This window comes from Cupriavidus pauculus (assembly GCF_002858765.1).
GTDB classification, from domain to species: Bacteria; Pseudomonadota; Gammaproteobacteria; order Burkholderiales; family Burkholderiaceae; genus Cupriavidus; species Cupriavidus pauculus_B.
This window is the reverse complement of the sequence record NZ_PJRP01000001.1, coordinates 974,923-1,030,922: the sequence shown is the minus strand read 5'-3', so window position 1 is coordinate 1,030,922 and position 56,000 is coordinate 974,923. Positions and strand designations below refer to the sequence as shown.

The 56,000-nt window shown below is 64.4% G+C and carries 53 protein-coding genes, 1 tRNA gene and 1 other RNA gene (1 of these 55 running past the window's edge); 20 read left to right on the top strand and 35 right to left on the bottom strand.

Features of this window, described 5'->3' with window-relative positions; translation table 11 throughout:
• Nucleotides 1-48: 48 nt before the first annotated feature.
• The 12 genes from CYJ10_RS04665 to cmk all read right to left on the bottom strand — a co-directional run bounded on the left by CYJ10_RS04665 (nucleotide 49) and on the right by cmk (nucleotide 12,727).
• A protein-coding gene (locus CYJ10_RS04665) for an IS3 family transposase (protein ID WP_219621416.1) occupies nucleotides 49-1,292 on the bottom strand; the annotation gives its coding sequence in 2 pieces (ribosomal slippage) (nucleotides 49-936 and nucleotides 939-1,292; 1,242 coding nt in all).
• Between the two features lie 131 nt (nucleotides 1,293-1,423).
• Entirely contained in the window at nucleotides 1,424-2,326 is a 903-nt protein-coding gene (cysM, locus tag CYJ10_RS04660; RefSeq protein WP_101680339.1) for a cysteine synthase CysM, read from the bottom strand.
• A 97-nt stretch (nucleotides 2,327-2,423) separates the two neighbouring features.
• A complete protein-coding gene (locus tag CYJ10_RS04655; protein ID WP_101680338.1) occupies nucleotides 2,424-3,749 on the bottom strand; it encodes a solute carrier family 23 protein in 1,326 nt (441 codons plus the stop codon).
• Between the two features lie 85 nt (nucleotides 3,750-3,834).
• Nucleotides 3,835-4,317: a ComEA family DNA-binding protein gene (locus CYJ10_RS04650; RefSeq protein ID WP_101680337.1), complete on the bottom strand. Its 483-nt coding sequence runs from the start codon at nucleotides 4,315-4,317 to the stop codon at nucleotides 3,835-3,837.
• A 226-nt stretch (nucleotides 4,318-4,543) separates the two neighbouring features.
• Complete coding sequence (gene rfaD, locus CYJ10_RS04645) at nucleotides 4,544-5,536, bottom strand: ADP-glyceromanno-heptose 6-epimerase (RefSeq protein WP_101680336.1); 993 nt, start codon at nucleotides 5,534-5,536, stop codon at nucleotides 4,544-4,546.
• A 26-nt stretch (nucleotides 5,537-5,562) separates the two neighbouring features.
• Nucleotides 5,563-6,504, bottom strand: a complete 942-nt coding sequence (gene rfaE1 / locus CYJ10_RS04640; protein ID WP_101680335.1) for a D-glycero-beta-D-manno-heptose-7-phosphate kinase — start codon at nucleotides 6,502-6,504, stop codon at nucleotides 5,563-5,565.
• 76 nt (nucleotides 6,505-6,580) lie between these two features.
• Nucleotides 6,581-7,954: a UDP-glucose dehydrogenase family protein gene (locus tag CYJ10_RS04635; protein ID WP_101680334.1), complete on the bottom strand. Its 1,374-nt coding sequence runs from the start codon at nucleotides 7,952-7,954 to the stop codon at nucleotides 6,581-6,583.
• 39 nt (nucleotides 7,955-7,993) lie between these two features.
• On the bottom strand, nucleotides 7,994-9,226 hold the full coding sequence (gene lapB, locus CYJ10_RS04630; protein WP_101680333.1) for a lipopolysaccharide assembly protein LapB: 1,233 nt from the start codon (nucleotides 9,224-9,226) through the stop codon (nucleotides 7,994-7,996).
• Nucleotides 9,227-9,229: 3 nt separating this feature from the next.
• On the bottom strand, nucleotides 9,230-9,559 hold the full coding sequence (locus CYJ10_RS04625; protein WP_101680332.1) for a lipopolysaccharide assembly protein LapA domain-containing protein: 330 nt from the start codon (nucleotides 9,557-9,559) through the stop codon (nucleotides 9,230-9,232).
• Nucleotides 9,560-9,785: 226 nt separating this feature from the next.
• The gene (locus tag CYJ10_RS04620; protein ID WP_101680331.1) at nucleotides 9,786-10,199 is read right to left on the bottom strand and encodes an integration host factor subunit beta; all 414 of its coding nucleotides are present in this window, start codon (nucleotides 10,197-10,199) and stop codon (nucleotides 9,786-9,788) included.
• 30 nt (nucleotides 10,200-10,229) lie between these two features.
• On the bottom strand, nucleotides 10,230-11,924 hold the full coding sequence (gene rpsA / locus CYJ10_RS04615) for a 30S ribosomal protein S1 (RefSeq protein WP_101680330.1): 1,695 nt from the start codon (nucleotides 11,922-11,924) through the stop codon (nucleotides 10,230-10,232).
• Between the two features lie 143 nt (nucleotides 11,925-12,067).
• Nucleotides 12,068-12,727, bottom strand: a complete 660-nt coding sequence (gene cmk / locus CYJ10_RS04610) for a (d)CMP kinase (RefSeq protein ID WP_101680329.1) — start codon at nucleotides 12,725-12,727, stop codon at nucleotides 12,068-12,070.
• A 150-nt stretch (nucleotides 12,728-12,877) separates the two neighbouring features.
• Here cmk and CYJ10_RS04605 point away from each other — a divergent pair, with 150 nt between their 5' ends.
• A complete protein-coding gene (locus tag CYJ10_RS04605) occupies nucleotides 12,878-13,114 on the top strand; it encodes a DUF2061 domain-containing protein (protein WP_101680328.1) in 237 nt (78 codons plus the stop codon).
• Nucleotides 13,115-13,141: 27 nt separating this feature from the next.
• Here the strand turns inward: CYJ10_RS04605 and aroA are convergent, their stop codons facing one another.
• The 7 genes from aroA to gyrA all read right to left on the bottom strand — a co-directional run bounded on the left by aroA (nucleotide 13,142) and on the right by gyrA (nucleotide 22,503).
• Complete coding sequence (aroA, locus tag CYJ10_RS04600) at nucleotides 13,142-14,452, bottom strand: 3-phosphoshikimate 1-carboxyvinyltransferase (protein ID WP_101680327.1); 1,311 nt, start codon at nucleotides 14,450-14,452, stop codon at nucleotides 13,142-13,144.
• A 44-nt stretch (nucleotides 14,453-14,496) separates the two neighbouring features.
• Complete coding sequence (locus CYJ10_RS04595; protein WP_101680424.1) at nucleotides 14,497-15,396, bottom strand: prephenate dehydrogenase; 900 nt, start codon at nucleotides 15,394-15,396, stop codon at nucleotides 14,497-14,499.
• A gap of 20 nt (nucleotides 15,397-15,416) precedes the next feature.
• The gene (gene hisC, locus CYJ10_RS04590; protein ID WP_257993064.1) at nucleotides 15,417-16,577 is read right to left on the bottom strand and encodes a histidinol-phosphate transaminase; all 1,161 of its coding nucleotides are present in this window, start codon (nucleotides 16,575-16,577) and stop codon (nucleotides 15,417-15,419) included.
• An 18-nt stretch (nucleotides 16,578-16,595) separates the two neighbouring features.
• Nucleotides 16,596-17,741 carry a prephenate dehydratase gene (gene pheA, locus CYJ10_RS04585; protein ID WP_101680326.1) on the bottom strand — a complete coding sequence of 382 codons (1,146 nt, stop codon included), beginning with the start codon at nucleotides 17,739-17,741 and terminating at the stop codon, nucleotides 16,596-16,598.
• Between the two features lie 91 nt (nucleotides 17,742-17,832).
• A complete protein-coding gene (serC, locus tag CYJ10_RS04580; RefSeq protein ID WP_101680325.1) occupies nucleotides 17,833-18,996 on the bottom strand; it encodes a 3-phosphoserine/phosphohydroxythreonine transaminase in 1,164 nt (387 codons plus the stop codon).
• Between the two features lie 146 nt (nucleotides 18,997-19,142).
• Entirely contained in the window at nucleotides 19,143-19,709 is a 567-nt protein-coding gene (locus CYJ10_RS04575; protein ID WP_101680324.1) for a DUF2059 domain-containing protein, read from the bottom strand.
• A gap of 82 nt (nucleotides 19,710-19,791) precedes the next feature.
• Nucleotides 19,792-22,503, bottom strand: a complete 2,712-nt coding sequence (gyrA, locus tag CYJ10_RS04570; RefSeq protein WP_101680323.1) for a DNA gyrase subunit A — start codon at nucleotides 22,501-22,503, stop codon at nucleotides 19,792-19,794.
• Nucleotides 22,504-22,949: 446 nt separating this feature from the next.
• Here gyrA and ompA point away from each other — a divergent pair, with 446 nt between their 5' ends.
• From ompA to ssrA, 4 genes are all read left to right on the top strand, one after another.
• Entirely contained in the window at nucleotides 22,950-23,606 is a 657-nt protein-coding gene (gene ompA, locus CYJ10_RS04565; protein WP_066739225.1) for an outer membrane protein OmpA, read from the top strand.
• Nucleotides 23,607-23,773: 167 nt separating this feature from the next.
• A complete protein-coding gene (ubiG, locus tag CYJ10_RS04560) occupies nucleotides 23,774-24,511 on the top strand; it encodes a bifunctional 2-polyprenyl-6-hydroxyphenol methylase/3-demethylubiquinol 3-O-methyltransferase UbiG (protein ID WP_101680322.1) in 738 nt (245 codons plus the stop codon).
• 2 nt (nucleotides 24,512-24,513) lie between these two features.
• Nucleotides 24,514-25,170, top strand: coding sequence for a phosphoglycolate phosphatase (gene gph / locus CYJ10_RS04555; protein WP_101680422.1), 657 nt, complete (start codon nucleotides 24,514-24,516; stop codon nucleotides 25,168-25,170).
• Nucleotides 25,171-25,260: 90 nt separating this feature from the next.
• Nucleotides 25,261-25,619, top strand: a transfer-messenger RNA (tmRNA) gene (gene ssrA, locus CYJ10_RS04550).
• Between the two features lie 88 nt (nucleotides 25,620-25,707).
• Here the strand turns inward: ssrA and CYJ10_RS04545 are convergent.
• The 3 genes from CYJ10_RS04545 to CYJ10_RS04535 all read right to left on the bottom strand — a co-directional run bounded on the left by CYJ10_RS04545 (nucleotide 25,708) and on the right by CYJ10_RS04535 (nucleotide 27,373).
• Complete coding sequence (locus CYJ10_RS04545; protein ID WP_101680321.1) at nucleotides 25,708-26,079, bottom strand: hypothetical protein; 372 nt, start codon at nucleotides 26,077-26,079, stop codon at nucleotides 25,708-25,710.
• A gap of 101 nt (nucleotides 26,080-26,180) precedes the next feature.
• A complete protein-coding gene (locus tag CYJ10_RS04540; RefSeq protein WP_146001988.1) occupies nucleotides 26,181-26,672 on the bottom strand; it encodes a carbohydrate-binding protein in 492 nt (163 codons plus the stop codon).
• Nucleotides 26,657-27,373: a lytic polysaccharide monooxygenase auxiliary activity family 9 protein gene (locus CYJ10_RS04535; protein WP_101680319.1), complete on the bottom strand. Its 717-nt coding sequence runs from the start codon at nucleotides 27,371-27,373 to the stop codon at nucleotides 26,657-26,659. The genes CYJ10_RS04540 and CYJ10_RS04535 overlap by 16 nt, the downstream gene beginning before the upstream one ends.
• A 210-nt stretch (nucleotides 27,374-27,583) precedes the next feature.
• Here CYJ10_RS04535 and CYJ10_RS04530 point away from each other — a divergent pair, with 210 nt between their 5' ends.
• On the top strand, nucleotides 27,584-27,991 hold the full coding sequence (locus CYJ10_RS04530; protein WP_101680318.1) for a hypothetical protein: 408 nt from the start codon (nucleotides 27,584-27,586) through the stop codon (nucleotides 27,989-27,991).
• Between the two features lie 76 nt (nucleotides 27,992-28,067).
• Here the strand turns inward: CYJ10_RS04530 and CYJ10_RS04525 are convergent, their stop codons facing one another.
• On the bottom strand, nucleotides 28,068-28,538 hold the full coding sequence (locus CYJ10_RS04525) for a cyanophycin metabolism-associated DUF1854 family protein (protein ID WP_101680317.1): 471 nt from the start codon (nucleotides 28,536-28,538) through the stop codon (nucleotides 28,068-28,070).
• A gap of 22 nt (nucleotides 28,539-28,560) precedes the next feature.
• On the bottom strand, nucleotides 28,561-30,861 hold the full coding sequence (locus CYJ10_RS04520) for a cyanophycin metabolism-associated ABC transporter (protein ID WP_101680316.1): 2,301 nt from the start codon (nucleotides 30,859-30,861) through the stop codon (nucleotides 28,561-28,563).
• A gap of 275 nt (nucleotides 30,862-31,136) precedes the next feature.
• Here CYJ10_RS04520 and cphA (CYJ10_RS04515) point away from each other — a divergent pair, with 275 nt between their 5' ends.
• From cphA (CYJ10_RS04515) to CYJ10_RS04505, 3 genes are all read left to right on the top strand, one after another.
• Complete coding sequence (gene cphA / locus CYJ10_RS04515; protein ID WP_101680315.1) at nucleotides 31,137-33,788, top strand: cyanophycin synthetase; 2,652 nt, start codon at nucleotides 31,137-31,139, stop codon at nucleotides 33,786-33,788.
• A 33-nt stretch (nucleotides 33,789-33,821) separates the two neighbouring features.
• Nucleotides 33,822-36,392 carry a cyanophycin synthetase gene (cphA, locus tag CYJ10_RS04510; RefSeq protein WP_101680314.1) on the top strand — a complete coding sequence of 857 codons (2,571 nt, stop codon included), beginning with the start codon at nucleotides 33,822-33,824 and terminating at the stop codon, nucleotides 36,390-36,392.
• Nucleotides 36,393-36,553: 161 nt separating this feature from the next.
• Nucleotides 36,554-37,063 carry an SRPBCC family protein gene (locus CYJ10_RS04505; protein ID WP_101680313.1) on the top strand — a complete coding sequence of 170 codons (510 nt, stop codon included), beginning with the start codon at nucleotides 36,554-36,556 and terminating at the stop codon, nucleotides 37,061-37,063.
• Here the strand turns inward: CYJ10_RS04505 and CYJ10_RS04500 are convergent.
• A complete protein-coding gene (locus tag CYJ10_RS04500) occupies nucleotides 37,057-37,716 on the bottom strand; it encodes an amino acid ABC transporter permease (RefSeq protein ID WP_101680312.1) in 660 nt (219 codons plus the stop codon). The two genes, CYJ10_RS04505 and CYJ10_RS04500, sit on opposite strands and share 7 nt — an antisense overlap.
• Nucleotides 37,717-37,834: 118 nt before the next feature.
• Between CYJ10_RS04500 and CYJ10_RS04495 the strand changes: the two genes are divergently transcribed.
• Nucleotides 37,835-38,302: a hypothetical protein gene (locus CYJ10_RS04495; protein WP_101680311.1), complete on the top strand. Its 468-nt coding sequence runs from the start codon at nucleotides 37,835-37,837 to the stop codon at nucleotides 38,300-38,302.
• Between the two features lie 106 nt (nucleotides 38,303-38,408).
• A complete protein-coding gene (locus CYJ10_RS04490) occupies nucleotides 38,409-38,786 on the top strand; it encodes an RES family NAD+ phosphorylase (RefSeq protein ID WP_257993063.1) in 378 nt (125 codons plus the stop codon).
• On the opposite strand, the gene CYJ10_RS04485 is transcribed toward CYJ10_RS04490, so the two are convergent.
• From CYJ10_RS04485 to CYJ10_RS04475, 3 genes are all read right to left on the bottom strand, one after another.
• Nucleotides 38,779-39,591 carry a transporter substrate-binding domain-containing protein gene (locus CYJ10_RS04485; protein WP_101680310.1) on the bottom strand — a complete coding sequence of 271 codons (813 nt, stop codon included), beginning with the start codon at nucleotides 39,589-39,591 and terminating at the stop codon, nucleotides 38,779-38,781. The genes CYJ10_RS04490 and CYJ10_RS04485 overlap by 8 nt on opposite strands.
• 206 nt (nucleotides 39,592-39,797) lie before the next feature.
• Nucleotides 39,798-40,706 carry a glutamate/aspartate ABC transporter substrate-binding protein gene (locus tag CYJ10_RS04480; protein WP_101680309.1) on the bottom strand — a complete coding sequence of 303 codons (909 nt, stop codon included), beginning with the start codon at nucleotides 40,704-40,706 and terminating at the stop codon, nucleotides 39,798-39,800.
• Between the two features lie 117 nt (nucleotides 40,707-40,823).
• Entirely contained in the window at nucleotides 40,824-42,101 is a 1,278-nt protein-coding gene (locus CYJ10_RS04475) for a D-amino acid dehydrogenase (RefSeq protein WP_101680308.1), read from the bottom strand.
• Between the two features lie 183 nt (nucleotides 42,102-42,284).
• Between CYJ10_RS04475 and CYJ10_RS04470 the strand changes: the two genes are divergently transcribed.
• Complete coding sequence (locus CYJ10_RS04470; protein WP_101680307.1) at nucleotides 42,285-43,247, top strand: LysR family transcriptional regulator; 963 nt, start codon at nucleotides 42,285-42,287, stop codon at nucleotides 43,245-43,247.
• Nucleotides 43,248-43,322: 75 nt separating this feature from the next.
• Nucleotides 43,323-44,645: a hemolysin family protein gene (locus CYJ10_RS04465; RefSeq protein ID WP_101680306.1), complete on the top strand. Its 1,323-nt coding sequence runs from the start codon at nucleotides 43,323-43,325 to the stop codon at nucleotides 44,643-44,645.
• Here CYJ10_RS04465 and CYJ10_RS04460 read toward each other — a convergent pair.
• Complete coding sequence (locus CYJ10_RS04460) at nucleotides 44,612-45,541, bottom strand: LysR family transcriptional regulator (RefSeq protein ID WP_101680305.1); 930 nt, start codon at nucleotides 45,539-45,541, stop codon at nucleotides 44,612-44,614. The two genes, CYJ10_RS04465 and CYJ10_RS04460, sit on opposite strands and share 34 nt — an antisense overlap.
• Nucleotides 45,542-45,571: 30 nt before the next feature.
• Here CYJ10_RS04460 and CYJ10_RS04455 point away from each other — a divergent pair, with 30 nt between their 5' ends.
• Genes CYJ10_RS04455 through CYJ10_RS04435 form a run of 5 tightly spaced genes read left to right on the top strand, consistent with a single transcriptional unit; the run spans nucleotide 45,572 to nucleotide 49,811 of the window.
• Nucleotides 45,572-45,877, top strand: coding sequence for a Bug family tripartite tricarboxylate transporter substrate binding protein (locus tag CYJ10_RS04455; RefSeq protein WP_374703217.1), 306 nt, complete (start codon nucleotides 45,572-45,574; stop codon nucleotides 45,875-45,877).
• Nucleotides 45,878-45,911: 34 nt separating this feature from the next.
• Complete coding sequence (locus CYJ10_RS04450) at nucleotides 45,912-47,210, top strand: 3-isopropylmalate dehydratase large subunit (RefSeq protein WP_257993061.1); 1,299 nt, start codon at nucleotides 45,912-45,914, stop codon at nucleotides 47,208-47,210.
• 50 nt (nucleotides 47,211-47,260) lie between these two features.
• Nucleotides 47,261-47,845 (top strand): LeuD/DmdB family oxidoreductase small subunit, encoded by a 585-nt coding sequence (locus CYJ10_RS04445; RefSeq protein ID WP_101680419.1) that lies wholly within the window; start codon nucleotides 47,261-47,263, stop codon nucleotides 47,843-47,845.
• Nucleotides 47,846-47,862: 17 nt separating this feature from the next.
• The gene (locus CYJ10_RS04440; protein WP_101680304.1) at nucleotides 47,863-49,065 is read left to right on the top strand and encodes an aspartate transaminase; all 1,203 of its coding nucleotides are present in this window, start codon (nucleotides 47,863-47,865) and stop codon (nucleotides 49,063-49,065) included.
• Between the two features lie 35 nt (nucleotides 49,066-49,100).
• Complete coding sequence (locus CYJ10_RS04435) at nucleotides 49,101-49,811, top strand: RraA family protein (protein WP_101680303.1); 711 nt, start codon at nucleotides 49,101-49,103, stop codon at nucleotides 49,809-49,811.
• A gap of 118 nt (nucleotides 49,812-49,929) precedes the next feature.
• Here the strand turns inward: CYJ10_RS04435 and CYJ10_RS04430 are convergent, their stop codons facing one another.
• The 4 genes from CYJ10_RS04430 to CYJ10_RS04415 form a co-directional block, all read right to left on the bottom strand.
• The gene (locus CYJ10_RS04430; protein WP_146001987.1) at nucleotides 49,930-50,382 is read right to left on the bottom strand and encodes a hypothetical protein; all 453 of its coding nucleotides are present in this window, start codon (nucleotides 50,380-50,382) and stop codon (nucleotides 49,930-49,932) included.
• A 153-nt stretch (nucleotides 50,383-50,535) separates the two neighbouring features.
• Nucleotides 50,536-50,625: transfer RNA gene (locus CYJ10_RS04425), tRNA-Ser, on the bottom strand.
• 84 nt (nucleotides 50,626-50,709) lie between these two features.
• Complete coding sequence (serS, locus tag CYJ10_RS04420) at nucleotides 50,710-52,017, bottom strand: serine--tRNA ligase (protein ID WP_101680418.1); 1,308 nt, start codon at nucleotides 52,015-52,017, stop codon at nucleotides 50,710-50,712.
• A gap of 143 nt (nucleotides 52,018-52,160) precedes the next feature.
• The gene (locus CYJ10_RS04415; protein WP_101680417.1) at nucleotides 52,161-53,507 is read right to left on the bottom strand and encodes a replication-associated recombination protein A; all 1,347 of its coding nucleotides are present in this window, start codon (nucleotides 53,505-53,507) and stop codon (nucleotides 52,161-52,163) included.
• Nucleotides 53,508-53,736: 229 nt separating this feature from the next.
• On the opposite strand from CYJ10_RS04415, the gene CYJ10_RS04410 reads away from it, so the two are divergent.
• On the top strand, nucleotides 53,737-54,420 hold the full coding sequence (locus tag CYJ10_RS04410) for a hypothetical protein (RefSeq protein WP_101680301.1): 684 nt from the start codon (nucleotides 53,737-53,739) through the stop codon (nucleotides 54,418-54,420).
• A 283-nt stretch (nucleotides 54,421-54,703) separates the two neighbouring features.
• Nucleotides 54,704-54,874, top strand: a complete 171-nt coding sequence (locus tag CYJ10_RS34035; protein ID WP_180862834.1) for a hypothetical protein — start codon at nucleotides 54,704-54,706, stop codon at nucleotides 54,872-54,874.
• 47 nt (nucleotides 54,875-54,921) lie between these two features.
• On the opposite strand, the gene CYJ10_RS04405 is transcribed toward CYJ10_RS34035, so the two are convergent.
• Together CYJ10_RS04405 and lolA are read right to left on the bottom strand one after the other, a co-directional pair.
• Entirely contained in the window at nucleotides 54,922-55,356 is a 435-nt protein-coding gene (locus CYJ10_RS04405; RefSeq protein WP_101680300.1) for a hypothetical protein, read from the bottom strand.
• Nucleotides 55,357-55,395: 39 nt separating this feature from the next.
• Nucleotides 55,396-56,000, bottom strand: the 3' portion of a protein-coding gene (gene lolA, locus CYJ10_RS04400; RefSeq protein WP_101680299.1) for an outer membrane lipoprotein chaperone LolA. Its footprint extends 31 nt past the window's final position; 605 of the gene's 636 nt are visible here — the last part of the coding sequence; its start codon lies beyond the right edge, outside the window — the gene reads right to left on this strand; the stop codon is at nucleotides 55,396-55,398.

The window sequence follows — 56,000 nt, the reverse complement described above, 5'->3', positions numbered from 1 at the left end:
TGTCAAGTCCTGACATAGGTTGACAGCTTTTTTGGCTGCGGCCGGCCCCTATTGGGCCAAGGCAACCGACGCCCGATGGATCTCATCGGGCGTTTTGTATTTCAGGGCCTGATGCGGCCGTTCCCGGTTATAGATCCGGACAGACTCCCTCACCATGCGGGTCGCTTGCTGCAGGTCATTTGGTCGGTTCAGCAGGAATTCGCCCTTGAGAATGCCGTTGATGCGTTCGGCCAAAGCGTTCTGGTAGCAGTCGTAGCCGTCGGTCATCGAGCAGGTCAGGCCATGCCGCTCGTGGATGGCCTGGTAGTAAGTGGAGCAGTATTGAATTCCACGGTCCGAATGGTGTATCAGTGGTTGCCGCGTCTGGCGCGAGCGCAGTGCCATCTTCAGCGCTTGGCTCACCTGCTCGGTCTGCAGGCTGTCATGGACGTGGTAGCCCACGATCTTTCGCGAGTAGGCGTCCGTGACCAGGCTCAGATAGACCGTCTGCCGGGCGGTGGGAAGGTACGTAATGTCGGCAACCCAGACTTGTTCGGCCGCATTGGGCACTACCTTCTGCGGCCCATCCTTGAGCAGGTTCGGGTGGCGCCGGAAGCGGTGATGGCTGTGTGTGGTCTTGTGATAGGCCCGAAGCGGCTTCACCAGCAGCCTGGCCGCACGCAGAACGTCGAACAGCCCGTCACGGCCCACCCGGATATCCGCCTTCTCCAGCGGAGTTCGCAAGACCTGCTGCAGCTTGCGAGTGCCCATGCGTGGCTGGCGCAGCCGCACCTCGGTGACCAAGGCGCAAATACTGGCATCCCGAGCGGTCTGCTTGAGTTCGCTGTGGCGACGCTTGTAGTACGCCTGCCGGCTGATGCCAATGTAACGGCAAGCCCTGCTAACGCTTAGCCCTTGGACGAGCTCTTGCGCGAGGACTTGCCCGAAGGCTTTTTTACCATGCGAACCCCGTGCTCCTTCTGGATCACGTCGATCACCGCTTCGAACAACCGCGCTTTCTCCTGCGCCTCGCGCAACTGGACCTCCAGTTCCTTGATACGCTGCTCCGGCGTGCCCGGCTTGGTCTTGTCTTGATTTTTCATCGTGGCGTACCGGGCGCCCTGTGGCAACGAGCCGCTCCAGTCCTGCAATCCGTACTTGCGCAACCATACCAGCACTGTGGACCGCCCCTGGATTCCGTACTTGTGTTGCGCCTGCTTGTACGTCAGTTCGCCTTTTTCTACTGCCTCCACCACCGCCAGCTTAAAAGCCAGCGTGTAGTCACGTTGGGTTCGCTTCCGATCCGCCTCCAAGGCACTCTCCTCATCACTGCAAGAAAAGTGTCAACCTTATTCAGGACGAGTCACGCCCATGAAAAAAGCCCCGCGGCGATGCCGGCGGGGCTTTTTCTTTGGCAGCGAGCGCCTGCGAGTCGGGTCCCGAGTCAGGCCGGGAAGACGCCCGTCGACAGATAGCGGTCACCACGGTCGCACACCACGAAGACGATCGTCGCATTTTCCACTTCCTCGGCGATGCGCAGCGCCACGCACAGCGCGCCAGCGGCCGAGATACCGCAGAAGATGCCTTCCTCGCGCGCCATGCGACGTGCCATGTGCTCGGCATCGGCCTGGGTGACAGGCTCCTGGCGGTCAATGAACTTCGGATCGTAGATCTTCGGCAGGTAGGCTTCTGGCCACTTGCGGATGCCCGGAATACGCGAGCCTTCGGCCGGCTGGGCGCCGATGATCTGGATGGCGGCGCTCTTTTCCTTCAGGAAGCGCGAAACCCCCGTGATGGTGCCGGTAGTACCCATCGCCGAGACAAAGTGGGTAATACGGCCTTCGGTGTCGCGCCAGAGCTCCGGACCCGTGGTCTCGTAGTGCGCCAGCGGATTGTCCGGGTTGGCGAACTGATCCAGGATCACGCCCTTGCCTTCACGCTCCATGGCTTCGGCCAGGTCGCGCGCATACTCCATGCCGCCCTTGACCGGCGTCAGGACGATTTCCGCGCCATAGGCCGCCATGCTCTGGCGACGCTCCAGGCTCAGGTCCTCGGGCATGATCAGCACCATGCGATAGCCGCGAATGGCGGCCGCCATGGCCAGCGCGATGCCAGTGTTGCCCGACGTGGCTTCGATCAACGTGTCGCCGGGCTTGATGCGGCCGCGCTCTTCTGCACGGCGGATCATCGACAGCGCGGGGCGGTCCTTGACCGAGCCCGCCGGGTTGTTACCCTCGAGCTTGCCAAGGATCACGTTGCCGCGCGCTTCGATGGCAGCGCCGGGAATGCGCTGCAGTCGTACCAGCGGCGTGTTGCCGATGGTGTCTTCAATCGTTTTGTAGGCCATGGTGCGGGGTGGGTCCGTATTCGTGGGCCATTGTAATGCACCAAACTTACCCGCACCGGCGGCCGGGCCATTCCACCCGCCGCCGGTGCGTGTCCGTTCAGTGCGTCAGGCCCTGGTCTTCCGGATGACGGCTGCCCAGCAGGTGGTACAGCAGGATAGCGCCAAACGTGGCAGTCCCGATGCCCCCCAACGCCATGCCGCCGAACTTCAGCGTCAGATCGCCGGCGGCCACGGTCAGCGTGGCCCCCACCGTGATCAGGTTGCGCGAGCTGGAGAAATCCACATTGTTCTGCACCCAGATGCGACCCGCCGTGGCCGAAATCAGGCCGAACACGACGATGGTCAGCCCCCCAATGACCGGACCAGGAATCGTCAGGATCAGCGCGCCGAACTTGGGCGAGAAACCGAGCAGGATCGCCACCGCCGCGGCCACTACAAAAATCAGCGTCGAATAGATGCGGGTGACCGCCATCACGCCCATGTTCTCGGCGTACGTGGTCACGCCCGTGCCGCCGCCAGACGCCGACAGCATCGTGGCCACGCCATCGCCGATGAATGCCCGACCGATGTACGGGTCAAGATTACGGCCCGTCATCACGCCGATGGCCTTGATATGGCCCAGGTTCTCGGCCACCAGCACGATGGCCACCGGGGCGATCAGCAGCATGGCATTGGCCTCGAAGACCGGCGTGGTGAACGCCGGCATGCCGAACCAGCTGGCTGCCACGACGCCGGAGAAATCGATGGCCTTGCCCATGCCCATCAGGTTGGTGGCCACAAAATACGCCAGGTAGCCCAGCAGACCACCGAGCAGCACCGGCAGGCGCCCGAGCATGCCCGGTGCGCGCACCGCGATCAGGCCCACGGCCAGCACCGTCAGCAGGCCCACCCAGGTATCGAGCGCCGCGCCACTGACCGCCTTGACGGCCACCGGCGCCAGGTTCAGGCCGATGGCCGCGACGATGGCACCCGTTACAACTGGCGGCATCAGCTTTTCCACCCAGGCGTAGCCAACCGCCTGCACGATCAGTCCGATGACCGTGTACACGGCGCCGGCGGCGATGATGCCCCCCAGCGCCACCGGAATATTCGTATTCGGACCGCTGCCGCTGTAGCCCGTGGCCGCGATCACGACCGCGATGAAGGCGAAGCTCGAACCCAGGTAGCTGGGCACGCGGCCGCGCACGCACAGAAAGAACAACAGGGTGCCGATGCCCGAGAACAGGATCGCGATATTGGGAGGAAAGCCCATCAGGATCGGCGCGATGGCCGTCGAGCCGAACATCGCCACCACGTGCTGGATGCCCGCCAGCACGGTCTGCCCCGCCGGCAGCCGTTCGTCGGGCGCGATCACGCCCTCGGTCTTGAGCCGCCACCTGGGCAGGAAATTCCCGTCGTCAATGCTGTCCTGGCCATTCGCCATGTTGTTCTCTCCCTGTCAGCGGTACGGCTACGTTGCCGGTTGAATTATTCGTGTGGAAATCCGGGTGCGTGCAGACGCCGAGGCGTCAGCCGCAGCGGCGATGCGCATGATACCCCGCACCCCCGGTGGTGCAAATCGGGGCGGCCTTGGGTGCAGGTTTGGGTGCCGGCTTGCCATCCTTGCGCGCGCCGGCAGCGGTCGCGGCAGGCGGCTTGCCGAACGTCAGGCCGGCTTCCTGGAGGTTGGCCGCCGATTTCGGGCCCACCCCCGGCACACGGTCCGCAAGGTCGGCGGCATCCTTGAATGCCCCGTTCTGTTCGCGTTCCGTCAGGATGCGTTTGGCGGTTGCCGGGCCAATGCCCTTGACCGTGGCCAGCCCCACCTCGTCGGCGCTATTTACGTCGACCTCGGCGTGGGCCGGACTCATGCCAGCCATCGCCAGCGTGAACGCCACGGCCAGGCCGGCCCGCCGCCATGCGCGCAACGCGCTTCGGGATGCGCTGGTCAGAAAGTTGCCGGTGAGGGGCGCCGGCGCGCTCGCCGGACCAGCGTCGTACGTCTTGTGCATCGATGAATCTCCTTTCCTTACGGTTGCTGTCCGCCGCCGGATGGCAACGGAAGCGGTCAGGATAGGAGTCTGAGCAGACGTCAGAAATGGCTGGACACATGAGTTCACAATACCCGCGCGTTTGTGTGTCCAAGCGCGATATTGGTGATGCAATGGCCGGACTTCTACGAATCCGGCCATTGCAAACCGTGGCGCGGGCGCGACACGGCCGTCCTCGGTCAATCGGTTAGTTACGCTCGAGCAGCCACTGGCAGTAGCGGCTCACGCCTTCCTGCACCGTCAGGAACGGCGCCTCGTAGCCGGCCGAACGCAGGCGCGACATGTCGGACTGCGTGAAGCACTGGTATTTGCCACGCAACGCGTCGGGAAACTTGACGTACTCGACCAGCCCTTCCTGCACCATTTCATCCAGCGACAGCGGCGGCTTGTCCTCGGATTCGCGCAAGGCGTTCACCACGGACACCGCAATATCGTTGAACGGCTGCGAGCGGCCCGTGCCCAGGTTGAAGATGCCGGACTTTTCCGGATGGTCCAGGAAGTACAGATTGACCTTGACCACATCTTCCACCGACACGAAGTCGCGGCTTTGCGTGCCCGGCGCGTAGCCGTTGTACTCGCCAAACAGCTTGACGGTGCCTTCGGCACGAAACTGGTTGAAATGGTGGAACGCCACCGAAGCCATGCGTCCCTTGTGGAATTCGCGCGGACCGTAGATGTTGAAGTACCGGAAGCCAACGATCTGCGAATGCGCGGACGGCAGCCGGCGGCGCACCACCTGGTCGAACAGGAATTTGGAATAGCCGTAGACGTTCAACGGCTTTTCGCATTCGCGATCTTCGCGGAACGTCGTCGAAGCGCCATATGTGGCAGCCGACGACGCGTAGAGGAACTGGGTGCCCTGCTCCAGGCAGGCTTCCATCAGCGCCAGCGTGTAGCGGTAGTTGTTCTCCATCATGTAGCGGCCGTCCGTCTCCATGGTGTCGGAGCAGGCGCCTTCATGGAACACCGCGCGCACATTGCCGAAGTCGCCACGCTTGAAGCGTTCGACGAACTCGGCCTTGTCCAGGTAGTCGGCAATCTCGCAGTCCACGAGATTGTTGAATTTCTCGGCACGCGTCAGGTTGTCGACCGCGACGATATGGGTCTCGCCGCGCTCGTTCAGGCCCTTGACAAGGTTGCTGCCGATAAAGCCGGCAGCGCCGGTCACAATGATGGTCATGGCGAATTCACGCTAGCCGGCGCCCCTCAGGCGCCGAACAATTCGGGATAAGTGACAACGGCGGTACCCAGCTTGCCGACGACGATGCTGCCGGCGCGGTTGGCATGCTGCACGGCTTCCTTGAGCGGCACACCGGCGCCGAGCATGGTGGCCAACGTGGCGATCACCGTGTCGCCGGCCCCCGATACATCATAGACTTCGCGCGCCTGGGCCGAGACATGCAGCACTTCGGCTTCGGTGTAGAGCGTCATGCCCTCTTCCGAACGCGTCAGCAGCAAGGCTTCCAACTGCAGCTCGCGGCGCAGGTTCTGCGCACGGATCGTCAGGTCGGCCTCGGTCTTCCAGGCGCCCACCACGGCCCGCATCTCGGCGCGGTTCGGCGTGATCAGCGTGGCGCCGCGGTAGCGGGAATAGTCGTCGCCCTTGGGGTCGACCAGCACGGTGCGGCCGGCCGCGCGGCCCGCCTCGACCATGCGACCGACATGGGTCAGGCCGCCCTTGCCGTAATCCGACAGCACCAGCACCTGGTAGTCGCTGATCAGGGTCTGGAAGCGATCGTGTACCGAAGCCAGCACTTCGTTGGCCGGCGCGTTCTCGAAATCCACCCGCAACAGCTGCTGCTGGTGCGCCACCACGCGCAACTTGATCGTGGTGTTCAGGTTGGCGTCGCGATGCAGATACGGCTGAACCTGGCTCTCGTTGAGCAGCGCCTCGAGCGTGCGGCCGGGCTCGTCATCACCCACCACGCCCAGCATGCCCACCCGGGCCCCCAGCGCGGCCGCATTGCGCGCCACGTTGGCGGCGCCGCCCAGGCGCTCGTCGCTTCGCTTGATCTGCACCACGGGCACGGGCGCTTCCGGCGAGATGCGCTCCACGTCGCCGAACCAGTAGCGGTCCAGCATCATGTCGCCCACCACCAGTACCTGCGACTGGCGGATCTGGTCCTGCGGAATCGTGTTCTTGCTCATGAACTTCCCTTTGCGACCCTGCCGCGCCGTGCCGTGACGGCGGGGCGGGTCGGTCTGGATACGCTATTGAAACGAATCAGTGCGCCACCGTGGAGCGCCCGATCGCGTGATATTCGATGCCGGCCTGGGCCATGGCATCGGGTTCATAGAGATTGCGGCCGTCGATGATGACCGGTGTCTTGAGCAACGCTCGGATTTGCGAAAAATCGGGGCTGCGGAATACCTTCCACTCCGTCACGATCACCAGCGCATCGGCGTCCTTCAGCACGTCCATCTGGGCATCGCAGAACTGCACGCGGTCCAAGCCGCCGACAATATCGGCCAGGTCGGTTTCCAGCACGCGGCGTGCCTCGTGCATCGCCACGGGGTCATGTACGCGCAGCGATGCGCCACGCGACACCAGCTCGCGGGCCAGCACCCGGGCCGGCGCTTCGCGCATGTCGTCGGTATTCGGCTTGAACGCCAGGCCCCAGATGCCGAAGGTCTTGCCGGTCAGGTCTTCGCCAAAGCGCTTGACCACCTTGCCGCCCAGCACCTGTTTCTGTGCATCGTTGACGGACTCCACGGCCTCCAGCACGCGCATCGGCTTGCCATAGGCGCTGGCCGTGCGCATCAGCGCCTGCACGTCCTTGGGAAAGCAGGAGCCGCCGTAGCCCGCGCCCGCATACAGGAAGCTGTAGCCGATACGGGGATCGGAGCCGATGCCCATCCGCACCAGCTCGATGTCGGCGCCCACTTCGTCGGCCAGGTTGGCCAGTTCGTTCATGAACGAGATACGCGTGGCCAGCATCGAGTTGGCCGCGTACTTCGTGAACTCGGCCGACCGCACGTCCATGTAGAACGTGCGCTCGTGGTTGCGGTTGAACGGCGAATACAGCTGACGCATGATGGCCTGCGCGTGACGGCCGGCCACGTCGGGCGCGCAGCCCAGCACGATGCGGTCCGGACGCATGAAGTCTTCCACGGCCGCGCCTTCCTTCAGGAACTCGGGATTGGACACCACCGAGAACTGCAGGTCTTCGAGCCCGCGCGCCGCCAGTTCCTCGCGGATCGCGGCGGCCACGCGGTCGCCGGTGCCTACCGGCACGGTGGACTTGTCCACGACGACCTTGAAGCCGGTCATGTGGCGGCCGATATTGCGCGCGGCGGCCAGCACGTACTGCAGGTCGGCCGAGCCGTCCTCGTCGGGCGGCGTGCCCACGGCGATGAACTGCACGTCGGCATGTTCGACGCTAGCCGCCACATCGGTAGAAAACGTCAGCCGGCCGGCCGCGCGATTGCGGTCGATCAGTTCCTTCAGGCCCGGTTCGTAGATGGGCACGCCACCAGCATTCAGCAGCGCGATCTTCTTCTCGTCGACATCGAGGCAGAACACGGAATTGCCGAGTTCTGCCAGACAGGCACCGGTCACGAGGCCAACATAGCCGCTGCCAATAATCGTAACTTTCATTGCGGAAGCTCCAGGGAATTCAGGTTCGCTTGAGAGGTATTAGCCAAGCGCTTCGGAGCGGCGCGGCGCATAGGTTTCCCAGCGGTTGCAGCCGGGGCACTGCCAGTAGAACAGCCGGGCGCGGAAGCCGCATTCGCGGCAGGTATAGCGCGCCAGGTTACGGGTGCGAAGCTGCAGCAGATCGCGGATCGCCGCGGTTTCCTTCGTCTGGTCGTCCGGCTCGGCAGTCGCGACATCGGCATCGGCCGGGGCTTCGCCATTGGCGCCGGCCGTCTGCAGCGCCTGGCTTTCAGCCGCCTGCGCCTCGAAGTATCGGGTCAGCGCAAGTAGCGTCGGCTGGCGGCGCAACTGTTCGCGCATCAGCGCAGTCGCGGCCACAGGGCCGTTGGCTTCGAGTTCGGTGCGATAGGCGGTATCGAGCAGCTCCGGAGCCAGCTTGGTCGTGAGCAGTTCGCGCAGCCACTGCAGGGCCTTGCCCTGCTCGCCCAGTGTCGCGTAGGCCTTGACCACGCGGTCGGCCACCAGCGGCAGATAGGCTGCGTCCTGGCTCTCGATGCCAAGCCAGTGCTGCAGCGCGCCAGTCTGGTCGCCGGCCGCAGCGGCCACGTCGCCCAGCAGGATCGGTGCACGCACGCTGGCCGGGTTTTCCTCGCGGGCACGACGCAGCCACTCGACAGCTTCGTCCGGCTTCTTCTTTTGCAACGCATCCTGCGCCAGTTCACAGCAGAACTGGGCAATCTGCACGCGGTAGTCCTTCTGGTCGAGCGTCTGCAGCTCCCGCGCGGCGTCGATGGCTTTCGACCACTCCTTCTCGACTTCGTACAGTTCCAGCAGCACGCGCTTCGCGGAAGCCGCATAGGGGCCGGACATCAGCCGACGCAGCGATTCCTCCGCGCGGTCCAGCAGGCCGGCGCGCAGGAAATCCTGCCCCAGTTCGTAGAGTGCGTGCTCACGTTCGGACTCGGGAAGGTCTGGACGGGTAGCCAGGTTCTGGTGCACGCGGATGGCGCGTTCGGTTTCGCCACGGCGGCGGAACAGCGCGCCCAGCGCAAAGTGCAGCTCGGTGGTCTCGGGATCGAGACGCGCCACTTCGACAAAGGCATCGATGGCCTTGTCAGGCTGCTCGTTAAGCAGGAAATTGAGGCCCTTGAAATACGAACGCGGCAACGCGCCCTGTTCGCTCATCAGCTGGCGCAGATCGAAGCGCGCAGCCATCCAGCCAAGGCCAAATACAAGCGGCAGCGCCAGCAGCCACCAGGTTTCAAACATCATGGGTCAGACTTTCGGACCGACTACGTTATAAGGTACGCCCGGCTTGGCCTCGGGCGGCACGGCATCCACCACCACCGTCGTGGCAGCACGTGCCGCACCCAAGGCACGACGCAGGCGCGCGGCTTCCATGCGCTGACGCATCAGCCCCGGCGCCACGGCAGCCAGGGCGGCCACGATGCCCAGCCCGAACGCGGCCAGCAGGATCAGGATCAGCGGGGCATGCCATACCGCGCCGAAGAACAGCTGCAGGTCGGCATCGCCGGTATTGCGCAGTGCCAGCACGAACAGCAGCACGAACAGGACGATACGGAAGATCCAGGTGATGAGTTTCATGCGGTGAATGCCATCGGAACATGAGTGCACAACCGGTCACGCAACAGCGTTAGGGCGCACCCGGCCAAGGATTCCCGGCATTGTAGCGGAATCACTTCTCGCAGACGGTAACGATTGGTCGCCTGGCGGTCTGCCCGCAGTTGCCGGCGGCCATTGTCCGCGCTCAAACAAAAAGCGCTCCCGGAGGAGCGCTTTTCAACAGACTTGCCAATATGGCGAGCATGCATCAGGAACGGACCAGATTAAGCTGGTTGTCCTCGTGCAGACCTGCCGAAGCCGGCTGCGACGGGGCCAGCGACTGCCCTGCCTTGCCGTGCGACGCCTGACCGTTCACGGTCGCGACGCCAGCCTGCGGCGTAACAGGGCGGTCTACCCGCTCCCGCAACTCCTTGCCCGCCTTGAAGTGCGGCACCCGCTTTTCGGGCACCAGCACGCGTTCGCCGGACTTGGGGTTGCGGCCCACGCGAGGCGGCCGCCGGTTCAGACCAAAGCTGCCGAAGCCACGGATCTCGATGCGATGGCCATCGGCCAGGGCTTCGGACATCGCGTCGAGAATCGTTTTTACCGAGATGTCCGCATCCCGCAGCAACAACTGCGGAAAACGGGCAGCCAGTTTTTCGACGAGCTCGGACTTGGTCATGGGCGGTCTCGCTTCGCGCGGCGCTCTAAATTACTGGTTGTCCTGGCCCAGCTTGGCCTTCAGCAGCGCACCCAGGTTGGTCGTGCCAGCCGTGCCGGTGTCAGCCTGGAACTTCTGCATCGCTTCTTGCTGCTCTGCGCTGTCCTTGGCCTTGATCGACAGGTTGATGTTGCGCGACTTGCGGTCGACGTTCACCACCAGGGCGGTGATTTGCTCGCCTTCCTTCAGCACGTTGCGGGCGTCTTCCACGCGGTCAGCGGAGATTTCCGATGCACGCAGGTAGCCTTCCACGTCGTCAGCCAGTTGCACCACGGCGCCCTTGGCATCAACAGCCTTGATCGTGCCGTTGACGAGCGAACCCTTGTCGTTGGCCGAGATGAAGTTGTTGAACGGATCGCCCGACAGCTGCTTGATACCCAGCGAGATGCGTTCCTTGTCGACGTCGATGCCCAGAACGACAGCTTCCACTTCGTCGCCCTTCTTGTACTTGCGCACGGCTTCTTCGCCCGTCTCTTGCCACGACAGGTCCGACAGGTGAACCAGGCCGTCGATGCCGCCAGGCAGACCGATGAACACGCCGAAGTCGGTGATCGACTTGATCTGGCCCGTCAGCTTGTCGCCCTTCTTCTGGTTGCGGCTGAAATCGTCCCACGGATTGGCCTTGCACTGCTTCATACCCAGGCTGATACGACGCTTGTCTTCGTCGATATCCAGAACCATGACTTCCACTTCGTCGCCCAGCTGGACAACCTTCGACGGCGCCACGTTCTTGTTGGTCCAGTCCATTTCGGACACGTGGACCAGGCCTTCGATACCGGCTTCGATTTCCACGAATGCGCCGTAGTCGGTCAGGTTGGTCACCTTGCCGAACAGACGGGTGCCTTGCGGGTAGCGACGCGAGATGCCCACCCACGGATCTTCGCCCAGTTGCTTCACGCCCAGCGAGACGCGGTTCTTTTCCTGGTCGAACTTGAGGATCTTGGCGGTGATTTCCTGGCCAACCGACAGCACTTCGCTCGGGTGACGCACACGACGCCATGCCAGGTCGGTGATGTGCAGCAGGCCGTCGATACCACCCAGGTCCACGAACGCGCCGTAGTCGGTGATGTTCTTGACGATACCGTTGACGATCGCGCCTTCCTTCAGCGTTTCCATCAGCTTCTGACGCTCTTCGCCCAGCGTGGCTTCCACCACGGCGCGACGCGACAGCACGACGTTGTTACGCTTGCGGTCGAGCTTGATGACCTTGAATTCCAGGGTCTTGCCTTCGTACGGCGTGGTGTCCTTGATCGGACGCACGTCGACGAGCGAACCGGGCAGGAAGGCACGGATGCCGTTGACCATGACGGTCAGGCCGCCCTTGACCTTGCCGGTCACGGTACCCGAGATGATTTCGCCGTCTTCCAGCGCCTTCTCGAGGTTCAGCCACGATGCCAAGCGCTTGGCCTTGTCGCGGGAGAGGATGGTGTCGCCATAGCCGTTCTCGAGCGCGTCGATGGCCACGGACACGTAGTCGCCGGCCTGCACTTCGAGTTCGCCCTGGTCGTTCAGGAACTCCTCCACCGGCACAAACGCCTCGGACTTCAGGCCGGCGTTGACGACCACGAAGTTGTGGTCGATGCGCACGACTTCAGCGGAAATCACTTCGCCAGCCTTCATATTGGAGCGGGCGATCGATTCCTCGAACAGTGCGGCAAAGGATTCGTTGGTTTGCAGGTCGGACATAAACGTAAAGTAGCTATCCGCAGTACGCTGGCCGGCACGAGTATCGTGCACAGTCTGCCTCACGCAGCGGGGTCAGGTTGAACAACCTGTACCGGACGGGTTGGATTCCGATACAGGTCCGGTTCGGCGCCTCATGGTTTTACTCACCGCACCGCGGCGAACCACTCCAGCACCTGCGCCACCGCCTCGTCCACCGTCATTTCAGAGGTGTCCAGGCGTTGCGCGTCTTCCGCGGGACGCAACGGTGCGGCGGCACGGGAACGGTCCCGCGCGTCGCGCGCCTCGAGGTCACGCAAAAGGTCTTCGATATTAGCAGAAATTCCCTTATCAATCAATTGTTTATAGCGCCTGCGGGCGCGCGCCTCGACACTCGCGGTCAGGAACACCTTGAGGCGGGCGTCTGGAAAGATCACCGTGCCCATGTCGCGGCCGTCCGCCACCAGGCCAGGCAGCTTGCGAAAGCCGCGCTGAAGTGCCGTCAGCGCATCACGCACAGGCTGATGAACAGCCAGCGCCGACGCCCGATTACCAATCGCCTCCTGGCGAATCAGCTGGCTGACTTCCTCGCCCTCCAGCCAGACGCGGTCCGGGCCGAACTTGACATCGAGGCGCAGGGCGATCTTTGCAAGGGTATCGACGTCGCCGACGTCCACGTCGACACGGTCGCTGGCCAGCGCCACCAGCCGATACAGCGCACCGCTGTCCAGCAGATGGAAGCTCAGGGCATCTGCCACCTTGTGAGCCACCGTTCCCTTGCCGGAAGCGGTTGGCCCATCTATGGTGATGACATCAATGATAGTCATTCTTAATTGATTAGCTTGAAACTATTGATTTCCGACTTTAATTGAGGGTCGTTATCATTTGATCCATGGTTGCGCGGCTGCAGCGTTCGCGCTCCCCACAAAAGGCGCTGCGCGACCATCCCGACATTTTTCGACGTGAGGCAATTCACCATGGCCAAAACCCTGACCTTCGGCATCATGCACCTGGGCATCGCATTCAGCGTGACCTACGCGCTGACCGGCAGCCTGGCCATCAGCGGTGCCATCACATTCATCGAACCGGCCGTCAACACGGTGGCTCACTATTTCTTCGACAAGTACTGGGAGCGCCGTGATCGTCGTGAACATCTCGCAAGGGCCGAAGCCCGGCCCGAGGCGTCGGCGACATCGAGCCTGGCCGCCGCCTGAAAACTGCTATTGAACCGGAGCGACCGCTTACCGCGCCACCCCGGCAAACACCGAGAAATACTCCGGGAACGTCTTCGCCACGCAGCCCGGATCGTTGATCCGCACCGGCAGCGGCCCGAAAGCGGCCAACGAGAAACACATGGCCATCCGGTGATCATCATAGGTGCCAATGCCGTCTGCCGGGGTCTGCCAGGCATCAGATGCCGGCGGCATCACCTTCAAATAGTCCGCCCCCTCTTCCACCGTGGCGCCAAGCTTGCGCAGCTCCGTCGCCATCGCAGCAATACGATCCGTCTCCTTGACGCGCCAGCTGGCGATATTGGTCAGCGTAGTCGTGCCTTCCGCGAACAGCGCCGCCACGGCCAACGTCATCGCGGCATCGGGAATGTGGTTGCAGTCAAGTTCGATACCGTTGAGCCGGCCATCGTCGCGCTCGGTGCCGCGCACTTCGATCCAGTTGTCGCCGGCCATCACGTTGGCGCCCATCCGGTTCAGCGCATCGGCAAACCGCACATCGCCCTGGATGCTGGACAGCCCCACGCCCTCCACCCGCACCGGGCCGCCACCAATGGCGCCGGCGGCCAGGAAATACGTGGCGTTAGAGGCATCGCCTTCCACATAGATCTCGCCCGGCGAGCGGTACTGCGCGCCGGCCGGCAGGATAAAGCGTTCCCACCCCTGGCGCTCGACCACGATGCCGAAGCGTTCCAGCAGGTTCAGCGTGATCTCGATATAGGGCTTCGAGATCAGCTCGCCCACCACTTCGATCTCGATCCTGCCCGACCGCGCCGACGCCATCGGCAGCGTCATCAGCAGCGCCGTGAGGAACTGGCTCGACACATCGCCGCGCACACGGATCGGCGCGTCGATACGAATCTGCGCCGGCTTGATCTGCAGCGGCGGATAGCCGGGCGTGCCCAGATATTCGACGGCGGCGCCAACCTGCAGCAGGCCATCCACCAGATCGCCGATCGGCCGCTCATGCATGCGCGGCACGCCGCTGATCTTATAAGTACCACCCTGCAGCGCCAGCGCCGCCGTCAGCGGGCGAATCGCCGTACCGGCGTTGCCCATGAACAGGTCGGCCGACTTGTTCGGAAAATTGCCACCCACGCCGGTGACGATGCAGTCGCCGCCTTCACGGCGCCACGACACGCCCAGCGCCTTCAGCGCTTCGAGCATGACTTGGGTATCGTCGGAATCGAGCAAATCGCGCACGCGCGTCTCGCCCGTTGCCAGCGCGGCGAGCAACAGCACGCGGTTGGAGATGCTCTTCGAGCCAGGCAGGCGCACGGTGCCCGATGCGCGGGTCAGAGGGCCGAGGGTCAGATGTTCCATGGTCTTTGCAACGTGGCGCGGCGCCCGGGGAAGGCGCCACCGCTTCAGGGTTCTACGTTATGGGTGGCGGCACGTGCCGCGCCCCACTTCAGGCGAGTCTCACTGGCGCGCGCGAAGATCCGCTCCAGCGCGGCACCGTCTCCGGCCTTGATCTGCGCCTTCAGATGACCGAGCACGGCTTCGTACGTGCTGATCTCGCGCAACAACGCCTCTTTGTTGGCGACGCAGATGTCGCGCCACATCTCGGGCGACGACGCGGCGATGCGCGTGAAGTCGCGGAAACCGCCACCCGCGAAATCGAGCTTCAGCGCCGCATCCTCGGCGTTGGCCACCTGCGCCACCAGCGCGTACGACAGCACGTGCGGCAGATGGCTGACCGATGCGAACACGGCGTCATGCTGCACGGCCGACATCACGTGGACTTCGGCACCCGTCGACTCCCACATGGCGCGCACCGCCGCCACATCGGCGCGGCTGTTTTCCTGCAACGGGCACATCACCACCTTCTTGCCCAGGTACAGGTCGTTCAGCGCGGCTTCCACACCATGGAGCTCACGGCCGGCGATCGGATGGGCCGGCACAAACTGCGCCGCCTTGTCACCGAGCGCCGTCTTGGCGGCCATGATCACGTCGGACTTGGTGCTGCCCGCATCCGTCACGATGGTGCCGGGCTGCAGATGCGGCTCCAGGGCATGGAGCAGCGCAAAGTTCTGCGCCACCGGCGCGCACAGTACGATCAGGCTGGCACCGCGTGCGGCTTCGGCCAACGATTCGGCGGCCTCGTCGATGACGCCCAACGTCTTCGCCTTTTCCAGCGACGCCGCCGACCGGCCAACCCCCACCACGGTGCCGACCACGCCGGCACGCTTGAGCGACAACGCCAGCGATCCGCCAATCAGGCCGACGCCGACAATCACAACACGGGAAAAATGCAGAGCGCTCACGGCTTCAGATCGATTCGGGTTCACTTCAATGCCTGCTCAAGCGCCGCGATGCAGGCGGCATTCTCGTCAGGAAGACCAATCGTGATACGCAGCCACTGCGGCAGACCGTAGTTCGCCACCGGGCGCACGATCACACCCTGCTTCAGCATGGCCAGGTTCACACGGGCGCCGGCACCGTCGTCCGTGCCCACGCGGACCATGACGAAGTTGCCCGACGACCTCACGTACTCCAGGCCCATGCGGTCGAAGGCGGCCACCAGTTGCGCCTTGCCGGCACGATTGAGTTCGGCGCTGCGCTGCAGGAAAGCCGCGTCGCCCAGCGCCGCCACGGCCGCAGCCTGCGCCAGGCTGTTGACGTTGAACGGCTGCCGCACGCGATTCAGCAGGTCGGTCAGCGGCGGCTGCGCCACGCCATAGCCGACACGCAGCCCCGCCAGGCCGTAGGCCTTCGAGAACGTACGCGAAACCATCAGGTTCGGATACTTGCGCACCCAGGCGATGGATTCGTACTGCTGGTCGGCATCGAGGTATTCGTTGTACGCCTCGTCCAGCACCACCACCACGTGTGGAGGCACCTTGGCCAGGAACGCTTCGATCTCGGCGGCCGAAATATACGTGCCAGTCGGGTTGTTCGGATTGGCGATGAAAACGAGCTTCGTGTCCGCTGCAATCGCAGCGGCCATCGCATCGAGATCATGGCCGTACTGGCGCGACTTCACCTCGATGGCGCGCGCACCCACTTCCTGCGTGGCCAGCGCGTAGACCGCGAACGAGTACTCGGCATAGACGATCGACTCGCCGGCGCGCACCAGAGCATGCGCGGCCAACTCCAGGATGTCGTTGCTGCCGTTGCCCAGTGTCAGCCACTCGGCCGGGACATCGAACTTTTCCGAAAGCTTCGCCTTCAACTCGAAGCCGTTGCTGTCCGGGTAGCGCCCCAGGTCTTCGGTGGCCGCCGCAATGGCTGCCTTGGCCGATGCCGGCATGCCGAGCGGGTTTTCGTTCGAGGCCAGCTTGACGATACGTGCCTCGTCAAGCCCGAACTCGCGCGCCACTTCCGAAATTGGCTTTCCTGCGATGTACGGCGAGATCTTGCGGACGTAAGTCGGACCAAAGTAATCCGCGACATTCGCGGCCACACTCGCCACCCCGCTCGCTGCCCCGCTTTCCTGCTGTGCCATGCGTGTCTCCTGCCTGCGTTATTTGCTCGACGGGTAGGACCCGAGCACCTTCAGGTACGCGGCGTTGGCGCGCAGCGACTGGATCGCGCGTGCCACGGCCGGATCGTGCTGATGGCCTTCCACATCGACATAGAAGTAGTACTCCCACGCGCCGCTGCGGGCGGGCCGCGACTCGAAGCGGCACATCGACACGCCGTTGTCCGCCAGCGGCGCCAGCAACTGGTACACCGCGCCGGCCTTGTTCGGCACCGACAGGATCATCGACGTCTGGTCGCTGCCCGACGGCTCGGTCTCGTAGCGCCCGATCACGGCAAAGCGCGTGCGGTTGTGCGGATCGTCCTGGATATGGGACCGCACGATATGCAGGTGATAGCGGTTGGCAGCCGTTTCGCCGGCAATCGCCGCCACCGTCGGATCCTCGCTGGCCATGCGTGCCGCTTCGGCATTGCTCGAAACGGCCTGGCGTTCCAGGTGAGGATAGTTGGCGGTCAGCCAGTGCTGGCACTGCGCCAGCGCCTGCGCGTGCGCGCGCACCACGGTCACGCCCTTCATGTCGGGCGACGACGCCATCAGGTTGTGATGTACCTTCAACGCAATCTCGCCGCTGATCTTCAGAGACGTCTGCAGGAACAGGTCCAGCGTGCGCGACACCGCGCCCTCGGTCGAATTCTCGACCGGCACCACGCCGTACTCCACCGTCCCGGATTCCACCGACCGGAACACCTCGTCGATGCTCGGGCACGGCACACCCGTGACTTCGTGGCCGAAGTGCGCGTACAGCGCCTGCTCGGAGAACGTACCGGCCGGCCCGAGGAAGGCGATCTCGAGCGGCTTTTCCAGCCCGCGACAGGCGGACATCACCTCGCGCCAGATGGACGCCACGCTTTCGCCAAGCAGTGGCCCCGGATTGGCGCCCTGCACCTTGCGGATCACCTGCAGTTCGCGCTCGGGGCGGAACACCGGCGCGCCGTACTTCTTCTTGACCTCGCCCACGTCGAGCGCCAGTTGCGCGCGACGATTCAGCAGGGACAGCAGTTCGCGGTCGACGGCATCGATCTGGTCGCGCAGCGGCGCCAGGTCGGCGGACAGCGCCTGCTCCTGGGGGCCTGGTGCGGCATTGTCGTTGCCGGAGGCTGCCACCCCCGGCTTGTCTTGCTGTGTCATAGGCCTGTGGGCCACGCATCGCGCGGCCGCGGAAAGTCTGGGCTGATGCCGGACCCTCGCGCTGCAAGGGCCGCGACAGAAAGCACCACCGTCAGGCGGCGGTGCGCTCGAACTCGCGCATGAATTCCACCAGCGCGGTCACACCTTCGAGTGGCATCGCGTTATAGATGCTGGCGCGCATGCCGCCCACGGACTTGTGGCCCTTGAGCTGTACCAGGCCATTCGCGCGCGCCTGGGTCAGGAACGCTTCGTTGCGCGATTCATCGCGCAGGAAGAACGGTACGTTCATGCGCGAGCGGCTGCCGGGATCGATTTCGTTACGGTAATAGTCGCTCTGGTCCAGGAAGTCGTACAGCGCGCGCGCCTTGGCGATATTGCGCTGTTCGATCCCGGCCACGCCGCCCTGGGCCTTGAGCCACTGGAACACGAGGCCGGCGATGTAGATCGCATAGGTGGGCGGCGTGTTGTACATCGAGTCATGCTCGGCCACCAGGCGCCAGTTGAACGCCGAGGGGCAAAGCGGATGCGCGAAACCGATCAGGTCTTCGCGCACGATCACGATCGTGACACCGGCCGGGCCAATATTCTTCTGCGCGCCACCATACACCACCTGCGCACGCGACCAGTCGATGGGGCGTGACAGGATGTGGCTCGACGCGTCGGCCACGACGATGCGGCCCTTGTCATGCGTGCCGGTCTGGCCGATGTCCGGAATTTCCTGGAACTCCACGCCGACGATGGTCTCGTTCGTGCACAGGTGCACGTAGGCCGCATCGTCCGACAGATTCCAGGTCTTCACGTCAGGAATCTTGTGCCACTTCTGGTCCTTGCTGGACGCGGCGATATTCACCTCGCCGTAGCGGCGCGCTTCCTGCTCGGTCTTGACCGACCACGTGCCGGTCAACACGAAGTCCGTCTTCGGCTTGGCGGCATTGACACGGTTGGCCAGGTTCAGCGGCACGATGCCGTTCTGACCGATGGCGCCGCCCTGCAGGAACAGGATCTTGAAGTTCTTCGGCACATGCAGCAGTTCGCGCAGATCAGTCAGCGCCTGCTGATGGATGCTCTCGAAATCCTTGCTGCGGTGGCTCATCTCCATCACCGATACGCCAGTACCGCGCCATGACAGCATTTCCTCGGCGGCCTGCTGCAGGACTTCGGTCGGCAATGCGGCCGGACCAGGCGAGAAATTGTAGACGCGCTCGGCCAGGGAACGTTGCAGGCCGGCGAGGGCGGGGTTCTGGGGATCGTTCATGGAGGGAGAAAAGAAAAATGGCTGCCGGATGGAACCAGGCAGCCATTATCGCCCAAAACCCGCGCCCCTTGGACACCGCGGGTGTCCGGAGCAGGCCAGGGCATGCGACCTCCCCGGCCCGAGGGCCCGGAGAGGTCAGCCGTCGATCACTTCGAGGCGGCGGCGATTTCCTTCTCGGCGGAGTCGCGCATCGACTTGCCAACCTGCGGGCCGTACTTCTGCATCATCGAACCCCAGATTTCCTGGGTGGCCTTACCTTGGTTGGCCATGAACTTCTGGCCCGTCGGCGACTTCAGGAACGTGGTCAGATCCTTGATTTCCTGGGTCGAGTAGTACTTGCCGAAGGCATCGTAGTGCGCCTTGATGGCGTCCTGGCGGAAGCCGTCGGTGTTAAACGCTGTACCGGCGCCGTCGACCATGCGCTGCACGGCGCCGTTCTTCTTGAGCTTGTCGACAGCGGCCTGCTTCTGCTTGTCGTTCAGCGTCTTGTTCTCCACGAGAACCTGCTCCAGCACCAGCGGCGCTTCCTGCTTGGCGCCTTGCTGCCAGTTGTCGGCCTGACCCTTCACTGCCTGGTCAGCCTGCATGACGGTCAGCAGTTCCTTGATGGCCGCGGTCTTGTCCTTGTCTTCCTGAGCGTGCGCGCCTTGCGCCAGCATCATCATCGGAGCGAAAGCAGCCAGAACAGCGATACGTCGATAGGTTTTGAGCATTATGACTCCCTGGTAAATACGTCCGGATTAGTCCGAACGGCCGTCTGGCGAGTTCCGGCCGTCGTCCCGTTGTTGCAACAAATTACGAATTCGCGTCAGCGTCGGTGGCGCCCGCTCCGGTATCGCCATCGGCACCGGTCGCACCCGTGGCATCCTCTGCCACGTCGTCGTCTTCGCCGCCGCCACTGCTGTCGGCATCCGACTCGACAATGCGCTGCAGGCCCGACAGCTTGGTGCCCTCGTCCACGTTGATCAGCGTCACGCCCTGGGTGGCGCGACCCATCTCGCGGATCTCGGCCACGCGGGTGCGGATCAGCACGCCGCCCGTGGTGATCAGCATGATCTCGTCCTCGGGCGAAACCAGCGCCGCGGCCACCACACGGCCATTGCGCTCGCTCGTCTGGATCGCAATCATGCCCTTGGTGCCACGGCCGTGTCGAGTGTACTCGGAGATCGGCGTACGCTTGCCGTAGCCGTTCTCGGTGGCGGTCAGCACGCTGCCCACCGTCGACATCGTGGATGCGCCCTCGGCCGGCTCGTCTTCAGGCGTTTCCGCCGGCGCCACCAGCATGGCGATCACCCCCTGACCTTCATCGAGGTTCATGCCGCGCACGCCGCGTGCCTGACGGCCCATCGGACGCACGTCGTTCTCGTCGAAACGCACCGCCTTGCCAGCATCGGAGAACAGCATCACGTCGTGCTGGCCATCGGTGATGGCGGCCCCGATCAGGAAGTCGCCCTCGTCCAGGTCGACGGCAATGATGCCGGCCTTGCGCGGGTTCGAGAAATCAGTCAGCACCGTCTTCTTGACCGTACCGCGCGCGGTTGCCATGAAGATGAAGTGCTCGGCGTCGAACTGGCGCACCGGCAGGATCACGTTGATCTTCTCGCCGTCGGCCAGCGGGAACATGTTCACGATCGGGCGGCCACGCGAGTTACGCGACCCTTGTGGCACTTCGTAGACCTTGAGCCAGTACAGGCGGCCGCGATTCGAGAAGCACAGGATGTAGTCGTGCGTGTTGGCCACGAACAGCGTGTCGATCCAGTCGTCTTCCTTCGTCGCCGTGGCCAGCTTGCCTCGGCCACCGCGCTTCTGCGCGCGATACTCCGAAATCGGCTGGCTCTTCATGTAGCCCGAGTGCGACAGCGTGACCACCATGTCTTGCGGCGTGATCAGGTCTTCGGTGTCGAGTTCGGTCGCGTTGTGCTCGATCTGCGAGCGGCGCTCGTCGCCAAACTCGGCGCGGATGGCGCCCAGTTCTTCGGTGATGATCGCGGTGATGCGCTCCGGGCGAGCCAGGATGTCGAGCAGGTCGGCAATCAGGCCCATCACTTCGCGGTATTCCTGAACGATCTTGTCCTGCTCCAGGCCCGTGAGGCGTTGCAGGCGCATCTGCAGGATTTCCTGCGCCTGGCCGTCGGACAGGCGATACAGGCCATCGGGCTGCATGCCGAACACGGCGGGCAGTCCATCCGGGCGATACGAGGCGCGACCACCGGCAGTGTCGCTTTCGGCACGCGCCAGCATGTCACGCACCAGGCCCGAATCCCACGGCTTCGCCATCAGTTCCTGCTTGGCCAGCGGCGGCGTCGGTGCAGCCTTGATGATCGCGATGAACTCGTCGATGTTGGCCAGCGCCACAGCCAGGCCTTCCAGCACGTGCCCACGCTCGCGCGCCTTGCGCAGCTCGAACACGGTGCGGCGCGTCACCACTTCGCGGCGGTGCGACAGGAAGGCGGCCAGCATCTGCTTCAGGTTCAGCAGGCGCGGCTGGCCATCCACCAGCGCCACCATGTTCATGCCGAACGTGTCCTGGAGCTGGGTGTTCTTATATAGGTTGTTCAGCACAACCTCGGGCACTTCGTTGCGCTTGAGCTCGATCACCACGCGCATGCCTGACTTGTCAGACTCATCGCGGATGTCGGAGATGCCCTCGATCTTCTTCTCGGTCACCAGCTCGGCAATGCGCTCGAGCAGTGTCCGCTTGTTCACCTGGTACGGCAGTTCGTCGACGATGATCGCCTGGCGCGTACCGCGGTCGATATCCTCAAAGTGCGTGCGCGCGCGCATGACGACGCGGCCCCGACCCGTGCGGTAACCCTCCCGAACACCCTGGATGCCATAAATAATACCGGCCGTCGGAAAATCAGGCGCAGGTACCAGTTCGATCAGTTCGTCGATCGTGGTATCGGGATTACGGAGGAGATGCAGACAGGCATCGACAACCTCATTGAGGTTATGCGGCGGGATATTGGTTGCCATACCCACGGCAATACCCGACGAACCATTGATCAGCAAATTCGGGATTCGCGCCGGCAAAATACCAGGCTCTTTCTCCGAACCGTCATAGTTCGGTTCGAAATCGACAGTTTCCCTGTCGATATCGTGAAGCATTTCGTGGGCGATCTTCGCCAGGCGGATTTCGGTATAACGCATCGCCGCTGCGTTATCTCCGTCCACCGAACCGAAGTTACCCTGGCCGTCGACCAGCATATAGCGCAGCGAGAAATTCTGCGCCATACGGACGATCGTGTCGTAGACAGCCGTATCACCGTGCGGGTGATACTTACCAATCACATCACCGACGATACGCGCCGATTTCTTGTAGGCCCGGTTCCAGTCGTTGTTCAGCTCATGCATCGCAAAGAGCACGCGCCGGTGTACCGGCTTCAGGCCGTCCCGGACGTCGGGAAGCGCGCGCCCCACGATAACGCTCATTGCGTAATCGAGGTAAGAGCGGCGCATTTCCTCTTCCAGCGAGACCGGAAGGGTTTCTTTGGCGAATTGATCCATTGCGGCGTGGTTTATGCGGCGGGTTTAAGCAAATGAAGCCCGTGAATCTGACGACATGAAGAGGCCATGCCGGCGACGGGCCAACATGGCATTCTATCACGCGCGGAACCCCTTCCCGCCCCCGCCGGAACCACCCCCGCGCGGCCCCCACCGGCGCGCAACGCGCCTACCTCCGATACCCTGCAACCCAGACGGGACAAGGGTTTGCAGGCGCCGCAAGGCCGATGTTGCACAAACACCACAGGCCTAAAACCACGTGGTTGAATCGAATATATTTACTTCTTAGGAAACGAGCCTTGTGGCACAATTCCCCAGCGAAGAGCCAGACATTGTTCGAAGTGGAGCATCCACCACCTCGAGAATGTTATACTCCGAAGAATGTATGACTTGTTTTCGTCCATTTGCTCGCAGTAACCCTGCGGTGATCTCATCCTGAGAGGAGAAATATGAAAAAATTTGCCAAGCTCGCGCTCGTTGCAGCTACCGCAGTAATGGCTGCATCCGCTCAAGCCCAGTCCGTCCCCTACGAAAAGAAGGCAGTGAACGATAACTGGGGCAACGGTACGAGCGAGTACGTGTGGAAGAATGGCACGAACGAGCTCTGCTGGCGCGACAGCTCCTGGACCCCGGCAACGGCCAATGCCCTGTGCGATGGCGCACTGGCTCCGGCTGCTGCTCCGGCTCCGGCCCCGACTCCGGTCGCTCCGCCGGTTGTGTCCAGCGAGAAGGTCACTTTTGCAGCTGACACCCTGTTCGACTTCGACAAGGCTGTTCTGAAGCCCGAAGGCAAGGCCAAGCTGGACGACCTGGTCTCGAAGCTGCAAGGCATCACGCTGGAAGTCATCATCGCCGTTGGCCATACCGATTCGTTCGGTTCGGACAAGTACAACGATCGCCTGTCGATCCGTCGTGCTGAGTCGGTCAAGGCTTACCTGGTGAGCAAGGGCGTTGAAGCCAACCGCGTGTACACCGAAGGCAAGGGCAAGCGTCAGCTGAAGGTTGATCCGAAGTCGTGCAAGGGCAACCGCACCGCTCAGATCGCCTGCCAGCAACCGAACCGTCGCGTGGAAGTCGAAGTGGTCGGCACCCGCAGCGCACGTTAATCGGATCCTCTCCGATGAAGAAAAGCCCAGCGTATGCTGGGCTTTTTTTTCGCCCGCCTTCTGGCGGTTCGCTCTCGGCGGATCGCCCCATATTCGGCGCGGTACTGTTTTTTTGGTAAAGTTGCCGCAGCCTTCTCATCAGACTGCCGCCCTGCGCGGCGCCAACGATGTCGCATTCGACCACCCTCAACGCCTCGACCCAAACTGGCCGCAACGCCGATCCGAAAGAGATCGACAAATTCAGCGAGCTGGCCCACCGCTGGTGGGACCCGAATAGTGAATTCAAGCCGCTGCACGATCTGAATCCGGTCCGTGTGGACTGGATCGACGGCATCGCGCATCTGTCGGGCAAACAGGTCATCGATGTGGGTTGCGGTGGCGGCATCCTGTCGGAAAGCATGGCGCGCATTGGCGCAACCGTCCGGGGCATCGACCTGTCCAGCAAGGCGCTGAAGGTTGCCGATCTGCACAGCTTGGAATCGGGGGTGGCGGTCACCTATGAGGAAATCGCCGTCGAAGACCTGGCCGCCCGTGCGCCTGCCAGCGTCGACGTGGTGACCTGCATGGAAATGCTCGAGCATGTGCCCGATCCACAATCCATCGTGCGTGCCTGCATGACGCTGGTCAAGCCCGGTGGCTACGTGTTTTTCTCCACGATCAACCGCAACCTGAAGGCCTATTTGCTGGCCATCGTCGGCGCCGAATACGTGCTGAACATGCTGCCGCGCGGCACGCACGACTATCAGAAATTCATCACGCCCTCCGAGATGGCACGCTTCGCGCGCAACGTCGGCCTGGAGATGATCGAGATGCGCGGCATGACCTTCAATCCATTGACGCAGATCTATTCACTCGGTCGAGATACCGACGTGAATTACATGATGGCGTACCGGAAGGTGGCATGACGATGGCGAAGTTCGACGCGGTTTTCTTTGATCTCGATGGTACGCTTGCCGATACGGCCCCCGACCTCGCGGCGGCCGCCAACCGGCTCGTGGTGGAACACGGCATGCCGCCCGTCGCCTACGAAAAGCTTCGCCCGGTAGCCTCGCACGGTGCGCGCGGGCTGATCGGCGCGGCGTTCGGCAAGCGGCCGGAAGACCCGGAATTCCCCGCGCTGCGCGATACCTTCCTCGACTACTACGAGGCCGATATCGCCGTGCATACACGGCTGTTCGAGGGCATGGATGCGGTACTGGCCAAGCTCGAGGCCGACGGCGTGCCCTGGGGCATCGTCACGAACAAGATTGCGCGCTTCACGGTGCCGCTGGTGTACGCGATTGGCCTCACCCCGCGCGCATCGGCGGTGGTCAGCGGCGACACCACGCCGCACGCCAAGCCGCACCCTGCCCCGCTGCTGCACGCCGCCGAATTGAGCGGCGTGGCGGCGGCGCGCTGCCTCTATGTCGGCGACGACCTGCGCGACATCCAGGCCGGCAAGGCCGCAGGCATGGCGACCGTTTCGGCGGCGTACGGCTACTGCGGCGACGGTGAGCCGCCGGAGACCTGGGGTGCGGATTACCTGATCCATCACCCGGCCGACCTGCTTGAATTGCTGGGCTAAGTCCCCAGCTACCACAACGGAACCGGAGGCACGCCACAGGCGTCGAAACCGGGTACAATCCGTTTTCTTTCGCGTTTCTTTACGCACATTGGGGCCGACCTGGTTTCGACGTGGGTTACGAAGCAGTGAGGGCATACCGAGGACCCGTCACCTCGTTAATCAATGGGAATGCAATAACTGCTAACGACGAACGTTACGCACTGGCAGCCTAAGGGCCGCCGTCCTCGCACTGGCTCGCTGACGGGCTAGGGTTCGCAAGAACCAGCGAGGTCATTTACGTCAGATAAGCTTCGGGAGTGTCACGGGCCCGAGGACGAAAACCTAGTGACTCGCCGTCGTAGAGCGTGTTCGTCCGCGATGCGCCGGTTAAATCAAATGACAGAACTAAGTATGTAGAACTCTCTGTGGAGGGCTTGCGGACGCGGGTTCGATTCCCGCCGGCTCCACCAGTACACCGCACCACCCTGGACACGCAGCACGTCCGGGGCAATGAAAAACGGGCCTTGCGGCCCGTTTTTTTTGCTTCTGCAGTTCCGGTCAATGCACCACGACTCCATCGACCGGCATGCTTTCGAGCCGGGCGGCATAGTAGCGGTCCACGGGCAGGCTGACGCCCAGGTGCACATAGAGTTGCTTCGCGTGATCCACCGAGCCGACCATGCCCGGCATCCATAGCCGTTGCAGTCGCGCATGCGACTCGCCCGAGTGTGCCGCGAAGGCATCGACCCCGAATTCCTGGATGGCCTTGAACAGCACCAGCCCAACCAGGTACATGTCGCCCGTATCCAGCGCGATCCCTGCTTGCGCAGTCCAGCGCTCGGCGCGATCTTCAATTTTTTCCGCCTCGGCAAACCGTTCCGTCATGGTCGGCATGAACGTGTCGCCGGGCGGGAGAAAGGTAAAGCTCATCAGACGGCTCCTGACCCCGTATGCCAACAATGACGGCCAATTTCGCCGAAAACTGAAGCGATCGGAACAGATTCGAACAGTTTCCGGCGAAAAAACAACACTTAGCGAATCAAACGCCACAAGGCTGGCGTCGCCGCTGGGGCCCATCCTGCACCGCGCAAGGCGGTATGACGTTGCAGGCAGACGAAGCCTTTGCCCTGGTATGTCACGGCCTTGCCGATTTCATAGGCAGGCCCCTCGCGCCACGTATCGAGAGTGCTCCCGTCCGGTTGCCCCGTGGAAGTGCTGCCACCGCTGCCGCCGCCGGAGCGGCCGCTTGCGCTAGGCGCCTCCTTGTCGATCTCATAGCGATATCCCGGATACGACTTGCTCAGATAAACGCGGTTCGCCGTAACGGAACTCGGCGGGACGATACTGGACGCGCCATTGCGGGCCTGCAACTCCCCGATGCGGAAGATCTCGACATTGACCTTCTGGGCCAGCTGATAGGCCCACGTGCGGGCCTTGGCATTGGCGGCGGTGATCGTCAGCACATGCTTGCCCGCATCGCGTCCCATGGCGTCCAGGGCCCGGAACGTCAGTTTCGTGCCCACCACCAGATCGCCCTTGGCCGCCCAGCATCCCTTGGTCCTCCCAGCCGATCTCGCGGACAGCCAGACCGTCGCCAGGGAACTTGACGTCGGCGCACGCATAGAACAGCCTCGGGGCTGTCGCCGCGCTGCCAGGTGCTGTAGAGGATATGGCTGCCCTTCTTGCCGGGCGGCAGTTGTACCTTCATGCGATACCTGCCGCCTTCCTGCGCAGTCTGCGTGCCAGTCACCGTCGCAAATTCTTCAAGATCGCGCCAGCACAGCGGCATGCCTGGGTCCCAGTCATCGCGCGTGATGTAGTACTTGAAATACTCCGTGGCATGCGGCGCAGAGGCCCACCAGACGAATGTGTAGTCACCGGTGGCAGTGGGCACGATCGAGGTCTGCGCCCAGTCAAGCCGTGCAAGGTCCAGCCCACGGAAGCTTGCCGATCCACCGGAGCAAAGCTCGCCGTCCGCGATAAATGCACGGTGGTTGCCTGCGGCACTGCCCTGGCGTACGCCGTTCCAGTCGTAGAACTGCTGCGCGCCGCCTACCGCGCGGGCGGCCTGGCAGGCTCCCGATTTCGGTTGCTCGGCGCCTTCGTTGTAGCAGGTCAGCACCCAACTGGCGGGTAGCTCCATCGTGCCGTGTGCCTGCGTGGAAAGGGGGGCGGCTGTTGCGGCAAGCGCCAGGCATGTGATGCCGATTGCCTTGTAGGACATCGCGATTCCAAGAAAACGTGGATGAGAGTCCTCGCCATGGGTCGAGAACGGCTGCGCGATTTGACGCGCCCCCAAACACAGCGGAAATCGGAATCGTCCTAAACTGGTCTATGCCATGCCGACGATCAAACAAATGGCGAATGCAAATCCATACGGTTGTCACGCGCGTGGCAGCTACAATAGGCCGTCGCTGTTTTACGCCCTGCCCTCATGTCCGACCACCCCCGCTTCACTGTCAGCCGATCCATGGTCATGCTGCTGCCCGAGCAGCCCTTTCTGGACTGGATTCAGGCAGTGGATCCCGATCCCGTCCCCACGCTGACGCTCACCGACGTGCGCGACGATGCCAGCGTTTTCCTGCTGCCGGCGGAAGTAGCCGATACCCCCGAGAACGCCATGCGCTGGGTGGAAAAGCGCTGGCGCGCTTTCTTCGAGTTCATGCTGGGCGAGTGGTTCGACGACTCCTCCTGGCCTGAAAACCTGTCGCTGGCCATGTTTCGCGAATGGTTCACTGTCCGGTTCCATTCGATGGTCTGGGACATGGCCCCCGACGCGCCGCTCGAGTACGAGGACTGGGACGACGAGGAAGACGACGACGCGCCCACTTTCCTGCACTGATGGAGCGCTGCGCCCTACATCCATGAAAAACGGCACGCCTTGGCGTGCCGTTTTCGTCTTCCGTCGAAGGATCCGGTCAGAGAAAGCGATCCAGAATCTTCCGACTGGGCTTGTCCAACGCCAACTGGTCGCGAATCAGGTAGTGGATGCCATGGCTGTCCGAAATCAGCAGCGTGGTGCCCGTCAGCCGGCGAATGTTCTCTTCGCCGCGCAACACCAGGTCGGTCTGGCCGCGATCGGTCTGCACGGTCCACACGCTGGGCGTGGCGTACGTCGACACGCCGAGAATCTTCCGAATCTCGGGCATGAACTCGCGCGATGCCAGCTCGGCTTCGATCAGTTCGCGGGTGGTCGCCGACAGTCGATCCAGCCGCGGAATCCACGCCAGTTCCTTGCCGTCGGCGCTCATCATCCCCAGGCCGTCTTCGGCGGCGGAAATCGGAAACGCGCGCACGGGCACCACGCCCTCGTGCAGGATACCCTCGGCGGTCATCATCACGAGCTTGCCAAGGCTATTGCGGGACAGGGTGAATTCTGGCGTTTGCATAGCCGTTTCTTGAACTGATGGGTTACTGGACACTGACGGCCTCCGCGGCTTCCGCACGATTGCCCGCGCTGGTGTCATCCGGGTCGGTATCGACGTTGCGCGCCTGGGCCTGATACAGCTTGTAGTACGCGCCTTCGCGCGCCAGCAGTTCGTCGTGGCTGCCCACTTCGACGATCTGGCCACGGTCCATCACCACCAGCCGATCGGCCTTGCGCAGCGTCGACAGGCGGTGCGCGATGGCAATCGTGGTACGGCCCTGCACGAGGTTGTCCAGCGCCTTCTGGATTTCCTTCTCCGTAGACGTGTCCACCGACGACGTGGCCTCGTCCATGATGAGGATGCGCGGATCGATCAGCAGCGCGCGCGCAATCGAAATACGTTGCCGCTCGCCGCCAGACAGCGCCTGGCCGCGTTCGCCCACCAGCGAGTCATAGCCGTGCGGCAGCCGCAGGATGAACTCGTGCGCGTGTGCGGCGCGTGCCGCGGCGACGATCTCCTCGCGCGTGGCGTCGGGCTTGCCGTAGGCGATGTTGTCGGCAATCGTGCCGAAGAACAGGAACGGCTCCTGCAGCACCAGGCCGATGTTCTGGCGGAAATCCGATACCGGCAGCGAACGGATATCGACGCCATCCACCCGGATCGCCCCTTCCGAGACATCGTAGAAGCGGCAAATCAGGTTCACCAGCGTGCTCTTGCCGGATCCGCTGTGACCGACCAGCCCGATCATCTCACCCGGCTCGATGGTCAGGTTCAGGCCGCGAATCACGGCACGGTTGCCATAGCGGAAGCCCAGGTCGCGCATCTCGATCGCACCGCGCACGTTTTCCAGGCGCACGGGCTTCTGCGGCTCGGGCACGCTCGACACGTGATCGAGGATGTCGAAGATCCGCTTGGCGCCGGCGGCCGCCTTCTGGGTCACCGAGACGATCCGGCTCATCGAATCCAGACGCGTATAGAACCGGCTGATATAGGTCAGGAACGCCACCAGCACACCGACGGTAATCGCGTTGTGGCTGACCTGCCAGATACCGAAGATCCAGACCACCAGCAGGCCCACTTCGGTCAGCAGCGTCACGGTCGGCGTGAACAGCGACCACACGGCATTCACACGGTCATTGATCGCAAGATTGTGACGATTGGCCTCGCGGAAGCGCGTCACCTCGCGCTTTTCCTGGGCAAACGCCTTGACCACGCGGATACCTGGAATCGTATCGGCCAGCACGTTGGTGATTTCCGACCAGATCCGGTCGATTTTCTCGAAGCCATGACGCAGGCGGTCACGCACCAGATGGATCATCCACGCGATAAACGGTAGCGGCACCAGCGTGACCAGCGCCAGCCACGGGTTAATGGAAATCAGGATGACCGACGTCATCACGATCATCAGCACGTCGGTGGCGAAATCCAGCAGATGCAGCGACAGGAACACGCTGATGCGGTCGCTCTCGGAGCCGATGCGGGCCATCAGGTCGCCGGTGCGCTTGCCGCCGAAGTATTCGAGCGACAGCTTGAGCAGATGTTCGTAGGTGGTGGTGCGCAGGTCGGCGCTGATGCGTTCCGACACGCGTGCCAGCAGGTAGGTGCGCGCCCAGCCCAGCCCCCAGGCCACCAGCGCGGCGCCCAGCAGGCCCGCCAGGTAGACCTTGACCAGGTCGTAGTCGATCGGCACGCCGTTCTGGTACGGGATCAGCACCTTGTCCATCAGCGGCATGGTCAGGTACGGGGGCACCAGCGTGGCAGCCGTGCCCAGCAACAGCAGCACGAAGCCGGCCAGCAGTTCCCAGCGGTACGGCCGCGCAAAGCGCCACAGGCGCAGCAGCGCCCAGGTGGACGGCGGGGTCTCCAGTTCGCGGCTGCATTGCGGACACTGCTCTTCGCCCGGCGGAATCGGGGCCTTGCAGGTCGGGCAGATATCGGCTTCCGGATCGGCGGCGTGACCGGTTGCCAGCAGATCGCGGCGCACATCGAACTGATCCGCCAGCCGCAACGCGTCAGGATTGTAACCAAGCGTGTAGCGCCAGCTGGCCAGCCGCTGCTGGCCATCGCCCAGTTCCAGCATACCCACGCCGGCGTGGTCGCCATGGGAAAGGGTCAGGTCAGGCGCGATGTCCCAGCTACGCGACGCGGTTTCACCGGGGGCGCGAGAGATCAGACGACGATCCGTCACAACCAGCCACCCTTGGGTAAAATGCAGCCTTGCGTCCAGGTCCAGCGTCAGTCCGGCCAGGACGGTTTCCCCGGGCAGCAGGCCGGCGCCGAGTTCGGCAGCCCAGGGACCTTGCGGGCCGGGGTGGTTGGAAGCAGACGGGGAGGACTGGGTCATTGTTGGCGCAAAAAGCGATAAAAGCGCGTCCGCAGACCCAAAAACGGATCAAATACGGACATAACTTGAAACAATTTAAGCGGTTCGCCAGGCTGGCGGCCCGCAATTTTGCCCGCAAGTATACATAACGCAAACAACCGGGCACCTTGGTGCGTTGCACAATGCATTACTGGTCTCGAAGGGTAACGAAGGGTCAACCCTGAGGCTACAGTAACGTTAACGAAAGATTAGCTTTCCATTTCCCGGGCACTCGCCCACTGCCTCAAGCAAATTCAATGAAAAAGAAGGACATTGAGATTTTCGATGTCATGTCGCTGCGCGGCCCGAATATGTGGACATATCGGCCAGTGCTGGAGGCATGGGTCGATATCGGCGAACTGGAGGATTTCCCCTCCAACAAGATTCCGGGGTTCTACGAGCGCCTCTCGGCGTGGCTACCCACGCTGATCGAGCACCGCTGCAGCCCGGGCGTGCGCGGTGGCTTCCTGATGCGATTGAAGGAAGGCACCTGGCCCGGGCACATCCTGGAACACGTCACGCTTGAGCTGCAGAACCTGGCCGGCATGCCGGGCGGATTCGGCAAGGCGCGCGAGACCCCGGTCCGCGGCGTCTACAAGGTCATCGTGCGGGCCTGGCATGAGCAGGTGACGCGCGCCGCGCTGTTCACCGCGCGTGATCTGGTCATGGCTGCCATCGAAGACCGCCCGTTCGACGTCGACGCCGCCGTGGAAACCCTGCGCGACCTCGTCGACGAGCACTGCCTGGGACCGAGCACCGCCTGCATCGTCGATGCCGCGGACGACAGCGACATCCCGTCGATCCGCCTGTCCGACGGCAACCTGGTGCAGCTTGGCTACGGTGCGCGCCTGCGCCGTATCTGGACGGCCGAGACCGACCGCACCAGCGCCATCGCCGAATCGATCTCGCGCGACAAGGACCTGACCAAGACGCTGCTGGAGTCATGTGGCGTGCCCGTGCCGGAAGGCCGCATGGTCGATAGCGCCGAAGACGCCTGGGAAGCCGCCGAGAGCATCGGCCTGCCCGTGGTGGTCAAGCCCTACGACGGCAATCATGGCCGTGGCGTGTTCACGAACCTGATGACGCGCGACGAAGTGCAGACCGCCTACGCCGTTGCCATCGAGGAAGGCAACGGCGTGATCGTCGAACGCTTCGTGCCCGGCAACGAGCACCGCCTGCTGATCGTGGGCGGCCGCATGGTGGCCTGCGCCATGGGCGAGACGGCCTCCGTGGTGGGCGACGGCAAGCAGACCATCGACGAACTGATCGAATCGCAGATCAATTCCGACCCGCGCCGTGGCAGCACCGAGGATCATCCGCTGAACCGCGTGCGCCTGGATTCGGCCGCACGCCTGGAACTGAAGCGCCAGGGCTATGCCGATGGCGGCGCCGTGCCGCCCGAGGGCCGCACCGTGCTGATCCAGCGCAACGGCAACGTGGCCTTCGACGTGACCGACCGCGTGCACCCGAGCGTGGCCGCGCATGCCTCGCTGGCTGCGCGCATCGTCGGCCTGGACATCGCCGGCGTGGACCTGGTGGCCGAGGACATCTCGCGCCCGCTGGCCGACCAGCGCGGTGCCATCGTCGAGGTCAACGCCGGCCCGGGCCTGCTGATGCACATCAAGCCCGCCGACGGCGAACCGCGCCCCGTGGGCCGCGCCATCGTCGATCACCTGTTCCCGACCCGCAACGGCGTGGCCGACGACGGCCGCATTCCCGTGGTGGGCATCACCGGCACCAACGGCAAGACCGTGGTGGCCAAACTCGTGGCGCGCCTGCTGCAACTGTCGGGCAAGCATACGGGCCTGTCGTGCAGCGATGGCCTGTTCCTGGACCGCCGCCAGGTGGAAAAGGGCGACCGTGGCGAAAAGGCCAGCTGGGACGCCGGCCACCGCATCCTCATGAACCGCGCGGTGGAAGCCGCCGTGTTCGAGAACGACAGCGGCATGATCCTGTCGCAGGGCCTGCCGTACGACCGCTGCCAGGTAGGCGTGGTCACGAACTTCGGCCAGCCCGACCACCTCGGCGACTACTACGTCGAGGATGAAGACCGCATGTACAACGTGCTGCGCACGCAGATCGACGTGGTGCTCAAGACCGGCTCGGCCGTGCTGAACGCCGCCGATCCGCGCCTGGTCGAAATGGCCGAGCTGTGCGATGGCGACGTGATCTTCTTCGGCCTGTCCGCCGACCTGCCCGCCATCGTCGAGCATCGCGCCGCCGGCCGCCGCGCCGTGTTCGTGCGCGACGGCAAGGTGGTGATGGCCACCGGCACCACCGAAAGCGCGCTGACCGACGTGTCGGCGATTCCGCTGACCTACGCCGGCCGCGTTGCCTTCCAGATCGAGAACGTGCTGGCCGCCGTGGCCACGGGCTGGGCGCTGGGCATCTCGAACGACCTGATCCGCGCCGGCATCGTCACCTTCGACGTGGGCCAGGTGGATGTACCGGGCCGCTTCACGCTGTTCGAGCGCCAGGGCGCCACGGTGATCGTCGACGACGCGCACAATGCACCGGCGCTGGAAGCGCTGGCCGCCGCGCTGGACCGCTTCCCGGCCGAGCGCCGCATGCTGGTGTTCGGTGCCGGCGTGCAGCGCCGCGACGAAGACCTGGTGCAGCAGGGCAAGGTGATCGGCAAGACATTCGATCGCGTGTTCCTGTGCGAAGACCACAGCGTACGCCGCGACCTGCCCGATGCCGAAGCCCGCGCGCTGCTGAAGAAGGGCCTGTACGAAGGCCGCCGCGTGACGAAGATCATCGACGAAGCCGGTCGGCGCGAGGCGGTGGAAGCCGCGCTGTCGCAACTGGTGGCCGGTGACCTGCTGGTCCTGCAGTGCGACGAGACCTCGACCGAGAGCACCGTCGAGCAGGTACACCAGTGGATGGGCCGCAGCGGACGCCGCGCGTAATCCCGCCCGGAAGAACAACGGACAAACGATTCTATGGAAGTCTCTCGTATCCGGGCTCTGCGTGGCCCGAATCTGTGGTGCCGGCATACCGCCATCGAAGCCATCGTGGCGTGCTCGGACCAATCGCATCTGCTGGCCGAACTGCCGGGCTTCGAGGATCGGCTGCGCGCCCGCTTTCCGGGCATCGGCCCGATGCGGCCCGACGACGAGGCTGGCTCGCCGTCGATGGCCCACGCGCTGGAAGCCGCCGCGCTGGGCCTGCAGGCAGCCGCCGGCTGCCCGGTCACGTTCAGCCACGCCGCGCCGACGCTGGAACCGGGCACCTACCAGGTGGTGGTGCAGTACAGCGAGGAAGAAGTGGGCCGCCTGGCCTTCGACCTGGCCGAGCAGTTGTGCCTGGCCGCGCGCGACGACAAGCCGTTCGATCTGGAAGATGCGCTGCATCGCCTGCGCGAACTCGATGAAGACGTGCGCCTGGGGCCCAGCACCGGGTCCATCGTCTACGCCGCCGTGGCGCGTGGCATTCCGTATCGCCGCCTGACGCAGGGCTCGATGGTGCAGTTCGGGTGGGGCAGCAAGCAACGCCGCATCCAGGCCGCCGAGACCGACATGACCAGCGCGGTCTCCGAATCGATCGCGCAGGACAAGGAACTGACCAAGGCGCTGCTGCATGCGGCCGGCGTGCCCGTGCCGCTGGGCCGTTCGGTGACCAGCGCCGAGGAAGCCTGGGCGGCCGCGCAGGAGATCAACGGCCCGGTCGTGGTGAAGCCGCGCGACGGCAACCAGGGCAAGGGCGTGGCCGTGCGCATCCGCACGCGCGAGGAAGTGATGACGGCCTACGAAGTGGCCGCCGACATTTCATCGGACGTGCTGGTCGAGCGCTACATCCCGGGCCACGACTTCCGCCTGCTGGTGGTCGGCAAGCACCTGGTGGCCGCGGCGCGCCGCGATCCGCCGCAGGTCATTGGCGATGGCACCCACACGGTGCGCCAGCTCGTGGAAGAAGTGAACCGCGACCCGCGTCGCGGCGAAGGCCACGCCACGTCGCTGACCAAGATCCGCTTCGATGACATCGCGCTGGCCACGCTGGCCAAGCAGGGCCTGAGCGCCGATGCCGTGCCGGCCAAGGGCGCGCGCGTGGTACTGCGCAACAACGCGAACCTGTCCACCGGCGGCAGCGCCACCGATGTGACCGATGACGTCCACCCCGATATCGCCGCCCGCGCGGTGGCCGCCGCCCAGATGGTGGGCCTGGACATCTGCGGCGTCGACGCCGTGTGCGAGACGATGCTCAAGCCGTTCGAGGAACAGGCCGGCGGCATTGTCGAAGTGAACGCCGCGCCGGGCCTGCGCATGCACCTGCAGCCGTCATACGGCAAGGGCCGCGCCGTCGGCGAAGCCATTATCTCGACCATGTTCACCGATGGTGACGACGGCCGCATTCCCGTCGTGGCCGTATCGGGCACCAACGGCAAGACCACCACCGTCCGCCTGATCACCCATATCCTGGCCTCGAACGGCCTGCGCATGGGCATGACCGGCACCGATGGCGTGTACATCCAGGGTCAGCGTATCGACACCGGCGACTGCAGCGGCCCGCGCAGCGCGCGCAATGTGCTGCTGCACCCCGACGTGGACGCCGCGGTGTTCGAGACGGCCCGCGGCGGCCTGCTGCGCGAAGGCCTGGCCTTCGACCGCTGCGATGTGGCCGTGGTGACCAACGTGGGCGAAGGCGACCACCTGGGGCTGTCGTACATCAGCACCGTGGAAGACCTGGCCGTGCTCAAGAGCGTGATCGTGCAGAACGTGGCGCCGCACGGCATGGCCGTGCTGAACGCCGCCGATCCGATGGTGGCGCGCATGGCCGATGCCTGCCCGGGGTCGATCACGTTCTTCGCGCAGGACGCGGGCCTGCCGACGATGGCGCTGCACCGCGCCCAGGGCAAGCGCGTGGTGTTCATGGAGGGCGCCGAGATCGTGGCCACCGAGGGTGATACCAGCGTGCGTTTTGCGCTGGCCGACATCCCGCTGACGCGCAACGGCTCGATCGGCTTCCAGGTGGAAAACGCCATGTCGTCGATTGCCGCCGCCTGGGCACTGGGCATCGACTGGAACGTGATCCGCCGCGCGCTGGCCACGTTCGTCAACGACGCCGCCACCGCGCCGGGCCGCTTCAACGTGTTCGACTACAAGGGCGCCACGCTGATCGCCGACTACGGCCACAACCCCGATGCCATCCAGGCGCTGTGCAACGCCGTGCAGACCATGCCGTCGAAAAAGCGCGTGGTGGTCATCAGCGGGGCGGGCGACCGTCGCGACGAGGACATCCGCAAGCAGACCCAGATCCTGGGTGGCGTGTTCGACGACGTGCTGCTGTACCAGGACCAATGCCAGCGCGGCCGTGAAGACGGCGAAGTGCTGGCGCTGCTGCGCGAAGGCCTGGTCGGTGCGCAACGCACCAGCCACACCGAGGAGATCCGCGGCGAGTTCGTGGCCATCGACACGGGGCTGGCACGCCTGCAGCCGGGCGACCTGTGCCTGATCCTGATCGACCAGGTCGAGGAAGCGCTGGACCACATCGCCCAACGCGTGGCCGCGCAGTAATCCGGCCCCGCCCTGCCACCCTCTCCCGCCCGCCGGGAGAGGGTTTCTCTCCCCTCCCCTTCCTCTTGCCGTCCACCGCCATTCGGTGCGACAGTATCCGGTACCGACTCCCATCGCCACGCCCACGGCCGCTGCCCCGTCCGTCGACGAGGAGACCGCATATGTCTACGCCGCAAACCGTTGTCGTCACCTATATCGCCGCGACGGCGGAACAGGTCTGGCAGGCCCTGACCGACCCCGTGCTAAGCGTGAAGTACTTTTTCGGACGCCGCGTCGAATCCGACTGGCAGGTGGGCAGCCCCTTCGTGCTGCGCATGGATGACGGCAAGGTCGACTCGCAGGGCGTTGTACTGGCCGCCGAGCCGCCCTACCGCCTGTCGGTCACGTGGCGCGTGGAGTGGCTGGAAGCGTTCTGCCAGTTGCCCGAGGTGGTGGTCACGTGGCAGATCGACGCGCTGGGCGACGAAGCCGTGCGGCTGACCGTCAGCGAGCTCCATCAGGAACCGCTGGACGAACAGATCCTGCAGGGCGGGCGCAACGGCTGGCCGCTGATCCTGGCCGGCCTGAAGACACTGCTGGAAACGGGGCGCCAGCTCAATGTCGAGGCCCCCAGGCCGCCAACCGCACCCGATGCCCCCTCGGCGCCATCGCCGGCGATGCAGGATCAGTGACGCGTCGGCAGCGACAGGCGCCGTTCCAGCACGTGCTGGAACGCCGATAGCGCCGTGCTGAGGATCCAGTAGATCGCGGCGGCCGCCAGGTACAGCGGTAGCGGCTGGTAGGTGGCCGCGATGATCTCCTGCGACGTGCGCAGCAGTTCGGTCACGGTGATCACCGACACAAGCGATGTGTCCTTGATCAGGCTGATGAGGCTGTTCGACAGGCTCGGCACGGCCAGCCGCAACGCCTGCGGGCCCACCACGTGCAGCAGCGTCTGCACCGGCGTCATGCCCAGGCTGTAGGCCGCCAGCCACTGCCCGCGCGGCACACCCAGGATGGCCCCACGCATGCTTTCCGACAGGTAGGCACCCACGTTGAGGCTCAGCGTCAGCACGCCGGCCGGCGTGGGTTCGAGCGCAATGCCGATACCCGGCAACCCGTAATAGACGACGAAGATCTGCACCAGCAACGGCGTGCCGCGCATGATGCTGACGTACACGCGCGCCATCACTTTGAGAATCCGCTGATTTCCAATCCCCATCAGCGCCACCACAATCCCGATCACCAGGCCAAAAGCCATCGACAGCACGGCGAACTTCAGCGTGAGCAGCGTGCCCTGCAGCAATACGGGAAGCGAATCAATGACGAGCTGGAGCGCGGACATGGCGGGGCTGGGATTCAGTCAATCTGGGGCCGGAATGCCGCGATCATACGTGAAACGCGGCGCCGGGCGACGGGTTGGCGATTTTCGTCTTTCGGGATTGGTTCAGACGGAGGTGGTCATGAAGATGAAGGAAACGTACCTGCAGGTCGACGACGTGGCGGGAAACGGCGATGGCTTGCCCGGGGCAGGCATCACGCAGGACGACGGCCCGGCGCCACGCATCAAGGCGAGCGAAGTCGTGGCGCTGGCGCGGGACATGGGGGTGTCGAAGAAGAAGCTCATTCGTGCGCTGGGGTTTGACCGGGGGGAGATTCTGCGCAAGACACGCGGCGATGAGTACCTGGACGAGCGGCAAAGCGAATTGTTCGCGCACATGCTCGGCATCATTGCCACGCTCAATCATTTCTACTTTGACGGCACGCACGACCACACTTCGCTCGCGGCCCGCCGCGAGTGGGCCGAGTATCTTGATTGGGAGCCGTTTTCCCTGGGCTATCGCCCGGTTTCCGAGTTTCTGCGGACCATCGAAGGACAGAATCTGGTGGCGAGCGAAATCCACGCAGGCTTTTATGGGATGTGCCTATGATCACCGTATGGAGAATTGCCACGGAAGCCGCGTCACATCCCGCGGACGACATCAGCGGGGACGGTGCATATCGGCACGGGGGCGATGGAACCGCTGCGGGACGTCGGTGCTGTACTGCACCGGCTCGGTTGCATTGGCCTGTCTTGAAACGCTGGCACACGTGCGGAAGGGCAAGCCGCCGGCGAACAAGTATCTGGTCCGTCTGGATATACCCGACGAGCTTTGGCAGAACGCCTGCAAACACTCGACCGACACCATCCCCATCGGCTGGGACGCCGTGCCGCCCGGCAAGACCAGTCACGATTTTGGCGAGCAATGGATTGCCGACGGTCGATCCGCAATCCTGGTCGTGCCGTCCGTGATTGCGCCTGAGGAATGCAACATCCTCATCAACCCGTATCACGTCGACTGGAAGCGCATACGCAGCCGGAAGATCCGCAAATGGGTCTACGACTTCCGGCTGCTGCGGCGGCTTTTTACTTGAGCGGCTTCGTCACGTCCGAGCCGAACCACTTGTTCGACAGCTTGGCCAGCGTGCCATCCTTGCGGAGGTCGTCCAGCGCCTTGTCGATGGCGGCGGCGAACTTCGGGTTGTCCTTGCGGAACGGGATGGCGACTTCGGTGTTGGCGCCCGGCAGCACGGCACCCGGGCGCAGCGGCAGGTTGGCCTGCTTGATCAGGTAGTTGACCATCAGGCGGTCATTGAGCGCGGCATCCACGCGCTGGGCGGCCAGATCGCGCAGGTACTCGGGGGCGCCCGGATAGGTCTTGACGTCGATGCCCGGCACGGACTTGGCCAGCTCGTTGTAGTTGCTGCCCAGGCTCACGCCGAGCTTGTGGCCCTTCAGCGCGTCGAGCGAAGCGAACTCGCGCTTGTCGTCCTTGCGCTGGATCAGTTGGGCGGCCGAATAGACGTACGGCGTCGAGAAATCGAGCACCTGCTTGCGCTGCGGGGTAACCGAAACCTGGTTGACGATGATGTCGAACTTGCCGGCTTGCAGGCCCGCGATGATCGCGCTCCATTCGGTCGTCACGAATTCGGGCTTGACGCCAAGCTTGGCGGCCACGGCGCGTGCCACTTCCACGTCGAAGCCGTCCAGTTCATTGTTCGCGCCGCGATATCCGAACGGGGGGTAGGTTCCTTCCAGACCGACCTTGAGCACGCCAGCCTGTTTCACCGTGTCCAGCAGATCGGCAGCATGGGCGGCCGTCGCGGCCAGGCCAGTGGCACCGGCTACCAGGGCGGTGGCCAGCAGGGATTTGAACCAACCCGATCGAATCGTTCGCATATCTTCTCCAGTGGGATGCGGTTTGCTTGCCGGTGCCCCTTTTGAGGGAAATCCGACGGCTCTATGAGCCTATAACGGGCTCCAAGGTACCGCAAATACTATCGATGGCGAAATAACGATTCGATATGGCTATATAACCAATTCTGCACAGCGGGCGGCACCCCTCCTGCCCAAGGCAGGCGGCGCACCACCGGCTGGCTGGCGTCTTACTGGAACGCCTTGTCGTTCGGCTCCGCGAACAGTTGCTTCATTTCCGGCGACAGCGCGTAGTTCATATTGATGTTGCGCGGCGGGATCGGCTGCAGGAACCACTTGGTGTAGAGCTTTTCGGCACGGCCGCTCTTCTGGATATCGGCCACCACGCCGTCCACGAGCTTCTTGAACGACGGATCGTCCTTGCGGAACATGCAGGCATAGTTTTCGGTCTGCAGCGGCGTACCGGCCACCACCCAGTCGGCAGCGTTCTTGGCCTTGGTGCGCTCGCCGTACAGCAGCGGTTCATCCATCACGAACGCCGCCGCACGGCCCGACTCCAGGATCAGGAAGGCCTGGCCATGGTCCTTGGCGCTGGTCAGGTTCATGTTCATGCCTTCGCCATTCATCTTCACCAGCAGACGCTCGCCGGTGGTGCCGGCCGTGGTCACCACGTTCTTGCCCTTGAGCTGCGGGAAGTCGGTCACGCCCGAGTCCTTCTTCGTCAGCATGCGGATGCCGTAGATGAACAGGCTGTTCGAGAAGGCCACCTGCTTCTGGCGCTCGGTGTTGTTGGTGGTGCTGCCGCATTCGATGTCGATCGTGCCGTTCTGCACCAGCGGAATGCGGTTCTGCGACGTGATCGGCGTCATCTTGACCTGCAGGTTCGGCGTGTTCAGCGTCGACTTCACCTTGTCGACGATAGCCAGCAGGTAGTCGTGCGAATAGCCCATCACCTGGTTGCCATCCGAATACGAGAACGGAATGGACGATTCACGATAGCCCAGCGAAATCACACCGCTGTCCTTGATCTTCTTGAGCGTGTCGCCATCGGCGGCGTGGGCGCCGGCGGCGGCACCGGCCAGCACGGCGGCAGCCAGCAGGCGGTGGATGGGGGTCGAACGGACAGACAGTGACTTCATGGTTCGCTCCTTCAAGGGGCTTGGTTTAATAGACTTCAGACTTGAGGCAATCTCACTACCCAACGTACTACTCAACTTCCAGCACAACCCGTGTTGCGTCAGCCTGGCCCGAAAGCCTCAGGCCGACGCTGCACTGAAATCTTCCGCGTCGATGGCCGGCGTGCGTCCCGCCAGCCGGTCGGCCAGCAGGCCCGCGCTGCCCATGGCCAGCGTGAACCCGAGCGCGCCATGCCCAAGGTTCAGCCACAGCCCGCGCAGGCGCGATTCGCCGATCATCGGCAGCCCCGTCGGCGTGGCCGGCCGCAAACCCGCCCAGGGCTGCAGCCCGTCGAGGTCGGCGCCGTTCATCACGTTGCCGAATACCGATCGCGTCTGCGTTACCAGCGTCTGGGCCCGCTCGCGATCGATGACCGCCCCGCCGCGCACGATATCGGCCATCCCCGCCACGCGTAGCGTATTGCCGATGCGCGCATAGACGATCTTGTTGGCGAAGTCCGTCACGCTGATGTGCGGGGCCCGCGCGCCATCGGCAATGGGCACCGTGATGCTGTACCCCTTGAGCGGCCACAGCATCGGCCGGATGCCGGTCGGCCTCAGCAGCGGCACACTGCCGATGCCGCCCGACACGATCACCACATCGGCGTCGATTTCGCCATGATCGGTGCGCAGACCGGTGACACGCTCGCCGCTGCGCACCAATTCGGTCACCCGGGTGCCGAACTTCAGCGTCACGGCCGGGTTGCCTTGCAACAGATGGGCCAGCGACACGCAGAACAGGTGGCAATCGCCCACTTCCTCGCTCGGGGTGTAGATGGCGCCGACGATGTCCTGACGGATGCCCGCCAGCGCTGGCTCCAGCGCCACGGTGGCGTCGCGATCCAGCGCCTGCTGCTCGCAGCCCAGACTGGCCTGGTAGTCCAGCAAGCCGCATGCCGACTCGTAGGCCGCCGCGTCGCGGTGCACTACCAGCTTGCCGCGCCGCGCAAAATCGAATCCACCCCCCTCCTGGCGCGCCTCGGGCCGGTTCACGAAGGCCTGCATCAGGTCGCGCGAATAAAAGGCCAGCCGCAGCAGCTTGCGCGTGGTGGCCTCGCTGGTCGGGGCATTGCACGCCTGCACGAAGGCCATCAGCCAGCGCCATTGGTCCGGGTCCATCGACGGCCGGAAGCGCATCGGCGAATCGCGATCGAGCAGCCAGCCCGGCACCTTCGACAGCACACCCGGCCCCGCCAGCGGCGCCACATAGCTGTAGCTGAGCTGGCCGCCGTTGGCGAAACTGGTTTCCTCACCGGGACCGTCGTGGCGCTCGACCACCGTCACCTCATGACCATCATTGGCCAACCGCCACGCGGTAGTCATGCCAACGACACCGGCACCCACAATCGCTACGCGCATCTGTCTTGCCTTGCCTTCTCATTTCTGACGATGGGGCAGAGCGTAGAACACTGCGCACGGCTTGCCCAATGCCAATACGTGCCAGAATATGTCCCCGGGCTATAGGTACCGCCACCCGGGTCTACCCGTAGTGCAAAGCACCATTTTTCCGCACCAAACCGGCCTTTTTCGGGCACCACAACGATGCGCCTGCGTCAGATCGAGGTTTTTCGCGCCGTCATGCTGACCGGCACCGTCAGCGAGGCCGCGCGCCTGCTCCATGTCTCGCAACCGGTGGTGACGCGCGTCCTGCAGCATGCCGAGGCGTCGCTGGGCTTCCGGCTGTTCGATCGACAGCGCGGCCGGCTGCAGCCCACGCCCGAAGCCCAGGCCCTGTATGGCGATGTCGAAAGGCTATATGGCGAGATCGAGCGCGTGCGGCGCGTATCCGAAAGCCTGCGCCACAAGGGCGCGGGGCGCCTGCGTGTGGCCGCCACCCCAAGCCTGGCCAATCCGCTGCTGGTGCCCGCCGTGCGCCGCTTCTGCGCGCGGCATCCCGAGACCCAGGTGCAGGTGCTGACCCACCACACCAATGAAATCGTGGCGGCGCTGCTGGCCAACCAGATCGACGTAGGATTCGCGTTCTCGCCGCCCCGCCACGAGGCGATATCCAGCGTGCCGGTGGCCACCGGCCGGATGCTACTAGCCGTTCCGCGTGCCCAGCCGTTGCCGGCGGGCGGCAAACGCGGTGTGGTGCCGATCCGCAAGGTGCTGGAGCGCCCGTTCATCGGCTACGACGACGACAGCTCGCTGGGCCTGCTGGTGCGCCAGACACTGGCACGCCATGCGCTGGAGCCGCATTCGACGCTGGAAGTGCAAACCTATTCGCTGGCGCTGGCCCTGGTAGACGCCGGCCTGGGCCTGACGTTGCTGGATCAGTACACGGCGCTGAGCGCCAATCCGGCCAATGTGGCGCTGCATGATGTCCAGCCCGAACTTGGCTTCGAGATCCAGATGCTGCGCGCCAGCCATCGCGGCGCCTCCAGCCTGGTCGACGATATGCATGCCCAGTTCGCCGCGGCGGCCCAGGCCCTGGACGCCACGCTCTCCCACCGGCTGGAAGCCCCGGCCGCGCAGTTCGAGGCAACGACCCGCCAGGCGCCATGACATTGAGCAGACAATTGACAGCGCACCACGCCGTACACCATCATCAATCCGCCCCGACGGGCGCGTGACCTTCCTATGTTCGTCCTGACCCTAGTCCTGCTGGTGCTGGTGAGTGCGTTCTTCTCGATCTCCGAAATCGCCCTGACCGCGGCCCGGCGCACCAAGCTCCAAGTCCTCTCGGATCGCGGCGACCGCCGCGCCACCAAGGTATTGCTGCTCAAGGAAGAGCCCGGCAATTTCTTCACCGTCGTGCAGATCGGCGTGAACAGCGTGGCGATTCTGGCCGGTATCCTGGGAGAAAAACACGTCTCCGACCTGCTCTTCGACGCCCTGCTGCCCTGGCTCAGCCCCGACATCGCCCAGCGCGTGGCCAATATCGGCTCGTTCCTGGTGGTGACGCTGCTGTTCATCCAGTTTGCCGACCTGATCCCGAAGCGCGTGGCCATGACCTTCCCCGAGACCTGCGCGGTCAACGTGATTGGTCCGATGCTGACGATGCTGAGGCTGTTCAAGCCCGTGGTGTGGGTGTTCAATGCGGCCGCCGATGCGATGCTGAAGCTGCTGGGCATCCCGACCAAGCCCGTGGACCAGATCACGACCGAGGACATCGCGGCCATGGTCGATGCCGGGGCCGAGGCCGGCGTGCTGCACAAGCACGAGCTGCACCTGATCGAAAACGTGTTCGAGCTCGACTCGAAGCCCATCACCGCGATCATGACGCCGCGCGACGACGTGGTATTCCTGACCCTCGACGAGTCGGCCGACAGCGTGCGCCGCAAGCTGGTCAAGCAGCCGCACGGGCAGTACCCGGTCTGCGGCAAGACCATCGACGACGTGCTCGGCTGCATGGATTCCAAGGCCATCCTGCAACTGCTGCTGGCCAACGAGAACGCCTCGGTGCTGGACGACATCGGCAAGCACTACGACAAGAACGTGCTGGTGATCCCGGACACGCTCACGCTGTCCGAGTCGCTGACGCGCTTTCGTGAGATGCACGAGAGCTTTGCCGTGGTGATGAACGAATATGGGCTGGTGGTGGGTATCGTCACGCTGGACGACATTGTCGGCGCACTGATGGGCGACATCCTCTACTCGGCCGAGGACGAGCAGATCGTGCGGCGCGATGCCACGTCATGGCTGGTCGACGGCCTGACGCCGCTGGTGGACCTGAAGAAGGCGCTGGAACTCGATACGCTGCCCGGCGAAGACTATGTCGATACCGCGGCAGGGCTGGTCATCTATTCGCTGAAGCGCATCCCGAAGAAGTCGGAGTCGATCACCGTGGCCGGCTTCCGCATCGAGGTGCTCGACATCGACCATCACAAGATCGACCAGCTGCTGGTGTCTCGGCTGACCGCGCCGGGTCAGGCCAGCGACACCCCTGGCGGCATCTCCTGACCGGCCAGCGTCTCGCGCACGATGCCAAGCAGCCGCTGCGCACTGGCCGACTGCGCGCGCAACGGTCGCGTCATCACGCATAGTTCGCGGAGCAGCGCCGGCCCCTGCAACGGGCGGAACAACAGTTCGGGGTTTGGATTGCGCTGATAGGCCAGCGCGGGCAGCACCGAATAGTAGCCGCCGCGCGCGAGCATCGCGAACAGATAGGCGGTGCTCTCCACCTCGTCGTGCTCGCGGGCCAGTTCGGGCCAGTGCATGGCGTGGCTGCGCAAGAAGCGACCGATACCCGTATCGGCGCTGAAGCCCACGTACTTGCCGTGCTGCAACGCATCCCAGGTGACCGGCCCCTCTGTCTGCGCCAGCGGCGAGTCGCGGTGAAAGATCACGCCATAGCAATCCTTCACCAGCGGCGTGTAGTCGAGTTCGTCATGCCCGTGGAACCGACTGTCGATGGCAAAGTCGACCTCGCCTTCCAGCACAAGTTGCTCGGTCTGCTGCGCGGCGGGGTTGCGTAGCGAGATCGTGATATCGGGATACGTGTCCCGAAAGCGCGGCAGGGCCGGCACCAGAAACTGGCCGATCACCGATGACGCCGCGCAGATGCGGATATGCCCACGCTCGCCCTGTGCCACGGCCTGCAGGTCCGATATCGCGCTGTCGAAGCCATTGACCACGCGCAGCGCCCCCGGCAGGAACTGCTCGGCATGGCCGGTCAGGTGCACCCGCCGCGTGGTGCGGTCGAACATGCGAAGGCCCACCGCTTCCTCGAACTGCTGGATGGTGGCCGTCAGCGCCGATTGCGTCACGCAAAGCCGCAATGCCGCCGCCGTGAACGAACCGGTTTCGGCAACGGTAAGGAAGCTGCGCAACTGCTTGAGCGTGACGTTGTGACGCATCGGCGCCGTCTCCGTATTTTTCCGCTGGCCGTGACCAGCCGCCAGCGGCTGCCGGGACTGCCCAATGTGCCGACGCTCGACGAGGCCGGCGTCAAGGGCTATGAATCGCTGTCGTGGAGCGGCGTGGTGGCACCGGCGGCCACGCCGAAGGGCATCGTGCTCAAGCTCAATCGCGCGATCGACCAGATCCTGAAATCCGACGATGTGAAGGCGCGGCTGGTGCAGCTTGGTGTGGAGCCGGTAGGCGGCACGCCCGAGGACTTCGCGCGCCAGATCAAGACCGAGCATGACAAGTGGGGCAAGGTCATCCAGACCGCCGGCATCAAGCTGAACTGACCGCCATAACCGCCACGCCACCACGACGCTCGCAATGCCCACCACCACCATGACCCCCACCCGTGGCCAGACCATGGCCGAGAAGCTGCTGTCGCGCGCCGCCGGCCATGCCGTCTACGCCGGCGACCTGGCCATCTGCGAGCCCGACATGGCGATGGGTACCGATGGATCGGTGCCGATGGCGCTCGATTACTTCCGCGACATGCAGGAAGACAGCGCGCTGCCCGCCCCCGCCCGGCCGGATCGGCTGGCCTTCGCGCTCGATCACTACGGCGTCGCATCGGGCGAGCGTGCGATGGCCCTGCAGGCCAAGGCGCGCAGCTTCGCACGCCTCTTCGGCATCCATCTGTTCGATGTCGCCGAGGGCATCGGCCACCAGTTGCTGCTGGAATCCGGCCGCGTGCTGCCTGGCCAACTAGCGGTAGGGGCCGACTCGCACGCGGTGTCGTATGGCGCGCTCAACGCCTTCGGCTCGGGCATCGGTTCGTCGGACCTGGCCGGCATCTTCCAGTGCGGCCAGTTGTGGCTGAAGGTGCCAGGATCGATCCGTGTCCACCTCACCGGCAAGCTGCCGCCTCACGCATCGGCCAAAGACCTGGCACTGACGATGGCACGCTCGCTCGGTGCCGGCGGCGCCAACTACATGGCGCTCGAATTCGATGGGCCTGGCGTGGCGTCGGTCGATGTGGACGACCGTATCGTGCTGGCCAACATGTCGGTGGAAATGGGCGCCAAGGCAGGCATATTCCCGTGCGACAACCTCACCCGGTCCTGGCTCTCGGGCCGCACCACGGCGGCCCTGAATCCGGTATCCGCCGATGCCGATGCCGGCTACGCGCACACGCTGCACTACCACCTCGACGACGTCGTGCCGATGGTGGCCCTGCCCCATCGAGTCGACAACGTGGTGGGTTTCGATGCCGCTGCGGGCACGCGCGTCGACATGGTCTATCTGGGCACCTGCACCGGCGGTCGCACCAAGGACTACCGCGAGGCGCTCGAGGTCCTGCGTGCCAGCGGCGGCGTGGCGCCCGGCGTACGGTTGATCGTCACGCCGGCTTCGGCATCGGTGCATGCCGAACTGGAATCCACCGGCATGCTCGCCGAATTCACGGCGATGGGCGCCGAGTTCCAGCCGCCTGGCTGCGGATCGTGCTGCGGCACCTGCGGCACGACTCCCAACGACGGCATGCATGTGGTCTCCACCGCCAATCGCAATTTCAAGGGGCGCATGGGCAATCGCGAGGCACAGATCTTTCTGGCGTCACCACGGGCATGCGCCACGGCGGCCGCTACCGGCCACCTGACCGATCCGCGCAACGCCAGCCACTGATCTCGCCGTCGTCCCGGTTCTTCACCCCGCCTCAAGGCCAGCCGTTCATCATGCCACTGTCTCCCACCGTCATCCCGGGCCGCGCACGTCGCCTGGGAGACGACATCAACACCGACTACATCATTTCGTCGCGGCGCAAGAAGGACACGCTCGATGGCAACGTCCTGCGGCACTACCTGCTCGAAGACTACGACCCGGCATTCGCGGCCACGGTGCGCGATGGCGACATCCTGATCGCCGGCCACAACTTCGGTTGTGGCTCGGCAATGGAGGTGGCCGTCACCGTGGTGCTGGCCGCCGGAATTCGCGTCGTGGTCGCGCGCAGCTTTGCACGCACCTACTGGCGCAATGCCGTCAACAACGGCCTCCTGCCTGTCACCGCCGATACCGATCTGCTGCAGGAAGCCGTCCGCGAAGGCGATGCGGTGGCACTGCACCTGTCGGGCGCACATGCCGAATTGCGTGTCGGCAACCCGCACGAGGCGCCGTTGCACGTGATTCCCTGCGAACCGGTGCCGGAAATCGTGCTGACCATCCGCAACATGGGCGGCCTCGTGCCCTACCTGCGCCGCCACCGCCGCTTTGCACACGCCCACGCGCCGCAGATCGGCGCCGGCACGTCGAACTTTTTCTGACCCGGACCGTTCCCATCATGCCCCTGATTGCCGCACGACTGAACCGCATCCAACCCTCGCCCAGCTCGATGGCCGGCCAGCGCGCACGCGAACTGCGCGCGGCGGGCCGCGACATCATCGGACTGACCTCTGGAGAGCCCGATTTCGATACGCCCGCCAACGTCTGCGAAGCCGCCACGCGCGCCATGGCCCGCTCCCAGACCAAGTACACCGATGTGGGCGGCACGCCCGAACTGCGCGCGGCCATCGCCGACAAGTTCCGGCGCGACAACCAGCTGGACTATGCACCCAACGAACTGATCGTCGGCACGGGCGGCAAGCAGATCATCTTCAACGCCTTTCTGTGCACGATCGAGCCTGACGACGAGGTCATCGTGCCCGCGCCCTACTGGGTGTCGTATCCCGACATCGTGCTGCTTGCCGAAGGCACGCCCGTGATCGTGCCGTGCCAGCCCGGCAACGGCTTCAAGCTGGCGCCGGAAGACCTGGAACGCGCCATCACGCCGCGCACGCGCTGGCTGGTGCTCAACGCGCCGAACAATCCCAGCGGCGCCACCTATTCGCGGGCGGAACTGCAGGCCCTGGCCGACGTGTTGCTGCGCCATCCCCATGTCTGGGTGATGACGGACGACATTTACGAACACATCCTCTACGACGGCCGCGAATTCACCACCATCGCGCAGGTGGAACCGGCGCTGAAGGACCGCACGCTGACCATCAACGGCGTCTCGAAGGCCTATGCAATGACCGGCTGGCGAATCGGCTATGGCGGCGCGCCGGCCGCGCTGGTCAAGGCGATGGTCAAGCTGCAGTCGCAATGCACGTCAAACCCGTCATCGATCAGCCAGGCCGCGGCGCTGGAAGCCCTGACCGGCCCTCAGGATTTCATCGCCGAACGCACGCGGGTGTTCCAGTCGCGTCGCGACACCGTCGTGGCCGCACTGAATCGCATCGAAGGCGTGACCTGCCACCTGCCCGAAGGCGCCTTCTATGCCTACCCGTCCTGCGCCGGCCTGATCGGCAGGAAAACGCCTGACGGCAAGGTGATCGAAACCGACGAGGACTTCGTGCTCTACCTGCTCGACGCCCAGAACCTGGCGGTTCTCCAGGGCGGCGCCTATGGCACGTCGCCGTTCTTCCGCATCTCGTTTGCAACGTCGATGGACCGGCTCGATGCTGGCCTGGCACGTCTGCGCGCGGCATGCGAGGCACTGCGCTGAACCGATCCGGAACCCGACCAAAAAAGGACTTACCGATGACTGCCACCCCTTCCGAACGCCAGTCCGTGCAGTGGCCCGCCGGCTATCGCATCGAACCCCGCGCGCCCGGCCCTTCGGCCGCGCTGGTCGCCGCCTTCCGCGAGATTCCAGTGGCCGCGATCAGTGACGCCATCGGCCGCAGCGTCGGCACGATGGGCCTGCACCGTTATCACGGCCGGCTCACCGAGGTGCTGTGCGGCCCTGCCGTGACGGTACGCGTCCGGCCCGGCGATAACCTGATGATCCACAAAGCACTGATGATGGTGCAGCCCGGCGACGTGCTCGTCATCGACGGCAGTGCCGACGTCACGCAAGCCCTGATCGGCGGGTTGATGCGCACCACCTGCGTGGCCAAACGGCTAAGCGGGCTGGTGATCGACGGCGCGATCCGCGATCTCGCCGAATGGGCGGAAGACGGCATGCCGATCTTCGCACGCGGCCATACGCATCGCGGCCCCAGCAAGGAGGGTCCGGGAGAGATCAATGTGCCGATTGCCTGCGCCGGCATGGCCGTGCTACCCGGAGACCTGATCGTGGGCGATGCCGATGGCGTGGTGGCGGTTCCGGCAGCCGAAGCCGAAACCGTGCTGGCGCGCGCCCGCGCAGGGCTGGAACGCGAGGCGCGTGTACGGGAAACCAACCGATTGGGCACAGCGGATCCGGAACGGTTCGACGCCGTGCTGCGCGCGAAAGGACTGCCGGTCTGACGACTGCCGGGCGGCGGCCGATGGTTGGGTGATGGATGCTTGATGGTTGCGCGATGGTGGCCGGATCGCGCGCCCCTTCCCCCGATTCTCGGCATCCGGAGGGGCGGCGCTCAGTCGCTCAGCACTGCCCGCGCTGCTGTTGTTCGCGCAGCCGCCGGTACTGGTCGCTGGCCTGCTCGATCGACTGGCGCGTATGGCGCTGCTGCATGTCGGTTTCCAGCGCGCGCATCTGGTCGGCAATCGCGCCGCACGTCAGCGCCTTCGACGAGGACTGCTGCTGCGCGGCCATCTGGTCGGCCCGTGCCGCCTTGGCCTTGGCCGCAGCCCGGGCGTCCGCGCCGCTGTCGAAAATCGACTGCTCCTGCTGGAGCACCGAGTCATCCTTTCCGATCGTGGAGAAATTGCCACCCATCGTGTTGGTGACGTTGGCAAAGCCGGCCGGGCAGGACGCCGACTCGGTATAGAGCGTGCTGGTGCCTTTCTGGCATTTGGTCGTGGCAAGCGCCTCGCCACCGGCAAGGGCGGCCAGCATGGCGATGGCCATCACGGAAAGTCCCCGGACCGCGTGCATGTCATTCCCCTCTTGTTGTTTGCACGCAAGGTAACACGCCAGATCCGCGCGCACAAAAACAAAACCGACGTCTGTTTTCACAGTACGTCGGCTTGAGTTTTACTACGCTATTTTTGTCTGCCGGTGGTCGAATCAATCGGCAGCTTCTTGTTTTGGCGGAGAGGGTGGGATTCGAACCCACGGTACCGTTGCCGGTACGCCTGATTTCGAGTCAGGTACATTCGACCACTCTGCCACCTCTCCGGTAACTTGGTCGTTGCGTTAGCAGCGAAACCAAGATTATAGGGACATTGCTATCTGCTACGCAAGCCCCTTGTGCAGAAATTTTTATGCTTCCGGTTCCAGGCGCTCGATGCCGCCCATGTAGGGCTGCAGTGCCTTGGGCACGGAGACCGATCCGTCGGCGTTCTGGTAGTTCTCGAGGATGGCCACCAGCGTGCGGCCCACGGCCAGCCCGGAGCCGTTCAGCGTATGCACCAGTTCCGGCTTGCCCTGCCCGGCACGCGCACGCGCCTGCATGCGGCGGGCCTGGAAATCGCCCATGCTGGAACACGAGCTGATCTCGCGGTAGGTGTTCTGCGCCGGGATCCACACCTCGATGTCATAGGTCTTGGTACTGCCGAAGCCCATGTCGCCGGTACACAGCACCACGGTGCGGAACGGCAGTTCCAGCTTCTTCAGGATCGCTTCGGCGTGGCCGGTCATCTGCTCCAGCGCGTCCATCGACTGGTCGGCCGGCACCACCTGCACCATCTCGACCTTGTCGAACTGGTGCTGGCGGATCATGCCGCGCGTGTCCTTGCCATACGAACCGGCTTCCGAGCGGAAGCACGGCGTATGGGCCACGAAGCGCATCGGCAGCTTTTCGGCCGCGACGATGGCATCGCGCACAATATTGGTCAGCGGCACCTCGGCGGTCGGGATCAGGTAGAAGTTCTCGATCGTGTCCTGGCCATCCTCGCCACCCACCTTGCGCGGCACCTTGAACAGATCGTCCTCGAACTTCGGCAGTTGGCCGGTGCCACGCATCGACGCGGCATTGACGATGTACGGCACGTACATCTCGGTGTAGCCGTGTTCCAGCGTGTGGGTATCCACCATCAGTTGCACCAGCGCGCGATGCATGCGCGCCACGCCACCGCGCAGGAACGAGAAGCGCGAGCCGGTCACCTTCGAGGCCGTCTCGAAATCGAGCCCCACCCGGGCGCCGACGTCGACGTGATCCTTCACCTCGAAATCGAACGTGCGCGGCGTGCCCACGCGGCGCACTTCCACGTTCTGGGTTTCGTCCTTGCCCACCGGCACGCTCTCGTGCGGCAGGTTCGGGATCGACATCATCGCGTCGTTGAGCTGGCTCTGGATCTGGGCCAGGCGCTCGGCCGACGCCTTCAGCGTGTCGCCGATGCCGGCCACTTCAGCCATCGGGGCCGAGGCGTCTTCGCCCTTGCCCTTGAGCATGCCGATCTGCTTGGACAGCGTGTTGCGGCGGGCCTGCAGGTCCTCGGTCTGGGTCTGCAGTTGCTTGCGTTCGGCCTCCAGGGCCTGGAACGTGGCCACGTCGAGTTGAAAGCCGCGCGTGGCCAGGCGCTGGACCACGGCGTCGATGTCTTTGCGGAAAAGCTGGATGTCGAGCATGTTGCAATCGGTGTGCAGTGCCGGCGACATGCCGGCGAACGCGACATTTTACTGCACCGGCATGACCCCACAGCACCGAATCTGGCCCGATTTCCTATGCTTTTCGGGCATTCGGCGCCGGATCCTGCCCGTGGCAGGCCCGTTCAGCCCTTGTTGCCGTCTTCGGGCTTGCCCCGGTTATCCCGATGCCAGGCAGCGTCCAGGTCGCGCAGATGGCGCAGCTTGTCGCCAATCTTGCCCTCCAGCCCGCGCGGCGTGGGCTGATACCAGTCCTGGCGCCGCAGGTCGTCCGGCAGGTAGTGCTCGCCGGCCGCATAGGCTTCGGGCTCATCGTGCGCGTAGCGGTAGGCGTGGCCGTAACCCAGTTCCTTCATCAGCTTCGTCGGCGCGTTGCGCAGGTGCACCGGCACCCCGCGCGACTTGTCGTTCGAGACAAACGCGCGCGCCGCGTTGTAGGCGTTGTAGCCGGCATTCGACTTGGGCGCCACGGCCAGATAGATCAGCGCCTGGGCCAGGGCCAGCTCGCCTTCGGGCGAGCCCAGCCGCTCGTAGGTTTCCGACGCGTCGAGCGTGATGCGGGCGGCGCGCGGATCGGCCAGGCCGATGTCTTCCCACGCCATCCGCACGATGCGGCGCGCCAGGTAGCGCGGATCGGCGCCGCCATCCAGCATGCGGCAGAACCAGTACAGCGCGCCATCGGGGTCGGAGCCGCGCACCGACTTGTGCAACGCGCTGATCTGGTCGTAGAACGCGTCGCCGCCCTTGTCGAAGCGGCGCAGGTTCTCGGACAGCGCGCTGCCCAGCAGCGCCGTGTCGATGGTCTGCACACCGGCATTGCGCGCCGCGCGCACCACGATTTCCACGTTGTTGAGTAGCTTGCGCCCGTCGCCGTCGGCCGACCCGACGATCAGGCCCATCGCCTCGTCGTCCCACTGCACGCCGCCCAGTTCGTCGCTGGCGCGCAGCACCAGCTGCTTCAGTTCTGCCTCGTCCAGGCTCTTGAGCACGTAGACCGCGGCCCGCGACAGCAAGGCGCCGTTGACCTCGAACGACGGGTTCTCGGTGGTGGCGCCGATAAACACGAACAGCCCGCTTTCCACATGCGGCAGGAAGGCGTCCTGCTGGCTCTTGTTGAAGCGATGCACCTCATCCACGAACACCAGTGTGCGGCGCCCATGGGCCCGGTACTGCTCGGCGCGTTCCACCGCTTCGCGGATGTCCTTCACGCCCGACAGCACGGCCGACAGCGCGATGAATTCCGCGTCGAACGCATTGGCCATCAGCCGCGCCAGCGTGGTCTTGCCCACGCCGGGCGGGCCCCACAGGATCATCGAATGCGGTTCGCCCGATGCAAAGGCCACGCGCAACGGGCGGCCGGCGCCCAGCAGGTGCTGCTGGCCGATGACCTCATCGATATTGCGCGGGCGCAGCCGCTCGGCCAGCGGTTGTCGGGAACGTTCAGGAGGGTCGGAGAACAGCGAATCCGCCACGGTATTGGAGCCTTTCTGTGTGGTAGCGCCGCCACAGGCGGCACGGAACGCCACAGTGTAGACGATCGGGGCCGGCCCGATATTTTTGCGGCCGCCCCTAAAGTCGGCTCCGATTGCGCCGATAACACCCAATGGCCCGCGTTTCATGCACGCGGGAAGGTCGACGCCGGCACAACGACCGGCGGCTCACTTCAGAACCACTCACTGTTTGCGAAATTCGGGGATTTGTATGCTGCGATACCGCATGCTGATGTTCAAGCTGAACCGGCTGGCGAGCAAGAACAAGCTCAACGGCGTGGAAGAAATCTCGCTGGCCGGGCAGTTTGCCGAACTGATCGAATCGCAGGAAGAGGCCGATCAGGTCATCACCGACCTGTTCGAGCATGAAAACGCGCACGTGCGTCGCATCGGCCTTGCCGCCATCCGCCGCACCCGACGCTACGGCGGCCGCCTACTACAGGCGGCGCTGCTGCGCCGCATGATCGACGTGGAAGGCTGGATCCGTCACGACGCGGTCTGGATCGTCCAGGACGCCGACATGGACGGCGCCGAAGTGCGCGCCTCGCTGCGCCGTATCGCCGCCAATGTGCGCCTGCCGCAGGACGCCGTGCGCGCCAAGCAGAATCCCGCCGACGGCATGCTGCACGCCGCCGTGCGCGCCCGCCAGTACCTGGATGTGCTGATCGCGCGGTCAGCGGCCGCTCACAACGAGGCCCTGGCCGCCGGCGGCGGGCTGGCCGGCGCGACCGATGGCAAGCCATACGCGCAGGACTCGGTTGGCCACATCCGCGCCGTCCACCGCCAGTTGCAACGAAAGATGGCGGGCCGCAAGCTCAAGAGCAGCACCAAGCTCAAATTCCGCAAGGTGGAACCTCGCTACGAGGAAAACGACAACCGACGCTTTCTGCTCTGAGGCGGGACTGGGCGCTCAGGGCGCCCAGTTGGCACAAGGCGGGTCGTACAGCACGACGCTGTTATCCTGGTGGATCGCCGCGACGCACAGTTTGGGATGCCGGCAAAATATGGCGCTTGAGCAACACCTCGGCGCGACAGCCATGATGCGCTGCGCAATGCGCGCTTTGGGATGTCGATCTGAATTCTTTTGAAATGGGGCGCGCCGGGATGGGGGCGCCGTACCATGACTGGCAGCCGGCGCGCCCGCACCGGCCTGACAGGATCAGGAGGACACCACTGCCATGGCCATCACCACCCGCATGCGCAAGAAGAAGCAGTACAAGAAAGCGATGCTGAAGCTGCGCGCTGCCATCAAGCGTGGCAATGAAGAAGCCATCCGCATCCGGCGCGAGCAATTGCAGGCGCTGCCCAAACCGCGCCAGCGCTACGCCCGCGAATCATTGGCGACCTAGGTCGCCAACCTCGCGCTGTCGTTGCGAAGCTGGCTGCGCGGGGTACGTCAGCCCTTGGCCCGCTCGGTCAGGGTCTTCATCGCGTCCGCGGGCAACGGGCCGTGGCAACTGCGGTCCCCATTGGCCTGCCCGACGATCAGCCAGACCTTGTCAGGGGTGCCGGCGGGATGCAGCACCCATGCCGGCCCGCGCGCCGTGTTGCTGGCGGGCAGGTCTTCCAGCACGCCGTTGTGCGGCGACTGGAGCAGCGTGGCGCATTCGTTCTGCGCGATACGCGTGGCTTTCAGGAAGTCGGGGTTGCCCAGCACCTCGGACAACGCGGTGTCCGAGCCGCGCAGGAATGCGTCGACATCGAACTTGCTGGCCTGGCTGTGCGCGCAGGCGGACAGGACCAGCGCAGCAGCCAGCGCGCCACCAGGGGCGGCCAGGCGGGATACCGGGCGCAGGCTCGGCAGTCGGGGGAAGGCGGGGGCGTCTTTCATGGCTGTCCTCTGGCGTCTGTCTGGCGGCTGTCTCGCGCCTTATTGCTTCATCACGTCGGCGCCCTTCGGCACCGTGAAGCGGAAGGTATCCGCCGGCAGCGACGGATTCTTCTGGATGCCCGTGAATGTCAGCATCGTGGTGTTGCCAAACGCGTCGCGCAGTTCCATCGCTTCGAGGTTGCCGCTCTTGAAGCCAATGCCGATGCGCTCGAACTGCGTGTCCTTCGCCTTCGGCGTCAGTTCCAGCCATTCCACGCCATCGCGCGTGGCGCCGTTCTTCACGTCGAAATTCTTCGACATGTCGTTGCTGCCAAACAGGATGGCGGCCGGGCTGGAGCCCAGCGCATTGTCCAGCTTGCGCTCGGTGACCTGGTTCAGGTCCTTGTCGTAGATATAGAGCGTCTGGCCATCGGCCTGCAGCAGCTGGTCGTATGGCTTGATATAGCGCCACGTAAACTTGCCGGGACGCGCGAACGCAAAGGTACCGCTCGACGTGCCGGCCACCTTGGCATCGGCACCCTGCCCCTTGATCTGCTTCTGCGTGAATTCGCCACGGGCGCTCTTCACACTGGTCACAAAGGTCTGCAGCTGGTCGGTGGCGGCAGCGTGCGCGGCCGGCACGGCGGCCAGCAGCGCCAGCGTCG

Excerpts from the sequence above, each read along its gene's own strand:
- CYJ10_RS04635 (WP_101680334.1), bottom strand. The coding sequence starts at position 7,954 with ATGAAAGTTACGATTATTGGCAGCGGCTATGTTGGCCTCGTGACCGGT.
- serS (WP_101680418.1), bottom strand. The coding sequence starts at position 52,017 with ATGCTCGACATCCAGCTTTTCCGCAAAGACATCGACGCCGTGGTCCAG.
- ompA (WP_066739225.1), top strand. The coding sequence starts at position 22,950 with ATGAAAAAATTTGCCAAGCTCGCGCTCGTTGCAGCTACCGCAGTAATG.
- pheA (WP_101680326.1), bottom strand. The coding sequence starts at position 17,741 with ATGACACAGCAAGACAAGCCGGGGGTGGCAGCCTCCGGCAACGACAAT.
- rpsA (WP_101680330.1), bottom strand. The coding sequence starts at position 11,924 with ATGTCCGACCTGCAAACCAACGAATCCTTTGCCGCACTGTTCGAGGAA.
- serC (WP_101680325.1), bottom strand. The coding sequence starts at position 18,996 with ATGAACGATCCCCAGAACCCCGCCCTCGCCGGCCTGCAACGTTCCCTG.
- CYJ10_RS04470 (WP_101680307.1), top strand. The coding sequence starts at position 42,285 with ATGCGCCTGCGTCAGATCGAGGTTTTTCGCGCCGTCATGCTGACCGGC.
- CYJ10_RS04575 (WP_101680324.1), bottom strand. The coding sequence starts at position 19,709 with ATGCTCAAAACCTATCGACGTATCGCTGTTCTGGCTGCTTTCGCTCCG.
- CYJ10_RS04650 (WP_101680337.1), bottom strand. The coding sequence starts at position 4,317 with ATGCACAAGACGTACGACGCTGGTCCGGCGAGCGCGCCGGCGCCCCTC.
- CYJ10_RS04625 (WP_101680332.1), bottom strand. The coding sequence starts at position 9,559 with ATGAAACTCATCACCTGGATCTTCCGTATCGTCCTGTTCGTGCTGCTG.
- CYJ10_RS34035 (WP_180862834.1), top strand. The coding sequence starts at position 54,704 with ATGGCCATCACCACCCGCATGCGCAAGAAGAAGCAGTACAAGAAAGCG.
- CYJ10_RS04460 (WP_101680305.1), bottom strand. The coding sequence starts at position 45,541 with ATGCGTCACAACGTCACGCTCAAGCAGTTGCGCAGCTTCCTTACCGTT.
- CYJ10_RS04435 (WP_101680303.1), top strand. The coding sequence starts at position 49,101 with ATGACTGCCACCCCTTCCGAACGCCAGTCCGTGCAGTGGCCCGCCGGC.
- CYJ10_RS04520 (WP_101680316.1), bottom strand. The coding sequence starts at position 30,861 with ATGACCCAGTCCTCCCCGTCTGCTTCCAACCACCCCGGCCCGCAAGGT.
- cphA (WP_101680314.1), top strand. The coding sequence starts at position 33,822 with ATGGAAGTCTCTCGTATCCGGGCTCTGCGTGGCCCGAATCTGTGGTGC.
- CYJ10_RS04440 (WP_101680304.1), top strand. The coding sequence starts at position 47,863 with ATGCCCCTGATTGCCGCACGACTGAACCGCATCCAACCCTCGCCCAGC.
- CYJ10_RS04485 (WP_101680310.1), bottom strand. The coding sequence starts at position 39,591 with ATGCGAACGATTCGATCGGGTTGGTTCAAATCCCTGCTGGCCACCGCC.
- CYJ10_RS04430 (WP_146001987.1), bottom strand. The coding sequence starts at position 50,382 with ATGCACGCGGTCCGGGGACTTTCCGTGATGGCCATCGCCATGCTGGCC.
- CYJ10_RS04500 (WP_101680312.1), bottom strand. The coding sequence starts at position 37,716 with ATGTCCGCGCTCCAGCTCGTCATTGATTCGCTTCCCGTATTGCTGCAG.
- CYJ10_RS04445 (WP_101680419.1), top strand. The coding sequence starts at position 47,261 with ATGCCACTGTCTCCCACCGTCATCCCGGGCCGCGCACGTCGCCTGGGA.
- CYJ10_RS04475 (WP_101680308.1), bottom strand. The coding sequence starts at position 42,101 with ATGCGCGTAGCGATTGTGGGTGCCGGTGTCGTTGGCATGACTACCGCG.
- aroA (WP_101680327.1), bottom strand. The coding sequence starts at position 14,452 with ATGGAACATCTGACCCTCGGCCCTCTGACCCGCGCATCGGGCACCGTG.
- lapB (WP_101680333.1), bottom strand. The coding sequence starts at position 9,226 with ATGATGTTTGAAACCTGGTGGCTGCTGGCGCTGCCGCTTGTATTTGGC.
- CYJ10_RS04450 (WP_257993061.1), top strand. The coding sequence starts at position 45,912 with ATGCCCACCACCACCATGACCCCCACCCGTGGCCAGACCATGGCCGAG.
- CYJ10_RS04620 (WP_101680331.1), bottom strand. The coding sequence starts at position 10,199 with ATGACCAAGTCCGAGCTCGTCGAAAAACTGGCTGCCCGTTTTCCGCAG.
- CYJ10_RS04530 (WP_101680318.1), top strand. The coding sequence starts at position 27,584 with ATGTCCGACCACCCCCGCTTCACTGTCAGCCGATCCATGGTCATGCTG.
- CYJ10_RS04405 (WP_101680300.1), bottom strand. The coding sequence starts at position 55,356 with ATGAAAGACGCCCCCGCCTTCCCCCGACTGCCGAGCCTGCGCCCGGTA.
- rfaE1 (WP_101680335.1), bottom strand. The coding sequence starts at position 6,504 with ATGAGCAAGAACACGATTCCGCAGGACCAGATCCGCCAGTCGCAGGTA.
- cmk (WP_101680329.1), bottom strand. The coding sequence starts at position 12,727 with ATGACTATCATTGATGTCATCACCATAGATGGGCCAACCGCTTCCGGC.
- CYJ10_RS04605 (WP_101680328.1), top strand. The coding sequence starts at position 12,878 with ATGGCCAAAACCCTGACCTTCGGCATCATGCACCTGGGCATCGCATTC.
- CYJ10_RS04465 (WP_101680306.1), top strand. The coding sequence starts at position 43,323 with ATGTTCGTCCTGACCCTAGTCCTGCTGGTGCTGGTGAGTGCGTTCTTC.
- CYJ10_RS04535 (WP_101680319.1), bottom strand. The coding sequence starts at position 27,373 with ATGTCCTACAAGGCAATCGGCATCACATGCCTGGCGCTTGCCGCAACA.
- CYJ10_RS04655 (WP_101680338.1), bottom strand. The coding sequence starts at position 3,749 with ATGGCGAATGGCCAGGACAGCATTGACGACGGGAATTTCCTGCCCAGG.
- CYJ10_RS04505 (WP_101680313.1), top strand. The coding sequence starts at position 36,554 with ATGTCTACGCCGCAAACCGTTGTCGTCACCTATATCGCCGCGACGGCG.
- ubiG (WP_101680322.1), top strand. The coding sequence starts at position 23,774 with ATGTCGCATTCGACCACCCTCAACGCCTCGACCCAAACTGGCCGCAAC.
- gyrA (WP_101680323.1), bottom strand. The coding sequence starts at position 22,503 with ATGGATCAATTCGCCAAAGAAACCCTTCCGGTCTCGCTGGAAGAGGAA.
- cphA (WP_101680315.1), top strand. The coding sequence starts at position 31,137 with ATGAAAAAGAAGGACATTGAGATTTTCGATGTCATGTCGCTGCGCGGC.
- rfaD (WP_101680336.1), bottom strand. The coding sequence starts at position 5,536 with ATGACCATCATTGTGACCGGCGCTGCCGGCTTTATCGGCAGCAACCTT.
- CYJ10_RS04495 (WP_101680311.1), top strand. The coding sequence starts at position 37,835 with ATGAAGATGAAGGAAACGTACCTGCAGGTCGACGACGTGGCGGGAAAC.
- CYJ10_RS04410 (WP_101680301.1), top strand. The coding sequence starts at position 53,737 with ATGCTGCGATACCGCATGCTGATGTTCAAGCTGAACCGGCTGGCGAGC.
- hisC (WP_257993064.1), bottom strand. The coding sequence starts at position 16,577 with ATGGCACAGCAGGAAAGCGGGGCAGCGAGCGGGGTGGCGAGTGTGGCC.
- CYJ10_RS04480 (WP_101680309.1), bottom strand. The coding sequence starts at position 40,706 with ATGAAGTCACTGTCTGTCCGTTCGACCCCCATCCACCGCCTGCTGGCT.
- gph (WP_101680422.1), top strand. The coding sequence starts at position 24,514 with ATGGCGAAGTTCGACGCGGTTTTCTTTGATCTCGATGGTACGCTTGCC.
- cysM (WP_101680339.1), bottom strand. The coding sequence starts at position 2,326 with ATGGCCTACAAAACGATTGAAGACACCATCGGCAACACGCCGCTGGTA.
- CYJ10_RS04525 (WP_101680317.1), bottom strand. The coding sequence starts at position 28,538 with ATGCAAACGCCAGAATTCACCCTGTCCCGCAATAGCCTTGGCAAGCTC.
- CYJ10_RS04545 (WP_101680321.1), bottom strand. The coding sequence starts at position 26,079 with ATGAGCTTTACCTTTCTCCCGCCCGGCGACACGTTCATGCCGACCATG.